We start from the raw sequence: 57,671 nt of genomic DNA, 5'->3' as shown, positions 1-57,671 counted from the left end.
GGGAGGCCCCAAACAGGACCGGGTAGCCCAGGCCGATCACCTGATCGAGGTCATGCATGAGAGCCAAATTGTGATCGAGCGACTTGCCGAAACCGATGCCCGGATCGAGCCAGATACTGTCCGCGCTGACCCCGCGGGCCATGGCGATATCGGCGCGCTCGGTCAGGAAGTCGCAAACATCCGATACGACATCCTCGTATTGCGGGTCCTTCTGCATGGTTTGGGGGGTGCCGAACATGTGCATGAGGATGACCGGCACGCCGAGTTCCGCCGCCGTCTCGACCGCGCCGTCCGCGCGCAAGGCCATGACGTCATTCCAGATGTCAGCGCCCGCCTCGACCGCAGCGCGGGCCACCGACGGCTTGAACGTGTCGATTGAAATGCGGGCGCCGGACCGCTCGCGCAGCGTCTTGATCACCGGGATGACGCGGCGCAGCTCCTCATCCTCGGCAACCGGCGCGGCACCCGGACGGGTCGACTCGCCACCGACATCGATGACGTCGGCACCATTGCCGAGCATTTCGAGGCCACGCGTAACCGCGGCTTCCTGGTCGATGAAATCACCACCATCGGAAAAACTGTCCGGCGTGACATTGAGCACGCCCATGACAAAGGGGAGGTCCGATTGGCGGCGGGAACGAAACTTGGCCATGACGATCCGCTAGCTGGAATGGGCGATCAATTGCCTACCCCTGATATACGCTGCGCCGGACCGGCGCGACAATTGAAAAGCCCCGAACCATGTCAGGTCCGGGGCTCTCTTCATTCCAGCGACGCTAATGTAATCAGGCGCCTTGCGGCTCCGGGTCGGCGTCCGGGCCTTCGTCAGTCGTCGGCACGGCGCTGGTCGGCGTGTCGCTCGGCGGGCGCGGCGTATCATCGGGACGGCTTGGCGGCTTGCCATTGAGCAGGTCGGTGATCTCGCTGCCGGACAAGGTTTCGTATTCGAGCAGACCTTCGGACAGGGTCTCCCAATCCTTGCGCTTTTCAGTCAGGACACGGCGCGCTTCATCCATGCCGGTCTGGACCAGAGCGCGCACTTCTTCCTCGATCTTGCGAGCCGTTGTGCCGGAGACCGATTTGCTCTGCACCAATTGCTGGCCGAGGAAGACCTCGCCCTGATTGTCGGCATAATCGATCGGACCGAGCTCTTCGGAGAAACCCCATTGTGTGACCATGGCCTTGGCCAGACGGGTCGCCTGCTGGATGTCGGACGCCGCGCCGGACGTCACCTTCTCCTTGCCGAACTTCATCTCCTCGGCCACACGGCCGCCCATCATGATGGCGAGGCGCGAGGTCATTTCCTCATGCGTCATCGACATCTTGTCGCCTTCCGGCAATTGCATGACCATGCCCAGGGCACGGCCGCGCGGAATAATGGTCGCCTTGTGGACCGGGTCGGCCGATGGGACATTGATCGCGACGATAGCGTGCCCGGACTCGTGATAGGCGGTGAGCTGCTTTTCCTTCTCGGACATGACCATGGAGCGGCGTTCCGGCCCCATCATGACCTTGTCCTTGGCGTCTTCAAACTCCTGCATCGACACCCGGCGCTTGTTGCGGCGGGCCGCCAGCAGGGCGGCCTCATTGACCAGATTGGCCAGATCCGCACCGGAGAAGCCCGGCGTACCGCGTGCAATCACCTTCGGATCAACATCCTCGGAAAGCGGCACATCGCGCATGTGGACTTTCACGATCTTCTCGCGACCGGTGATGTCCGGATTGGGGACCACGACCTGGCGGTCGAAACGACCGGGACGCAAGAGCGCGGGATCGAGCACGTCAGGACGGTTGGTTGCGGCGATCAGGATGATGCCCTCATTGGACTCGAACCCGTCCATCTCGACCAGCAACTGGTTGAGGGTCTGTTCGCGCTCGTCATTGCCCCCGCCCAGGCCAGCGCCACGCGAGCGGCCGACAGCGTCGATCTCGTCGATGAAGATGATGCAGGGCGCGTTCTTCTTGGCCTGTTCGAACATGTCACGGACGCGCGAAGCGCCAACACCGACGAACATCTCGACGAAATCGGAACCGGAAATGGTGAAGAAAGGCACATTGGCTTCGCCGGCCACGGCGCGGGCGAGAAGCGTCTTGCCGGTACCCGGAGGGCCAACCAGAAGGGCGCCTTTGGGAATCTTACCGCCCAGACGCTGGAATTTCGACGGGTCCTTCAGGTATTCGACGACTTCCTGGAGTTCATCCTTGGCTTCATCGACACCGGCGACATCATCAAAGGTCTTGCGACCATGATGTTCCGTCAGCAGACGCGCCTTGGACTTGCCGAAGCCCATCGCACCGCCGCGTCCCCCCCCCTGCATCTGGCGCATGAAGAAAATCCAGACGCCGATCAGCAGAAGAAGCGGGAACCAGTTGCCCAGCAGCATCAGGAAGACATTGCCACCCTCGGACGCTTCCTCGACGCGGATATTCACATTGGCCTCGCGCAGGATCGCAACCGTTTCGGTATCCGACGGCGGGAGGACCACTTCGAAGCTTTCACCGGAATTGGTCTGCGCCACCAGCGTATCGCCGGTGATCGTTGCGCTCGAGATTTCATTGCGTTCGACCCGGTCCAGGAAGTCCGAATAGGACGGGCCCGGCAGCGCACTTGCCGGATCGGCCGGACGGCTGATCATCTGAACCAGGACCAGGACCAGAAGGCCAACAACGGCCCAGATCGCAATATTTCTCATCGGCATGTGTTTTTCCGTTCAATCATACGGTCATTCCAGACCTGATATGGGCATTCCAAGTCCACAGTGCGAGTCGGAGTGACAGCTATTCGACAATCCCGTCGTCAGGCTGCCTTCCAGGCATCAAACCATCTGCCCGCAGTTTGCGGAAGCAGACGCCTGCAAAATCTGTGCGCGATAAGCGGGCGGACGAGCTTTGTCGCGGTCACGCTTTCGTTATTCCCGGTCGCCAGGCCGGCATCCAGACCGGCGATCAGAACAATCCGCCCTTCGTGACGCGCAACCAGCAGGCCCGGGCGCGCAGCTCCGGGAACGGCGTCGAGTATAGCGCGCATTTGCAGTCCCTCATACGTATCTCCCATGACCGACCAATCAAGCTTGCTCGCATCCGCCGAGATTTCGAAACGGCCATCAAAGACACGCGCTCCATCCGGCTCGACCCGCCACGGCTCCGGCGCGGCGTGATCAACACGCCCGAGCAGCGCTCCGCGGTCCCGGACCATGATCATGCGGGCGTCGGCCCGGCCCATGAGCCCGACGCCACACCCTGACAGGGGACGGCCAGCTAGAAGGGCCTCATCTAACGGCTCCAGACGGGCACGCGATGGACTCAAGGCCTGCCCCGAGACCGCTGAGACGAGCGCTTCAAGCAGGGTCAGGCGCACCGCAGGCACGATCCGGGCCCAGGCGGCGCAATCAATCTCGGCGGCGCCCCAGTCCTTGAGGACGAGGCATGTCCGGGCAGCCAGCCAGGCCGACTGTCGTTCGGCCAGCCGGATCGGGCCCAAGACGTCCGCCAAGGCGGCGACCCGGTCGGGCGAGAAGCCGGCTTCACCCAGAGCCATCAGACGGTCCCGCATGCGAATGCGGGCATAGTGACGGTCAGCATTCGACGGATCTTCAACCCAGGACACACCACGCCGCACCAGAACATCACGCAGGTCCGCCCGGCTGACACCGAGACAGGGCCTTGCCAGGATCAGGTCACGGCCCTCGGGCCAGGCCGGGGACGGTGCCTGGCACGACATGCCCGTCGCGCTGCGCCAACTGCCGCCGGCGGCAAGCCGCAGGGCGACTGTCTCGGCCTGATCATCGCGGGTATGAGCCATCAGCAATACCGACAGATCATGCTGCCGGCAGGCGCGGGCAAGCAAGACGTGGCGGGCGGCCCGAGCGCGGGCCTGCAATCCATGTCCGGGCCGCGCCTTGTCCCAATGCAGGACGTCACACGCCCAGCCGAGGCGGCGCGCGGCCGAAACCACGAGATCGGCTTCCGCGCGGCTCTCTTCCCGCAGACGGTGATCGACGGTCAGGACATGCAGGCTGCGACCGTTTTGCCGGGCCCAGTCGGAGGCGAGGAGAAGCAGGGCAAGGCTGTCACCGCCGCCGGAACAAGCCAGGCCAATTCGCCCGTCACCGGCCAATTCATCCAGCGCGGCGAAGACCGTATCGGCGGGCGCGAGCAAAAGCCTGTCAGCAGTTGGCGCGTACCGACTCCCGCGCGGCACGAGCCTGCGAGGCGGGCGCTGCATTGGGGAATTGGCGACCAAAGCGAGCCAGGGTGGCGCACGCATCTTCGGTCCGCCCCATCCCGTGCAAGGAGGCGGCAAGGCGCACGAGGGCATCCGGCGCCTTCTCGCCCTCGGGCTGCTGGCGCAGCGAGGCGATATAGGCATCGGCAGCGCGGGTGAAATCGCTGCGCACATAGAAAGTTTCGCCAAGCCAGTAATAGGCCTGCGATGTCAGGCCATGATCGGGATTGTCAGCCACAAAGCGCTCGAACCCGTCCTGAGCACCGATGAAGTCGCCGTCCAGTAGCCGCGCGCGAGCGGCTTCGTAGGTCGTGGCCGGATCAAGCGGCGCGGCTCCGCCGCCAGTGCCCGACGCCGGGGCGCCGCCAAGCACGCCCGTCGCGGCGGCCCGGGCTTCGCCATGCGGATCATCGGGGTCGATGACGGCGAGTTCAGCGCCATTCGCGGTCTCGGCCCCATTTTGCAGGACAGTTTCACCGTCCGGGCCAAGGCCTTCATTCATCCAGGCGACGGCAGGGTCATCAGGCGCCGGTGCTGCCGGGCGGCGCGCCGCTTCCATCTCGTCTTGCAGGGTTTCGACTTGCTGACGGAGCTGCCGGTTCTCGAAGCTCAATCGTTCGGCCTCACCCGTCAGTGACTGGACCTGGTATTCCAGCTCGTCCATGCGCCGGATCAGGGCTTCAGCCACCGGGTCACCCGCCATGAATTCGGATTCCAGTTCACCGATGCGAACCTCCGTCGCATCAATCCGTTCTGCCAGCTCGCGGCGGGACTGGGCGTCAGCGGGAGTCGCGGCAATCAGCGCAACAGAGAGGGCGGAGAAACAAAGATATCTGATCATGAATACGCACCTAGCGAACGAGGACGGCAAAATTGCGGCGTTCGGACCGTGAATGGAAAACGCCCGCGACACAGGTGTCACGGGCGTTCCCTGTCACAAACTGCAACAGCTTAGTTGGTGTAGCCACCGACCAGCGTCGTGGTCGAGTTGCGGTTGACCGCCCAGCAGGTTTCCGACGACTGCGTACAGGTCGGGCGTTCCTTGCCGTAGGAGGTGGTCGAAATCCGCGACGGATCGACACCCTGGCTGATCAGATAGGTGCGGGCCGCATTGGCGCGACGTGCGCCGAGAGCCAGATTGTATTCGCGCGTGCCCCGCTCGTCACAATTACCGGCGACGAGGATGCGGGCACCCGGATAGGAAGCCAGCCATGCGGCCTGACGGCGGAGCGTCATACGGGCTTCGTCGGACAGATCGCTGCGATCAAGACCGAAGAAGACACGGTCGCCGGCGGCTTCAACGAAATGCTCCGTCGAACCCAGCTGATAGCCCGGGCCGGTATCGACAGGACCGGTATTGTCCGGCTCGACAATCGGATCCGGATCGCGCATCGGCGGCGTGTCATCCACCGGTGGTGTCGAAGCACAAGCGGTCGCAAACGCCCCAAGCGCCGCAATGGCAAAAAGTTTGATTTTCATAATGTTACACCCTCATCCAGCCCAAGCGCCAAGGCCTGTGACTTACTCCCAATCACGCGAAACGTGATGTTGTACCGATGGCGACCCCCCCAATGGCGCCGCATACCGGTCAAAACGTTACGCAGAAATCGTCTACTCAATCAAGGGCGACCATGCCGGGTCGGACGCCATTCCACCCGTCGCCAACCGCCGCAGATTGAAACCTGCAAGATCAACACTCCAGATTTCATACCGGGTACCATTGCTGCGCGCTTCCCCGCGCGTGAACAGCAGGACGCGGCCATTCGGTGACCAGGCCGGGGTGTCGACGAAATAGCCCTCATACAGAATTCGCTCGATGCCGGACCCGTCAGCGCGGACCACGCCGAGCAGGAATTGACCACCTACCTGTTTGGTGAAGGCGATCAGATCGCCGCGGGGCGACCAGACCGGCGTTGTATAGCGGCCTGATCCGAATGTGATGCGTTGAACATCGCTGCCATCACGATTCATCACATAGAGCTGCGAGCCCCCTCCGCGCGCCGAGGAGAATACGATGCGCTCGCCATCCGGGGCGAAGGACGGCTCGACATCATCAGCCGGGTGCTGGGTCAGACGTTGCAGATTGCGCGTCTGCAGGTCGAAGAGGTGAATGTCATGGCCTGACCGAGTCTCGATGGAAACAGCCAGCTCGGATCCGTCCGGCGAGAAACGCGCGGACAGGCTTTGACCGTCCGGGTCGACCTGACTGGCTGCACCCGCCCCGCCAGAGGCAAAGAGCGCTTCCTGGCGGCCGGTTTCGAGATTGTACAGATAAGTCGTCGCCTGGCCGTCGAGGAAGGAGACATAGGTGATCTCCTGGGCGCTGGGCGAGTAATTGGGCAGCAGGGCCATGTAGGAGCGATCGGTGAGGAAGGACGGATTGGCGCCATCCTGGTCCATCAGCGCCAGCTGGCGGATAGGCTCACCCTCAATCCCGCGACCTTCTGAGACATAGACGATGCGCGTATTGAAATAGCCGGTCTCGCCGGTCAGTCGCTCATATACGGCGTCAGCGAGGCGATGCGCCACCCGGCGCCAGTTTTCCGGCGCGGTCCGGTATTGAAGACCGAGAAGCTGCTCCTCCAGACGCGTGTCCCACAAGCGGAAGCCGACAACGAGTCGACCATCTTCCTGGATGGTGACACTGCCAACCAGAAGCGCATCGGCATTGATGACCCGCCAATCGGAAAAGCGCGGACGCAGGTCGATATTCGCGATGTCCTCGATGAAGGCATCCTGATCGACCGGCACGAAGAGTCCGGAACTGGCCAGGTCATTTGCGACCACACGCGTGATATCGGCCCCGCGCCGCAGCGCCTCGTCGGAGGCGCCGACGAAATCGGGGACGGCGATCGGCATGGGATCAAGATTGCCCTGGGTCACATCGACCCGCAGCGGTTCCTGGGCGTCGGAGGCAGCGGACCAGCCAATCAGGGCGAGCAGCGCAGCAAACAGGACAAGAATTCGGGTCATGGGACAGGGTCTCCGGGACGAATGTGACTAGCCACCGTATAAGGACGGCGAGAAATTGACCTCAATTTGACGCCATTGAGAATAGGCTTCCGGCGGCAACGGATAGGGCTGGCATTGAACGGCCGCCCGCAGGGCCCGTTCGCCGGCCACACGCAGATAGGGATTGGGCGAGTTCAGCACCCGCGATTGATCGGTGAGGCGCGGCGGGCCGGTCAGCTCGCCATTGCGATCCAAATCCAGAACCAGTTGGACAGCCAGCTCATCCGGCTCGGGCGCATCCAGCGACGCACGCCAGCAGCGGGCCAGATGCGAGCGCAGCATGACCTGTAGCGTCGCGGTCATTTCCTCACCATTACCGACCGCATTGCGGCGCGCGCCGTCATCGGCGGTCTGCGGATCACGGTTTTCGGCAATGCTGCGGGACAAGTCCCCGAGAATATCATCAAGCGACGGCTCAGCCGGTTCCGGATCCCGGCGACGCTCGGGTGGTGGCGCGGGGTCAGCTTCAGCCGGTTCAGGTTCAGGCTCCGGGTCTTCGTCGACCGGCTCTGGATCGGGCTCGGCTGGCGTTTCGGGCTCCATGTCGATGATCTCCGGCTCGGTCTCGACCGGATCGGGCTCGGGCGCCGGAGCTTCCGCCGGCTCGGCGATGACATCGTCGATCGAGTCTTCCGGCGCCACGTCCTCGATCGGCTCCGGGTCGGGACGCGCGGCGCGGATATTCGTGGTGTCCGCAAGCGTGACCAGCTCGACTGGCACAATGGGCGCGCTCTCCAGCACTTGCGACATGCGGGGCAGATAGATCAACCCGCCGGCGATGATGCCGACATGCACAAAAAGGGAGAGAACAAGACCACGCACCAGATTGCCGCCGCTACCGCTCGACCGGGTCCGTCACCAGGCCCAGATTGGAGAAGCCCGCCGCATTGATATTGGCCATGACACGCGCAACATCGCCATAGGCGGCGCCGTCATCAGCCCGGATATAGATGCGCGCATCAAAACCGGTCCCGGCAATCGCCCGCAGGCGCGGGACCAGCTCGGCGATTTCGACCTCGGTCTCCTGCAGAAAGATCACGCCGTCGGCATTGACCGTCACGGTGAGCGGTTCTTCGCCAGCCGGCAGATTGCGCGCCTCGGTTTCCGGCAGATTGACCGGTACGCCCACGGTGAGCAGGGGTGCGGTGATCATGAAGACGATGAGCAAGACCAGCATCACATCCACGAAAGGCGTGACATTGATCTCGGCCTTGGGCTTCCAGCGGGCGCGGCCGCGACGGGAACCGCCGCTATCGAGCGAAACGGCCATCGGACTACAGTCCGTCCCGGTCGGCCAGGGCCGACAACTCGTCCACGAATCCGTCGAGGCGAGAGCCATATTTGGCGAGGTTGGCGGACAGCGCGTTGAAGAAGATGACCGCCGGTATCGCAGCAAGCAGGCCAAGCGCCGTGGCGAAAAGCGCCTCGGCGATGCCCGGCGCAACCACCGCCAGATTGGTGTCCTGCGAGGCCGCAATCGAGCGGAAGGCATTCATGATGCCCCAGACCGTCCCGAACAGGCCGACGAAGGGCGCCGCCGAGGCGATCGTGGCGAGAATGCCGAGGCCGCCTTCGGAACTTGTCATCTGGCGGCCGGCTTCCGCACCTGCCGCTTTGGAGACCCGCCCGCCGGCATTGTCGCCCTTCCATTCACGCAAACCCGCCGCGAAGACGCGCGAGAATGGCTCGCGCGGGTTTTTGGCAAACTGGTCAGCCAGCGCGTCGATTGAGCGGCCGGCCCAGAATTCGCGCTCGAACACCTTGGCCTTGGCATGCAGGCCACGCATTTGCAGAGCCTTGTCGATGGCAATTGCCCACGACCAGACCGACATGAAGGCGAGAATGCCCATCACACCCTTCACCACCCAGTCGGCGCGCATGAACAGAGAATAGAAGGAGAAGCCTTCCACCACTTGTGCGACCTCGACGACAGAAGACTCCATAACGCTCACCCTTGCGCTTCGACCCGGTGTCCACACCGGTCCGATACCGTGTTCCACAATCCGCAAATCGCCATGCAGACTCCATGCCTGCCATGACGCGCTCCGCCCGGAACGGATCCTTGCCTACCGAATACGGCAAATTTCAGGAGGTGATAACCGCAAATACTGCGCGCTCACGCATCATCGTTGTGTGCAACCGAATGAGGCGCGACTTCTTCGACAACGTCCCAGTGCTCGACGATGCGTCCATCTTCGAGACGCAAGAGGTCGCAAGCGCGGTATGTCGCCCCATCCATGTCGAAACAGGAGAAAACCGCAACATAGCCCCCCTCTCCCACCACATCATCGACGCCATGATAGCTCAGCCCCGGCCTTGGCCGGCGGCGTGCGGCAAACGCATCATAGCCCTCGTCACGACATGAGGAGTCGGCGGAGTGCGACACGAACCGGCCGCGATCGATGAAAGCGTCGCGATGCTCGGAACCGCCGCCCTCGACGACCAAGTCGATATAGGCGCGCACCTGCGCCTTGTTCAGCGAGGCCTCGTCTTCCAGACGCGAGTCCGACTCCGCGGCCGTTGACGCCGCATTGTGGGCGCCATTCGGCGTGAAACGCGCCGATACCTGCCGTTTGACTGTCATCAGGCCGGCCGCGTCACGACGCACCAGGCTCATGGTCACCCAGACGTCACTGCCATCAGCCGATTCATGCACCGAATGCATGAAGACGTCGGCGCCATCATGCAGCACACGCGCAACGCTGAATCCGAAATTGGGGGGCGGGTCCGGCTGCCGCGATGAGCCGGTTCCTTCTTGTCCGGGTGTTTTAAAGTAGTCAGCCAAACACATCCCCTGTTCTTTCAGGGGTAGCGATCCCATAGATTACACACAAGTCATCTTCGACCCGAATGTGGATTATGTATGCAAATGCGAATTATTCTGAAATAGTCGTCAAGACGAAATCCTGCCACTGCTTTTGCATCCATTCAGGCGGCCGCTTCGCGCGCCCGGCCCCGTCAATACATACCGCTTGCACAGATGCGGTGGCGATCGTCTCACCGTCACGGGTCAAGGCCTGATCCATCATCAATCGGGCGCCGGCTTGCGGCCTGAAACGGGTCTCCACAACCAGAATATCATCGACGCGGGCCGCGCGGATGAACTCAACTCCCATCCGGCGCACAGCAAAGGCCAGCGGAGGATCCATCGCTGCCAACTCCGAGTGATGAATTCCGCAAGCCCGCAGGCTTTCGGTGCGACCCCTCTCGAAGAAGTGCAGGTAGCGCGCATGATAAACGACTCCCGAGAAGTCGGTGTCTTCATAATATACGCGAACCGGCAGGCGGTGCGCCTTGTCGGCACAGAACTCACCGCTGGCGGGCTGAAGGTGCTCACTCATTTACCGAACAGTCCTCCCGGGCTGGCATTGCCTGATTGCGGTGGCGTCAGTCCGAGATGGTCCCAGGCACGAGCCGCAGCGAGGCGACCACGCGGCGTGCGCTGAATGAAGCCCTGCTGGATAAGGAAAGGCTCGACCACGTCTTCCAGCGCGTCCCTGGCTTCGGCGAGTGCCGCAGCCAGGGTTTCCACACCGACCGGTCCGCCTCCGAAACTTTCAACCAGCGCCTTGAGGTAGCGGCGGTCCAGACTGTCCAGCCCGATCTCATCGACTTCAAGGCGCTTCAGCGCGCGATCAGCCACCACATCAGTGATCTGCTGCGCATTGTCAGCCTCGGCGAAATCCCGGACCCGCCGCAAGAGGCGGCCGGCGACCCGCGGCGTACCGCGCGCCCGACGGGCAATTTCGCGGGCACCGTCCGGCGTCGCCTCAATACCGAATTTCGACGCCGCCCGTGTCACGATGAAGCCCAGCTCAGCCTCGTCATAGAATTCCAGGCGGACCGGAACACCGAAACGATCCCGCAGCGGGGTCGCCAGCAAGCCGGCGCGCGTGGTGGCACCGACGAGGGTGAAGGGCGGCAATTCGATCCGGACTGTCCGCGCTGACGGCCCCTCGCCGATCACCAGGTCAAGGCAGTAATCCTCCATCGCCGGATAGAGAATTTCTTCGACCGCCGGTGCCAGACGATGAATCTCGTCAATGAAGAGAACATCGCGCGGCTCAAGATTGGTCAGAATGGCGGCGAGATCGCCGGCCTTGGCGATAACCGGGCCCGATGTTGCCCGAAACCCGACGCCCATCTCCCGCGCCACGATCTGGGCCAGCGTCGTCTTGCCGAGCCCGGGTGGGCCGGACAGGAGAACATGATCAAGGGCTTCTTCACGTCGACGCGCCGCCTCGACAAAGACTTTGAGATTGCCGATGGCGGCTTTCTGGCCAACGAAGTCGCAGAAGGAGAGCGGCCGCAAGGCTCGATCACGGCTGTCACCGGGCTGCATGTCCTGGTCGATAAGGCGGTCCTCGCCGGTCTGGTCAGACGTGTCAGTCATGGTCACCGGGATCTATCGTGATCCGCTCGCCCGCGTCCACGAGGACATGCCCCTCACCGAAATGGGCGACCGCATCTTCGCGTGAAATATGCGCGGGAATATGAAGCGCTATATGGCGGGCATCCGCCCAGTCGCCCCTGAGCTTCGCCTGCCCCAGTTCAGATTGCGCCCACCAGACCGGATACATCACCACATCGATGTCCATGTCATCCCAGACAGTCAAGTCGGCCCGGTCCGGATCGGTATCTCCGAGATGCAGAAGCGTCGTCTCGCCAAAGGTGAGCGCATAGGTGAGATTGTCAATTCCGTCGGCGTGGAACATCAGACGGCTATCCATGTCAAAACCGTTGCGTTCGCGCTGCCAGTCGGAGAACGGCCCGCCCACTGGCAAATTCTCCAGAGCCGTCCGGATGATCTCATTGCCGCCATTTGCAGCGACGAGAACGTCATGCGGGCCTATCAATTGGCCTGTATTCTGACGCTGAAAAGTCTCCATCACCGACGGGCCGTGAAAATGGTCACCATGGCTGTGAGTGAACAAAAACAGTGTGCTGCGCCCGAACTCACCGGTCCCGTCCATCATCGCCGTGCGGTCCGCCTCCGTCGGAACGCGGAAGCGACCGTCATAGACGTCCGTGAACAACGCATCGATCAAGACGCGCTTCTCGCCCTGGCTTATCAAAACGCCCATATTGGCGATCATGCGGATTTCGATCGGCTCCACGTCCTGTGCGACGGCGGGCGCCGCCATCGCCATCAAGGCGGCGATGAAAGCGGGTATCTGCCTGTTCATGGAGCCAGCTCCTTGAGCGATAGGCGAATGACATCTCCCAGGGGCGCCTCGTCACCGAGGTCCCGAAGGGCCGCCGCAACAGCCTGCCGGGCTGCGCTCTCATTATAGCCAAGATTGGTTAGCGCAGAGAGGGCATCTTCACGTGCCACGCTGTCCATGCTGCGCGAGGCTTGGCTCGAGGCGGCGACATCCTCTGCCCCCCCGTGCACGGGGAGGCCGATCGAGAAACTTCGCCCGGTCGGCGGCGCCTTGTCCTTGAGTTCGGTGGTGATCCGCGCGGCCAGTTTCGGTCCGACTCCTTTTGCGCGGGCGAATGTCGACTTGTCCCCGAGGGCAGCCGCATTAGCGATCTCGCTGACCGGCACGGTGTCCAGGATGGCGAAGGCGGCTTTCGCGCCGACGCCCTGAATATTCTGCAAGTGCACGAACCAAGCACGCTCGATATCATCGATAAAGCCAAACAACTTGAACGCGTCCTCGCGGACATGGGTTTCAATCTGCAGGACAATATCCTGGCCCGGCTCAAGCCGCGCCAATGTACGGGCGCCGGCACCGACCAGATATCCGACCCCATGCACATCGAGCACGAGCTCGTCCGCGCCGAGCGCCTCGACCCGGCCCTTCAACATCCCGATCATGCGGCACTCCCTATTCCGGCTGCCCGCCTGTGGTGGGCGTGACAAATCGCGATGGCAAGGGCATCGGCAGCATCGCCCGTCGCCTTTGTGCCCGGGAGAAGAATTCCGACCATGGCCGCAACCTGGGCCTTGTCGGCCGCACCGGTTCCAACCACTGACTTCTTGACGAGACGCGCAGCATATTCGGCGACAGGGACGCCCGCCTGCGCCGGGGCGAGCAGTGCAGCGGCCCGGGCGTGGCCGAGCTTCAATGCCGAGGCAGCATTGGCCGCCATGAAAGCATCCTCGATGGCAGCCTCGTCAGGTCGATACTCGCGAACGAGATCACTGACGCCGTTGAAAATATGAGACAGTCGCTCGCTGAGAGGCGCGCTTGTGGAGGGCGTTACCACGCCATGGGCGACAGCCCTCAGACTGGAGCCCTCGATGGTCACCACACCCCATCCCATTCGACGCAGGCCCGGGTCAATTCCCAGAATTCGCACGGATATCGCCATTCGCCCCTCCTGCTTCCCGCTACTTAACACCAGCCGGGCACGCGGAACAAGACGGGAACGGCATTCGCCCGCTGCAGGCCTCTTGCGGATCAGGTCCTGCGAATAATTCTCATGCGCGGCAAATACAGGATGCAAACTATTCGCATCTTCATTTTAATTGCAAATCATTATCGAGAATGCCTCTAACCATATGATTTAATTGTCGATATTTTATTGAACTTTCAATTGCCCGCGCGACGGCCTCTGCTTAGACTTTCAATGAAATCAAGTGGAACGCCCCTTGGCGCTCCCGACTGTGTTGCTGGGGATTTTCGACATGGCCAGAAAAGGCAAAATCAGTCGCCGCTCATTCCTCACCCGCGTTGCGGGTGGCACAGTTGCGACCGGCGCCTTCGCAACGGTTGCCGGCGCTGCGATCGTTCAACGCTATGCGGACGCGGACCCGAGCGACGGCGTCGCCCGGACCGGCATCACCGACAACGATCCGAGTGACGACGTCAACCACGGGACCAGCCGCACCGGACGCACTGACAATGACAGTGGCGCCTGCGCCGACCAGGCAAGCTATGGCCGGGGCAATAGCGGTTTCACCGATGGTGACAGCTCAGGCTGCATCGATCCGCCTGGACGCGGTCGGGGACCGAGCCGCTAGGACACTGAACGACGGCGCCTCCAGGCGCCGTGGTGGGATCTTAATCGTGAGGGATACGGGGGGCAGTTCTTGGGGGATTGCCCGACACGACAAAGAGGTAGCTACATGGCCAAGAAGGGCAAACTCAGCCGTCGCTCGTTTCTGACGCGCGTCGCTGGAACCGCCATCGCCTCCGGCGCAGCCGGGACGATTACAGGCGCATCACTCGCTCAGAACCACACCGGGCGAACCGATTCCGATAGCGGCAGTTACGCCGACCGCGCTGGCTACGGTCGCACGGGCGCAACGGATTCCGACACCGGATCCAATTCGGACCGTGTCGGTTATGGCCGCGGCAGCACAGGCGTGACGGATAGTGATTCCGGCGCTTATGCCGACCCCGCCGGAAATGGCCGCGGGCGCACAGGCGTGACGGACAGCGATTCCGGTGCTTATGCCGACCCCGCCGGTAATGGCCGGGGACGCACAGGCGTGACGGATAGCGATAGCGGCTCCTACGCAGACCCCGCCGGCAATGGTCGCGGGCGTCGCAGCTCAGGCATCACTGACAGCGACACCGGCGCCTATGCGGACCCGGTCGGCAATGGACGCGGGCGCTCCGGCATCACGGACAGCGATTCCGGTTCCTACGCCGATCCGGCCGGCAATGGCCGCGGTCGACGATCGTGCACAGACAGCGATACGGGATCCTACGCCGATCCGGTAGGCCGCGGTGATCGCTGCCGCTGAGTTTTGCCAGGTCGGCCGACGCGGTCGGTACCGATCTCGCTTATGGAGGCTTGAATGGCCAAACGAGGAAAGCTTTCCCGTCGTTCCTTCCTGACCCGCGTCGCCGGGGCAGCAGTGGTAACGGGCGCTGCGGGAACCGTCGCGGGCTGCGCGACAACGGGCTATACTGACAGTGATACCGGTCGCTACGCCGATCCCGCCGGCGCAGGTCGTGGCGGATATGGCACAACCGGCGCGACTGATAGCGATACGGGCCGCTACGCCGATCCGGTTGGAAACGGTCGCGGCGGTGGTGTCACGGACGCTGATTCCGGTAGCTATGCCGATTCGGTCGGCGGCGGGCGCGGCGGTGGCGTCACGGATGCCGATAGCGGGAATTATGCAGATCCGGCGGGTCGAGGACGCGGCAGTTCAGGCGTCACCGACAGCGATACAGGCAGCTATGCCGACCCGGTCGGACGGGGGCGCGGTGGCGGCAGCCGAGGCGTCACCGACAGCGACAGCGGTCGCTATGCTGACCCGGTTGGTGGCGGCCGTGGCGGTCGCTCCTGCACCGACAGCGACACCGGCTCCTACGCCGACCCTGTCGGCGGAGGCCGACGCTGCTGACATGATGGGTGACCTGATCAACCCCCGCGCTTCAGCGCGGGGGTTTTTCATGTGTGGCCAGAGCGCGACCATCCGCGCAGGCGACAAGGCATGCGCAACTCGATAGTTTTTTCAAAGACTCGAAGGGGGAGACACACCACATGACTGCACCGCTCTGGCTGACTGATCCGTTTCGCGCAATGATCGATCCGATCGATCGCGAGGCCTTTTTTCGTGACTACCACGAGAAGAAGCCGCTGATCGTCCACCGTGAGGATGCGGGGCGTTATGCCGGTCTGCTCTCCATCGCCCGTATCGATGACATCATTTCCAGCATTGACCTGCGAGAAGGGTCTCTGGACATGGCGCGATCGGAACCGCCGGTCCGCCGTGAGGACTACATGTTCGACACCGGATATGTGGACCGCGGCGGCGTCGCCAACCAATATCGTCAGGGTGCGACGGTCATCCTCCCCCAATTGCACATGACGGATGCCGTTCTGGGAGAGTTCTGCCGCGCGGTCGAATCCATCCTGAGCTGCCACGTCCAGACCAATATCTATCTGACCCCGCCGGACAATCAGGGCTTCAACACTCATTACGACGACCACGATGTTTTCGTCCTCCAGATTGAGGGTGAGAAGCTCTGGCGCTTCTATGAAACGCCCGTCGAGAACCCCTATCGCGGCGAAGGCTTCAGCCCTGAAGCCCACCAGGCCGGTGAACCGGTTGCCGAATTCGTCCTCAAGGCCGGCGAGTGCATTTATGTCCCGCGCGGGCTGATGCATGACGCACAGACCCATGGTGAGACGGCTTCCCTGCACATCACGCTGGGACTGATCGTAAAGACCTGGGCCGACCTGATGCTTGAAGCCGTATCGGAAGTCGCGCTGCGCACCCCGGCCATGCGGCACGCGCTTCCGCCCGGCTTTGCCCAGCCCGAATACGACCGCAGCCAGGCCGCTGAACAATTCAAGGGATTGACCGACACGCTGGTTCAGGAAATGAGCCTCGACGGTGCAATGGACTTCTTCGTCGACAGCTTCATCCGCTCGCGCGTGCCCAATACCCGCGGCACGATCAGTGGCTATACCGCGCCAGCGCGTCCGGGCCAGGCCTTCCGCTTGCGCGCCTTTGTGCCATGGCGTTTTGCCGGCGACGGCGACGAGAATGTCCTCATCACCGCTGGCGGCGAGGTTCGTTTCCCGGCCGAGGCAGAAGCCGGTCTTCACAAATTGCTCGATGGCGGTGAGGTCACAGCAGCAAGCTTCGAGGGCCAGGAAGAGGCCGCCGCAATCGAGACGCTTGGAAAACTGCACGCTTACGGGCTGACAATACCGGTCTGATCCAGGCTCGGGGCCCAGCGACAGGTTATAATTCAAAACCGAGCGACACCTTGAACTGTCCAGGGTTACAACCCTACATGCGCCTCCCTGAAGCGGCCCGGCACGTCCGGGCCGCACATTTGTCTGCAGGTTGGCATGTATTTCCGCTTCGGCGCCATAATCCTGAGTTCGCTTGTTGTCTATGCGACGCTTTGGCTGATGTGGCCATCTCCGATCAATGCCGTCTATTGGGATGAGCCCGAACCTCCGGCCCTGACCGGTGCGCTGGCTCCACGCCCCGCGCTGAACGACGCCCAGCTAACCCATCTGGGTACGGCCGGCGCCGCCCGCGGCTTCATCGTATCCGACAATGGCACCATCTATTATGGCACGCACACCGGCGAGGTCCGCCGCCGATCAACGGCGGGCGAGGATGTCGCGCTCGCCGATCTCGGCGATGCACCTGTCAGCGGAATCGACTGGATCGGTGAAACCGTCCTCGGCGTCACCACGCCTTCTGGTCTGTTCGAGTTGAACCTCGTAACCGGCGAGGCTCACCGGGTCAGTGCCGGCGTCCCCGGCTATCCCTTCGGCTTCGCCAATGATCTGGCCGTCGCACCTGATGGGCAGATCTACTTCACCGATTCATCGACCCTGATCCATCATGAGAGACACGCAGAACGCCACCAAATCAACATGCTGGAGAACCGGCCGCATGGCGCGCTCTACGTCTGGGATCCACGCGCCCGCCGCACCCGACTGGCCGCGGACCGCCTCTACTACCCCAATGGAATCGCCGTCGCGTCCGATCAGCAATCCATCTACATCGCCGAGACGTTTCGCTTTCGCGTCCTGCGCCACTGGGTCGACGGGCCGCAGGCGGGCGCTACCGAGGTTTTCGCGAATAATCTCCCGGGATTTCCGGAAGGGCTCGACACTGACGGCGATGGGCATCTTTTTATCGCCATGTCGGCGCGCCGCAGCGAGGCACTCCGGACAATTCGCAAGAATCCCTGGCTGGCCGAAATCATCGCGCGTCTGCCCCGATGGCTTCGCCCGCCAACGAGCCGGCCCACTCCCTTCATTGCAGTCCTGAACGAGACAAGCGGCGAGATCATTGCCACGCTGGACGATTCTGGCCGGCATATTTGCCAGGTTTCCAGCCTGACCATAACGGACAGTCAGGACCTCTGGTTTGGCTCGACTGATTGCAACTACCTGGCCCAGCTGCCCCAGGCCGCCGTGCAAGCGAGCCTTTTCGACCCGTCAACACGCGCCATAGCGGATACGGACTGATCCCAGCCAACCGGCTGATCAGCCCAGCAGTGCTTCCGCGCAATCGACAATGCCGGCTGCCGTGATACCGAAATGCTCATAGAGCGCCTCGGCAGGCGCGCTGGCACCAAACCCGGTCATACCCACGAAACCGCCCTTGCGGCCAATCACCTGATCCCAGCCAAACCGCAGCGCGGCTTCACAGGCAACCACAGGTATTCCGGCGGGAAAGAGGCTGTCGACATAGGCTGCATCCTGCTCGAGCAGAAGGTCCAGACAAGGGGCGGAAACCACACGAACAGAACGCCCCTTGGCACGCAACGCAGTCGCCGCTTCGACCGCCAGGCTGAGCTCCGAGCCGGTCGCCACAAGTACGACATCGGGCGCGCCCTCGACATCGGACAAGATATAGCCACCGCGGGCCGAGCGGTTCTCGCTGCCATCATCCTCGCGCAGGAAGGGCAGCTTCTGTCGCGACAGGGCCAATACGGACGGTCCGTCTATCCGGCGCAGGGCCAGATCCCAAGCTTCGGCCGTCTCCAGGGCGTCCGCCGGGCGAAAGACCTGCATGTTGGGCATGGCGCGAAGCGACGCCAAAGTTTCGACCGGCTGGTGCGTCGGACCGTCTTCACCCAGACCGATCGAGTCGTGGGTCATGACGTAAACGACTGGCTGATGCATCAGCGAGGACAAGCGCATGGATGGACGGCAATAATCGGCGAAGACGAGGAAGGTCGCAACATGCGGCCGGAAACCGCCATGCAGCGCCATGCCATTGGCACAAGCCGCCATGCCATGCTCGCGCACGCCAAAATGGATGTATTGGCCGGCATAATCACCAGCTTTGACCACGCCGACATCCGGCGTTTTGGTAAGGTTGGAGCCGGCGAGATCGGCAGAGCCGCCCGCCAGGGTTGGCCAGTCCCCGATTATCGCAGCCAGGGTCTGGCCGGACGCGGCGCGGGTTGCGAGAACCGGCTTGTCCTCAGCGACCTTGCGGCGCCAGCCGTCTAGCGCAGCCAGCTCGGCCTCGCCCGGTTCGCCGGAAATCTGTGCCACGAAATCATCAGCCTTGTCGGAGCCGGCGAGCCGGTCCTGCCAGGCCTGGTGCGCGTCGGCCGATCCGGTGGCGGCCCAAGCATCACGAATATCCGAAGGGATATCAAACGGCGCGGATTCCCATCCCAGTGCGGCCCGCGTGCCGGCAATTTCATCATCACCCAAAGGCGCACCATGACTGCCAGCGGTGCCGGCCTTTGTCGGAGCGCCGAACCCGATCGTGGTGCGGCAGGCGATCAGGACGGGCTTGTCCGACGACCGCGCTGCCTGAAGCGCCGCATCAATGGCGGCATGGTCATGACCATCGACGCGCGACACGGCCCAGCCGGCCGCCTCGAAGCGCTTGAGAACATCCGTGCTCTCTGACAGATCCGTCGGGCCATCGATGGAAATCTCATTGTCATCCCAAAGCACGCACAGCCGATTGAGGCCGAGATGGCCTGCCAGCGAAATCGCTTCGTGGGAAACACCCTCCTGTAGATCGCCATCCGACGCGATCACCCAGGTCCGGTGGTCGACAAGCTCATCGCCGAAACGGGCATTCATCATCCGCTCGGCCAACGCCATGCCGACGGACATGGAAATGCCCTGCCCCAGCGGCCCTGTCGTCGCTTCAACACCAGGCGTGTGGCCATATTCCGGATGGCCGGCCGTAAGGCTGTCGAGCTGACGGAAGTCCTTGATTTGATCGATGGTGATATCCTCGAACCCGGTCAGGTGGAGGATGGAATAGAGCAACATCGACCCATGACCGGCCGAAAGCACGAATCGGTCGCGATCAGCCCAGGCCGGCGCCGCGGGGTCGAACTTCATGTGCTTGGACCACAACACGGTCGCCACATCCGCCATACCCATCGGCATGCCCGGATGCCCTGAATTCGCTTTCTGGACGGCATCCATGGACAGGGCGCGGATGGCATTTGCCATGTCAGACATCGAAACGGAGATGGGAGGCGTTGTCATGAGAGGGTCTCCATGCGCCGTGGCGCAGATCAGTCGGCGGTCAGGCCGGTCCTGGCGAGCAGGGCTTTGGTGGAGGCGTCATAACCGGAAATATCGCCGTCCAAAATCCCCTTGGTCAGCACCTTTCCCAGTTCAACACCCCATTGGTCGAACGGATTTATCTCGTACAGAACGCTTTCAACAAAAACCTTGTGTTCATGCAAGGCGATAAGGGCACCCAATGTCGCCGGCGTCAGATCATCCAGCAACAGGGTTGCGGAGGGGCGGCCGCCCGGCATTGACTTGTGCGCCGCCAGTTCAGGCTCACTGGCCGGGTCGACCAGGCGACCATCGAGGAGCGCCGCACCTTGCGCCGCCATGTTCGCCGCCAATGCCCGCTCGCGCGGATCGGGGCTGCCGAAATGTCGCCTGATGCCGATGAAATCAACGGGCACAATGTCACCGCCCTGATGCAGCCACTGGAAGAAGGAGTGCTGGATCTCGGTCCCGTTGCCACCCCAGACAAGAGCACCGCCCGGCGTCGGCCCCGGCTTGCCGTCCACGGTCACCGACTTGCCCAGCGACTCCATTTCCAGCTGCTGGAAATAATCTGCGAGCTTGCCAAGGCGGGCCGAATAGGCGGCGACGCAACGCGCCGGATAGCCCAGAGCGACCCGGTTCCAGACATCAATAAGGCCCTTGAGCACCGGCATATTGCGCTCGAGCGGGGCAGTGGCGAAGTGCTCGTCCATCGCCCGGGCGCCATCCCGGAAGGCCTGGAAAACATTCGGCCCGAGGCCGATCTCCAGCGCCAGTCCAACCGCACTCCAGACCGAGTAGCGGCCACCGACCCAGTCGGGAAAATCGAACACCAAGGCAGGGTCGATGCCAAAGGCCTTGGCCTTGTCCGGTGCGGCGGACGCCGCCGCGAAATGGGCACCGGCCCGGTCAGCGCCGACATGGCCGGCCAGCCATTCACGCGCGGCCTCGCCGGACATCAGCGTCTCCTGGGTAGAGAAGGACTTCGACGCCACAATGAAGAGAATAGCGGCCGGGTTTACGCCGGCGATCGCATGCTTCAGATCGCTCGGATCGAGACTGGCCACGAACCGCAATTCAGGGCCGCCATCCGCGTGATCCGCGAGGGCATCGGCCACCAGGCGCGGGCCGAGGTCCGATCCGCCAATCCCGATATTCACCACACGCTCGATCGCGACGCCGGACGGCGCAAATTCACCACTCCGAACGCGCTCGGCGAATGCCCGCGTCTGCGCCTGGGTCCGCGTCACAAGGCTGGCGGCATCGCTGCCCGCAAGATGACCACCGTGGCGATAGGCCATGTGAAGCGCAGGGCGCCCTTCGGTAGCGTTCACAATTTCACCCGAGAGAAGCGCATCACGCTTGCTTTCAAGTCCCCTCGCGCGGGCTGTATCGAGCAGCGCTGAGAGCGCAGCCGGGTCGAGCCGCTGTTTGGTTGCGTCGAACTCAAGGCCCGCCGCGTGCAGGATAAGCGCCCGGGAACGGGCCTCACCTGCCTCGGCAAGCGCGCGGAGTGACGCGCCGGACAGGCGCTCGGCATGGGTATTCAGATCAGTATCGGACACGGGAAATCCTGATGTCGAGATGGGAGATGACCAACCTATTGGCAGGCACGTCGCTTCACAAGGCGTTGCCGGTGCTTTCCAGCGTCCGCCGGGCGTCAATCACCGCGCCGAGCAAGTGATAGAGCGTACTGGCCGGCATGCGATCGGCGACACGCAATCCGTCGGCATCGACCTGGTCAATCCAGCCACCGGGTATGGCGGGGTCGAGATGCCACTTCATCAACTGCTCCGCCGCTGTCTCGGAGGCCTCGACAGCGCCCGGATAGCCGGCGCGACGCCGGGCCAATGTTGCCCGCAGCCACTCGGTTTGCACCCAGGTACGCGAGCCACCCTCGACCCGCTCCCCACTGGCCGAAATCGAGCTTTGAACAAAGCCCTGCGAGTGATTTGGGCCGAAGCGGGCAGCGTGATCATACAGCCTGTCCGAAACCGCATCCGTCATCTGACCGCCCGCCTCGCGGTAATCGGCAAGAAGCCAGACCCATTCGAACTCGTGGCCCGGCTCAACCAATTGCCCGGCGGTGCCGGCGGCGGGGGTGAGGTCTGAATCGAAACACTCCCCGAGCCAACCTTCGGACTGGTCCAAAAAGGCTCGGGACAGGAGGGCGGCGATCCGGTCCGCACGTTCAAGATAGGCCAGATCGCCGGTCACCTGATGCCAAGCAAGCAGGCACTCGAAAAGGTGCATGTGAGGATTCTGGCGGCGCGGCAGCTGAGCCCCGCCCAGATTCTCGCGATATCCGCCGGCTTCGTGCGCGAACCGCTCGTCCAGAAAGGCCAGTACATCTTGCGCCCCGGCCTGGAAATAGCCATCGCCCGTCAGCCGGTACATCCACGCTTGGGCCAGAAGGATGAAGGCATGATCATAGAGGTCACGCAACGGATCCGCGACCTCGCCGGAATCCGTAAGCCGATGAACCCAGCCGGGGTTTCCGTCAGGCGCTTTCGCGCGGCGCTCGAGAAGCGCGTACCCCTCAAGAGCGAGATCGCGGCCATCACACCAGCCCTCAAGATGCGCGCGAGCAAACACGAAAACCTGACGCGCCTGCGTCCGGACACGCCTCGTATCGCCCGAAATCGGAAGACCATCAAAGCTGAGCGATTCGAGAAAACCGCCAGATCGCTTGTCCCAAGCACGCTCCTCCCAGAACGGAAGGGCATGCGAAATACCCCATTCCACGAAGCGCTCTACACAGCTCATCACTGACCCCCCCGAGCGCCGGCCCGCCTAGTCGCCTAGCTGCGCCATGTCCTCATCGGAAATGTCGAAATTGGCATAGACGTTCTGCACGTCGTCACAATCTTCCAGCGTTTCCATCATCTTCATGAGGGTCGCGACCTTGTCGCCTGTCACGTCAATGAGGTTTTGCGGGCGCCATATCAGCTTGGCCGATGACGGGTCGTCGAAACGCTCGGACAGACTTCCGACCACTTCCATGAGCCCCTCGCGCGCCGTGTAAATGACGTGCTCGCCCTCATTGTCCTCATCGCCGTCTTCCGAGCCGACATCCTCGGCGCCAGCTTCGATCGCAGCTTCCATCATCGCGTCTTCGTCGGCGATCGAGAGCGGGTAACGTATCTCGCCGACATTATCGAACATGAAGGCAACCGACCCGGTTTCGCCCAGATTGCCGCCATTCTTGGCGAAAGCGGTTCGCACTTCAGCGGCGGCGCGGTTGCGATTGTCGGTGGAGACTTCGACGATCACGCCAATCCCGGCCGGACCGAAGCCCTCATAGCGGATATCTTCATAGGCGTCGCCGTCGCCACCAGACGCCTTGTCAATGGCGCGCTGGATATTGTCCTTGGGCATGGACTGGCCCTTGGCGTTGGCCACGGCCAGCCGCAAGCGCGGATTGGCGTCCGGATCCGGTCCGCCAAGCTTCGCGGCGATCGAAATTTCCTTCGACAGTCGCGAGAACAATTTGGAACGCAGCTTGTCCTGACGCCCCTTGCGGTGCTGGATATTGGCCCATTTGGAGTGTCCGGCCATGTTCGGGATCCCTCTTCCTGCGGATTCGAGGCGACTTCCTTACCCAGAATGGCGCGCAAACGCCACACCCCACGCCATATTCCGACGCGTCGCTCACAGCAATTCGGAACGGCCCTCATCCTTGAGGGCATTCACGAGTGACTTCACATCCTGTGTCCGGGATATGTCACTGACCAGGACGGCATCGTCGGTGACGACGACAACCACATTGGTCAACCCGACAACACCCACACGGGGACCGGCGGACATCACATAGGAATCACGCGTGTCCACAAGGTGAACATCGCCGCGCTCGACATTGCCATCAGCGGTCTTGTCCTCGGCAACATCGAACAGTGCCTGCCAGGCACCGATATCGGACCATCCAATATCAGCCGGGACGACCACGGCCTTGTCCGTCTTCTCCATGACCGCATAGTCGAAGGAATTGGAGGGACAGTCCGCAAAGCTCTCAGCACACAGATTGACCTCGTCACTGACTTCGCTCGCGTGGGTCAGCGCCCTCTTGGCCGCCTGCGCGATCGGCGCACAAAGCTGCTCCATTTCCCTGATGACAGCGCCCGAGCCAAACAGAAAGATGCCAGCATTCCAGTAATATCGGCCGGTATCGAGGAAGGATTGCGCGACATCAAGTTTGGGCTTCTCGGTGAAGCGCTCGACCTGGAAGGCATCGCCCAGCGGCTCGCCGCGCTCGATATAACCATATCCGGTCTCGGGACCCGTCGGCTTGATACCGAATGTGGTGATCGCACCGGAAGACGCCGCTGACGCTGCCGTTTCGATCGCCCCGTGAAACGCTGCGACATCGCGGATGTGATGATCCGCGGGCAGCAATAATACCAGCGCGTCGGGACCATGTTCGCGCGCCACAAGATGCGCGGCTACGGCGGCAACGGCAGCCGTATTGCGGGCAACAGGCTCGATCACGAAATGAGAGGTCGGAACGGACATGGCTTCCAGCTGAAGCCGCGCCAGCTCGTGCTGAATCTCGTTCAACACAACGATCGGACGCTCGAACTGGAAACTCTTGGTGGATTCGGCGACTCGCAGCGCGGTCTCCTGGACCATCGACAGTTCTGTCACGAGTGCGTGCAACTGCTTTGGGTGGGCCGTTCGCGAGAGCGGCCACAAGCGGGTACCCGAGCCCCCCGACATGATGACTGGAACCACAACGCTCATCGCCTGACCCTTCTCTTGCTCGACGCGCGCCTAGACATGGCCCAAGTCATGCGGGGATGGCAATGCCTTCAAGACCCGGAAAACCCGGAATGTCAGTGCCGGTCAGTGAGTGGATGCACGAACCCGTCGCTCGACCTGCGTCGCAGGCGGAAAGTCACGCGCGGACAAATAGTTCAACAACCGCCCAAGAAGGTCCGCGCAGTCGGTTTGAACAATCCGGACATAGGCATCGCCATCCTGACGGCTGGCCGTGAAGAGGCACGCTGCCGCTGCCGCATTTTCACTATCGATAGATCGCAGGAAAGCACCGATATGCTGATCAAACTCGTGTGCTGACTTCGCGTCCTCAAACCTGATTGTCTGCTTGAACACTTTTCCCCCCAATTCCTGCCGGCTGGCGCGCTACGTCCCGCACCGAACGCGATGTGCCACCTCCCGTGACCGTCATCATGCTCGGACTGTACAAACGGTAATGCAGCCTTCATGCCGCAGAACCGCAAGCCGCGCCGTGAGCATCATCACATCAGCGCAGAAAACCACGCTAGCGGTCCAGCAAAGGGGATCAACCGGTTGCAGCTGCGAACCGGAAGGTTTGTGCTGCGCCGCAGCAAAATTGTCACATCAGACGGGCAGGCACTCGGCAAGCTGCCCGCCAAGGCGGATTGGTTCACATCGGGTTGCCAAACCAGTCGCGTCATCGGTCTCGACAAAGACTCCGCAAAGGGTCGCCTCGCCGGTCGCCGGTTCGAACCGACCTGAGCGCATGCGGGTCGTAAATCGACGCAAGGGCTCTTCCTTGTCCATGCCAATCACGCTGTCATAGTCGCCACACATGCCGGCATCAGTCTGGTATCCCGTGCCGCCCGGCAATACGCGGGCATCGGCAGTCGGCACGTGTGTATGTGTCCCCACCACCAGGCTGGCCCGTCCGTCACAAAAGGCACCCATCGCCATCTTCTCGCTGGTCGCTTCACCATGAAAATCGACAATGGCGGCATCGGCGACCACGCCAAGCGGCGCTGCCGCAAGTTCACGCTCAACCGCAGAGAAAGGGTCGTCGAGACTCTCCATGAAAAGATTGCCCATGACATTCATGACGAAAACCCGCCGCCCATCCGGCAGGTCGTACAAATTCGCGCCGGCGCCCGGCGTCGACCCGACCGGATAATTGGCCGGCCGCAAAAGGCGCGGTTCGCGATCAATAAAGGACAGGGTCTCGCGCTGGTCCCAGGCATGATTGCCCAGCGTCAGAACATCCACGCCGAGATCGAAGAGCTGGTTGCAGATTTTCTCGGTCACGCCGAAACCTGCAGCCGCATTCTCGGCATTGATGACGACGAAATCGAGCTGTAGCGCCTCACGCACACGCGGCAGATGGTCTTCGACCGCCCGCCGACCGGTCTTGCCGACAATATCTCCGAAAAAGGCCAGGCGCATGAATTCACAAACTCCGTCAGACAATGGGCTGTCGGATATGGCGCATCACAGATGGAAAGTCCAAGTCATGACTGATGCAGACGGCTCAGGCCGCGGTCTCGACTCCGGGCTCATAGTCCAGGATCGGGGCGAGACAGCGCTCGGCCTCGGCCAGGGTCCAGCCCTTGCGACGGGCATAGTCCTCGACCTGGTCACGCAGAATCCGGCCGACTGCAAAATAGTGACTGTCCGGATGTGAGAGATAGAGGCCCGACACCGAAGAGGCCGGCGTCATGGCAAAGGAATTTGTCAGGCCGATCCCGGTTTTGGCTTCGGCATCGAGCAGCTGGAACAGGGTTCGTTTCTCGGTGTGGTCAGGTTGCGACGGATAGCCGGGCGCCGGCCGAATCCCGTCATAGGCCTCGGCGATCAGCTCGCGATTGGTGAAGGCCTCGTCCGGCGCATAACCCCAGAATTCGCGTCGAACCTTCACATGGAGCCATTCCGCCGCAGCCTCGGCCAAACGGTCAGAGAGGGCCTTGAAGAGGATTGAGTTATAGTCGTCCTTCTCGGCTTCGAAATGCGCCAGCAGGCCGACATTATCGCCTGCCGTCACAGCGAATCCGCCCAGCCAGTCACCATGGCCGGCCGGAGCCAGGAAGTCATACTGGCAAACATGAGGCCGATCATTGTCCTTTCCGGCCTGCTGACGCAGTCCGTAGAAGCGGGCGAGCTCCTCACGGCGCTCGGCATCTGCAAACACAACGGCATCATCGCCCTCACGATGGGCCGGCCAGAAGCCGACCACGGCGCGCGGCTCGAGAAGCTTTTCAGAGACGATCCGTTCGAGCATGGCCTGGGCGTCAGCGAACAGGGCCCTGGCCACCTCGCCTTTCCTAGGGTCTTCGAAGATCGCCGGATAACTGCCCTTGAGCTCCCAGGTGAAGAAGAATGGCGTCCAGTCGATATAGTCGACGAGTTCGGCCAGGTCGGGATTGAGCTCGGTCACACCCGGCCGCGCCGGAGCTGGTGGCGAATACTCGTGCCAGTCACACGACCAAGCTTTGTCACGTGCGCGCTCCAGCGGGAGCCTGGCCTTGGCCGAGCGCGCGGCAAGCCGGCGCTCGCGGATCTTCGCCAGATCGGCTTTGACCGCGCGAGCATAATCATCGCGCTGATCGGACAGAAGTTTGGACACGACGCCGACCGCCCGGCTGGCATCGAGCACATGCACGACCGGCGCGACCTGGATCGACGGATCAATCTTCACGGCAGTGTGGGCCGGGCTGGTTGTCGCGCCGCCGATCAAAAGCGGAATGTCGACTTTCTGTCGTTCCATTTCGGAAGCCACGAAGACCATCTCGTCCAGCGAGGGTGTGATCAGGCCCGACAGGCCGATAATGTCCGCCTCTTCGCGGCGCGCCGTTTCCAGGATCGTCTCGCAGGACACCATCACGCCAAGATCGATCACGTCATAGCCATTACACTGCAGGACAACGCCGACGATATTCTTTCCGATATCGTGCACATCGCCCTTCACCGTCGCCATGACGATCCTGCCGTTTGACTTGCCCTTGTTGCCGCTCTTTTCTTTCTCAGCTTCCATAAACGGGATGAGATGCGCCACGGCCTGTTTCATCACCCGGGCGGATTTCACCACTTGCGGCAGGAACATCTTCCCGTCGCCGAACAAATCACCGACCACGTTCATGCCGTCCATCAACGGCCCTTCGATCACATGCAGTGGCCGCTCGAAGGTCTGCCGGGCTTCTTCAGTATCGGCGACGATGAACTCGTTGATTCCGTGCACAAGGGCATGCCGGATACGCGCAGCGACCGGCGCCTCGCGCCACTTCAGATCGCGGACCCTGGCCTGCCCGCCGCCCTTGCCGCGATAGCGTTCAGCGGCTTCCAGCAGTCGGTCCGTAGCGTCGTCGCGGCGATTGAGGATGACGTCCTCGACCAGCGCGCGCAGCTCCGGCTCGATCTCGTCATAGATGTCGAGCTGGCCGGCATTGACGATCCCCATATCCATCCCAGCCTTGATGGCATGGTAGAGGAAGACCGAGTGCATGGCCCGACGCACCGTCTCATTGCCGCGGAAGGAGAACGAGATGTTCGAGAGCCCGCCCGAGACATGACAGCCTGGCAGGTTCTCGCGGATGCGCCGCGTCGCCTCGATGAAGTCGACGGCGTAATTATTGTGCTCTTCGATGCCTGTCGCGACAGCGAAGATATTGGGATCAAAAATGATGTCCTCAGGCGGAAAACCGATCTCCCGGACCAGTATCTTGTAGGCCCGCTCGCAGATCGCGACCTTCCGGTCCGCCGTGTCGGCCTGGCCGCTTTCGTCAAAGGCCATGACAACCACAGCGGCCCCATAGGCCAGACAGGCGCCGGCCTGCTCGCGGAATTGCGCTTCCCCTTCCTTCAAGCTGATTGAATTGACGATAGCCTTGCCCTGCGTGTTCTGCAGACCCGCCTCGATCACCTCCCATTTGGAACTGTCGACCATGATCGGTACGCGAGCCACGTCGGGCTCGCCGGCAATCATGCGCAGGAAGCGGGTCATCGCCTCGACACTGTCGAGCAGACCCTCATCCATATTCACATCGATGATCTGGGCACCATTCTCAACCTGCTGACGGGCAACCGAGACCGCCTCGGCAAAGTCGCCTTCGGTGATCAGCTTCCGGAAGCGGGCCGAGCCGGTCACATTGGTGCGCTCGCCGACATTGACGAAACTGGGGACGGATACAGACATGGATTGAGCCTCAGGACGCCAGTTCAAACGGTTCCAGGCCGGACAGGCGCATGGCACGCTTTCGCTCGGCAGGTCGACGCGGCTCGGCCGAGCTGGCAGCCGCCGCGATGGCGTGGATATGGGCAGGTGTCGTACCACAGCACCCGCCGAGAATATTGACCAGGCCCGATCCGGCCCATTCGCCAAGGTGACCGGCAGTCTGGTCCGGCGTCTCGTCATACTCACCCATATCATTGGGCAGACCGGCATTGGGGTAGGCGATGATACGGGTCTCGGCGACGCGCGAAATTTCGCTGATATAGGGCCGCATCTCGTCAGCCCCCAACGCACAATTCAAGCCGATCGCCCAAGGGCGGGCATGGCAGACGGAATACCAGAAAGCCTCGGCTGTCTGCCCCGAGAGGGTCCGCCCTGACCGGTCCGTGATCGTGCCGGAGATCATGATCGGGATTGCGTCGCCGGACGCGGCTTGCCGGTCCAGCAATGCCTTGATCGCAGCTTTGGCATTGAGCGTGTCGAAAATGGTCTCGATCAGGAAGAAGTCCACGAAAGGTGCCATCGCCTCGGCCTGCTCATGATAAGCGGCCCGCACGGTCTCGAAGTCGACATCGCGGTGCCCCGGATCATTTACATCCGGCGATATGGAGAGCGTCTTGTTCGTCGGCCCGATCGCGCCTGCGACTCCGCGCACCAGACCGGTCTCGCCAGCGACTTCGTCCGCCGCCTCGCGCGCCAGCCGAGCCCCCTCGCGAGCAATCTCCGGCGCCAGTGCCTGCATCTCATAATCCGCCTGCGCGATCGAGGTGGCCGAGAAAGTATTGGTCTCGACAATATCCGCGCCGGCCTCGAAATAGGCTCGGTGAATGGTCTTGACGCTGTCGGGGGATGTCAGGTTGAGGATGTCGTTATTTCCCTTGATCGACACACCCCAGTCGGCAAAGCGAACGCCACGATAACCGGCCTCGTCGAGCTTGAGGTCCTGGATCTGGGTTCCCATCGCGCCATCGAGAATGAGAATTCGGTCCGTCGCGCGCTGTTCGAAGTGCGCGATACGCGTCGCACGGCTCATGACGCCACCGCCACGCGCTCTCGCTCACCAGCCTTCACGCCGAGCAGCTGACAGGTCGACAGGGCCAGCTCTGCCCGGTTGAGCGTGTAGAAGTGGAAGCCATCCACGCCGCCATTGCGCAACTTGCCGCACAGTTTCGCCGCCACATGGGCCGTGACCAGCTGTCGGGTTCCGGCATCCTCATCCAACCCTTCATAAGCTTCGTGCAGCCAGTTCGGAAGGCTGGCGCCACAAAGGCCGGCAATCCGCTTGAGCCCTCTGAAATTCGGCTGAAGCATGATGCCGGGAATAATGGGTATGCTGACCCCGGCGCGCGCAGCCCGGTCGCGGAAACGGAAATAGATATCCGGATCGAAGAAAAACTGTGTGATCGCACGCGTCGCACCGGCATCAATCTTGGCCTTGAGCAGATCGATGTCGAAATCCGGGTTGGGGCTTTCCGGATGGGTTTCCGGGTAGCAACCGACGGAAATCTCGACATCGCCAATCTCGCGAATTCCCCGCGTGAGCTCAGCCGCATTGGCATACCCGCCGGCCGGGGGCACATAGGCGCCACCGATCGCGTCGGGTGGATCACCGCGCAAGGCAACAATATGACGGATTCCAGAGGCCCGGTATTGCCGGATCACGTCATCGACCTCGTCCCGCGTGGCATCAACGCAGGTCAGATGGGCCGCCGGACGCATGGATGTTTCCTCGACAATCCGCTTGACGGTGCGGTGGGTCCGGTCACGCGTTGAACCGCCGGCGCCATAGGTCACCGACACGAAGTCCGGCTGCAGCGGCTCCAGTCGCGAGATGGACTCCCAAAGCGTCGCTTCCATGGCGTCGGTTTTCGGCGGGAAGAATTCGAACGAGACGGCCAAACCGTCCGAGCGCCGCGCTATCTGTCCGTCCGCACTCATGGATCACCCTTAATCTGCTGGCCGCACACCGGGTCGGTCACGACCCTGTATCGGCAGCAACAAGCCTACACATCAGGACATAAAGATATCTTTATATGAAACGATTGGCTAGGGGCGATTTCGGCGGGTCGGCAGCGCCGACCAGGCTGCGTGGCAATATCTCCTGCAAAGCGGACGAGACTTGCATCCGATCGTCACATCTGGTCTACCCAGCGATATAAAGATTTCCTTATATGAGGATTCCACAGTGAGCCGTTCTTCCTACATCTTCACATCCGAAAGCGTTTCGGAAGGCCATCCAGACAAGGTTTGCGACCGTATTTCCGATACGATCGTTGATCTTTTCCTGGGCAAGGATCCGGAAGCCCGCGTGGCATGTGAGACCCTGACCACCACCAATCAGATCGTGTTGGCGGGCGAGGTTCGCTGCGCGGCCGAGATCAAGGATGATGAGATTGAAGCCGCGGCACGCGAGGCGGTGCGCGATATCGGCTACGAACAAGACGGCTTCCACTGGAAAACTGCCAACCTCCAGAATTTCCTGCACGAGCAGTCAGCCCATATCGCCCAGGGTGTTGATGCCAGTGGCGACAAGGATGAAGGCGCGGGTGATCAGGGCATCATGTTCGGCTATGCCTCCGACGAGACGCCGCAGCTCATGCCGGCCCCGATCACCTATTCTCACCAGATCCTCAAGCGGATGGCAGAGCTTCGCAAATCCGGCGAGCGACCGGAATTCGAGCCGGATGCAAAGTCGCAGGTCACCATGCGCTATGAGAACGGCGTACCGGCCGGCGTGACGTCAGTCGTCGTCTCGACCCAGCACACGGAAGGTCTGAGTCAGGCTGATATCCGTGAGCTGGTTCGCCCGGTCATTGCCGACGTGCTACCCGATGGCTGGTTCCCGCCGGAAGACGAATTCTATGTCAATCCGACAGGAACTTTCGTTATTGGCGGTCCGGACGGCGATGCCGGCCTGACCGGCCGCAAGATCATTGTTGATACCTATGGCGGTGCGGCCCCGCACGGCGGCGGCGCCTTCTCGGGCAAGGACCCGACCAAGGTCGACCGGTCTGCTGCCTATGCCTGCCGCTGGCTGGCCAAGAATGTGGTCGCCGCCGAACTGGCCAAGCGCTGCACCATCCAGGTCTCCTACGCAATCGGCGTCTCGAAACCGCTCTCGCTCTATGTGGACCTCCATGGCACAGGACAGGTGGATGAAGCCAAGCTTGAAGATGCACTGCGCCAGTTGGCCGATCTGTCACCGCGTGGCATTCGCGAACGCCTCCAGCTGAACAAGCCGATCTATGCCCGCACCGCAGCCTATGGCCATTTCGGCCGCACCCCGGGCGCGGATGGCGCCTTCTCCTGGGAACGCACCGATCTGGCGGACGAGCTTCGCTCGCTCCTCTGAAACTGATATGAGCACGGCCACTACGCCGGCCCTGCCGCTCCGAGAACACCGATAAAGAAGGACCTGATGGTCATGACGCAATTTGCTGCGGAAAAGCCCTACGTCGTAAAAGACATGTCGCTGGCCAAGTGGGGCCGGATCGAATTCGACATGGCCGAGATTGAAATGCCCGGCCTGATGGCGCTGCGCGAAGAATACAAGGACGCGCAGCCGCTCAAAGGGGCGCGCATCGCCGGCTCCCTGCACATGACGGTGCAGACCGCCATTCTGATCGAGACGCTGACCGCGCTGGGCGCTGAAGTCCGCTGGGCCTCGTGCAATATTTTCTCGACCCAGGATCACGCCGCCGCGGCTATTGCCGAGACCGGCGTGCCGGTTTTCGCGACCAAGGGCGAAACGCTGGAAGAGTACTGGGATTATGCCGACGCCATCTTCCATTGGCCGAACGGCGAGACCGCCAACATGATCCTCGATGATGGCGGTGACGCCACGATGTACCTCATCCTCGGCGAGAAAGCCGAGAATGACCCGTCGGTTCTCAATCATCCCAAGTCCGAGGAAGAGACCTTCCTCTTCGCTCAAATCAAGAAGCGCATCGCCGCCACCCCGGGCTGGTTTGCCAAGGCCAAGGCCGCCATCCAGGGCGTTTCCGAAGAAACGACGACCGGCGTGATGCGCCTCTACCAGATGCAGAAGCGCGGCGAACTGCCCTTCCCCGCGATCAACGTGAATGACAGCGTGACCAAGTCGAAATTCGACAATCGCTATGGCTGTCGCGAGAGCCTCGTTGACGCGATCCGCCGCGGTACCGACGTGATGATGGCCGGCAAGAAAGCTCTGGTCTTCGGTTATGGCGATGTCGGCAAGGGCTCCGCTGAATCGCTGGCCGGTGCCGGTGCCCGCGTCTATGTGACCGAGATCGACCCGATCTGCGCCTTGCAGGCCTGCATGGACGGTTTCGAGGTTGTTCGGGCCGAAGACGTGATCGGCGAGATGGACATCTTCGTCACCGCGACCGGCAACAAGGACATCCTCACCGTCGACCACATGCGCGCCATGAAAGACATGGCGATCGTCTGCAATATCGGCCACTTCGACAATGAGATTCAGGTCGAGAGCCTGAAGAACTACCAGTGGACCAATGTGAAGCCGCAGGTCGATCTGGTGAACTTCCCGGAAGGTCACCGCATCATCCTGTTGTCGGAGGGTCGGCTGGTAAATCTGGGCAATGCGACCGGCCATCCGAGCTTCGTGATGTCAGCCAGCTTCACCAACCAGACGCTGGCCCAGATCGAGCTGTGGACCAAGGGCGATGACTATACGAACGAAGTCTACATCCTGCCCAAGCATCTCGACGAGAAAGTCGCGGCGCTGCATCTCGACAAGCTCGGCGCCAAGCTGACAATCCTGTCGGAAGACCAGGCCGACTATATCGGCGTCCCGCAAGCCGGTCCGTTCAAGGCCGAGCATTACCGCTACTAGTCGGCGGCCCGACGCACATCGAAAAGGCGCGTCGCAAGCTGCGATGCGCCTTTTTTTGGGCGACCAACCACCTGCCCCACTCCTGCACGCAAAGATTGCCCTGCAATTGCCTACGCGGAGCCCTGCGGCTCGCCTTGCTGTCGGGATTGGGGGGATCACAATGCGCATTATTTTCGTGGCACTGGCCATTTGCGTCTGTCTTTCATCACTGAGCGGAGCACGGGCCCAGCCGGCCCCATCTCTCGCCGACGGACGCCTCGAAACCTTCGAACCTGTCGCTGACGACCCGATGCTGAATCGGAGAAGCATTGTTCGGGACGAGCTCTACTAGACCCTCGCCCGCAGCTCCGGATCAGCTGCCGCCTGTCACTCCGTGATCGGCAGGCAATCACAGGCTGCCGCCGCTTCCCAGTCCAGCCGGACCCAGCACAGCGCCTTGTCGAGCGCGTGGAACTGGCCCACCAGACGCCCCGTCGAATGAGCAACAGTGGCCACAATCATCGACACGGTTTCCTGATCTTCAGGCCGCCCGACAAAGCCGAGCTTGGTACCGGGCCTCAGATCATCGACCAAGCCCTGAACATTCTCGATGATCTCCACCGGTTCCGCCGTGATGGTGGAATCGGTAATATTGATCAGCGCACCGCGAACGCTCTGAGCATTCGCGACGTCCTTGAGCTCAAGGCGCGACGCCTTGATCTCGTCCGCATCCACCGAACCGGTGTGGGTCAGGCAAGCGGCTGAATTCGCTGGATCATGTGTAACAGTAAAAGTCATGACGCCCCGAATTGGCTTCCGCACCCTCGGATGATCGGTCAAAACACCACAAAGCGGCTTTCTGTCGCCAATGCATCCAGTGGCTGATCATGACCGTCTGCAGGCAGGTCGGCAACCATCTGGCAGTCAAAAGCCAACCCGATAGCCCTTATCGCTCGCGCCGCACGCAGGGCTGAGAGGGTGTGGTCATAATACCCTTTGCCGTATCCGAGCCGGTTTCCGGATCGGTCACACCCGACCAATGGCACGAGAAGCAGGCTTGGCTGACAGACGGGCTGGTGGGAGAGCGGCTCCATGACCCCCAGCGCCTTTCGCTCGAGCGCATCACCGAGCTGCCAGGATCGAAACTCCAGGGACTGACCGTCGCCGACAACGACCGGCAAACAGATGGAATGTCCAGCGGTCGCCAAACGCGCCATCAGCGGGCGCGGGTCCATTTCGCCGGCCAGTGGCCAGTAGCCGGCAATGCAGACTGACGTTTCCGGCACCCAGTCGCCCGGAAACGTCTCCGCGAGAAGCGCGCCGGCCTTCGGCTTTGCCTGTGCGGCCTTGCCGCGCAGATCCAGCAATCGTGCGCGCAGCGCCGGCTTGTCGGCGGAGGAAATCATGTGGCGGCTCCACTTGCGCCGTCAGAGCGTGTTTATCCCCACAAACCCGACAGTTCAGGTGGGCACCACTTAAACGGGACCACGGTCCCAGACAGAGGCAGTTCCCTCGTGGAGGTGTACGGTCCGCAGGATAGACGCTCCGGTCGCACGCAGCAGATGACCGCCACCCCCTATGTGGAGGCGAATGCCCTCGAGCTCAAGCGCCAGCTTCCGCGTAGGCATCATCTTGTGCAGGCGAGTCGGCATCGCATTCGCCGGGATCCTCGGTCTCGATTGCGCCAGCAATGGCTTCCATGCGCTCCGCCAGACGCCCCAATTGTCCGGCGAGCCGCCCACGCGCCTCAGCATGCAAACTGCTCGCGCCATGGTTTTCATGGGTCAGGCGCTGAACCTGACTTTCCAGCGCTTCGATGCGGCTATCAGATTCCTTGAGGTCGTCGACCAGGATGAGTGAGGCCATCAACAGAAGGCGCAAATCTCCGATCTGTCCGACCTGACCGGAAACATCGGAGACCCGCGTGTCGAGCGTACCAGCAAGTTCGCGCAAATAGGCTTCCTGGCCTGCCTCGCAGCCAATGGTGAAGTCGCGTCCATTCAGGGTGACTGTGACCCGCGACATCGCTTCACCCCTCCTCGGCCATGAGATCACGCAAATCCGCGATCGCGACGTCCAGCGTGTCTGACGCGATCTGGGCAGCGTCCTGCAGCACAGCCTCACGTCCGCGCGCCTGATCGAGCGCCTCGGCGAGATTGGCGCGATCAACATCCGCATCGCGGGCCTCGATCGCAGCCGCTTCGGCCGTGTGGACACGATTACGCATGGACCGCGCCGCACCTTCGACACGCCCCATGGCCTTGTCGAGGCGGGCGATCACAGCGTCGAGCACATCTTCGGGCATGTCGGAACGCACGTTCATGCGCTGAGAATCGGCCGTGTCGCGAGAAAGTTCAAGTTCTTCGTCAACTTTATCCCCTGTGACTTTGACTCCAGACCGATTCATGCCGATGAAAAACGGCAAGATAGAGGTCAGCATCTCGCAGTCTCCGACCTTGCCTCGGCGTGGACGGACAATTGACGATGGCTGCCGCGCGGTCCAAACAGGGAATCTGTTCCGACCTCCTCGCTAACAGGCGCACACCCGCATGCTTTCCTTACCCGACTGGGCTTTTTATCCGCTCGCCGCAGCTGCCTCCGCTGGCATGATCACCGCCGCGGTCAGCTTCGGTGACAGCACGCACCGGTCGCCGGAAGAAATCCTGACGGAAGGAACCATAATCGAAGGAGAAGCGCTGTCCGGCCTGGTAACGGGCAATGGTCTGACGGCCAGTTTTCTGGCAGAGGGCGACACCCGCTATGCCCAGATCAGTGCCGCAAGAGGCCCACTGGACGGCGTTCAGTCAGCCGGAGCATTCTTTACGCTCTCCGAGCAGGAATTGCGCGCCTTTGAAGGCCACCGCCTCCGCGTCACCTACCAGCTTCGATCGAGTTCATTGCAAGGCGCCCGCACCGCTCAGCTGAACTTCTTCATGCCAGATCGGGGGCAGGCCTCCTGGGAGGTGGTTGAGCTGTCCGCAGACCTCGCGACTGTCGAGCTGGAGGTCGTCTCGACCGTTTGCACCTGGCCACAAGCCTATCTGGCCATCTGGCCTGACTGGGCAAGCAATGCCAACACGATCGACCTCGTCTCCGTTCGGATCACGGCGCTGGAGGAGACCCCTTGTGACTAGTCTCCTCCCGGTAGGGTCTCACATCCGGCATCCGCGCTAGCAGGTCGTAGGAGCTCCAGGAAATCATTTGCGCGACCTTGCCGGGAGACACCTTGCGGGTCTTCTGAATCTGTCTTCGCGCCGTGAATGTGGTGGGCAACCGGCTCAAGGCGTCAAATATGGCCCTCCAGAACAACCGGAACTGACCGTTCTTGATTGCCCCCAGCGACAGCAGTGCTGTCGCGGCGATATGGAAGGGAAGCGTCACCGGCAGGAGCCAGCCCGGCATGTTTTTCAGGTATACGGTCAATCGATTGCGAACACCGTAATAGGTCGCGAACTCCGACCGGCGGCCCGATGACGCATAACCCACATGATCGACAGCGGCACCGCGAAGCTGAATGGCACGCTCCCCGAGCAGACGCGCACGAAACGCCAGATCAACATCTTCGCTGTAGCAGAACAGGCTTTCATCGAACCCATCGAGCGCCTGGAAAAGCGAGCGCCGGATCATGGCAGCCGCGCCGCAGGGACCAAATACTTCGCCCTCGATCGGCAAGAGCGCTACCGGGCGCATGAAGCCGGCGCGATAAGCCAGCCCCGTCGCATGGAACACATCCCCCACCCCGTCGAGCAGGCCTGACGTGTCGGCACAATACTGGGTCGAACCAAACAGACTCACGGCGGGATAGCGTTGTGTCGCGAGCTCGAGTTCGGCGACCCAGTCAGGATGAGCAAAAGCATCCGGGTTCAAGAAAACGATCCAGCCGGATGACGCGGATTTCGCGAGCAGATTATTGCCCGCCGCGAATCCAAGATTGTCGTCCTGTGCGATCAATCGCACGCCATCGGGTAGATCACCCGACTCAACGCGCTCACCAGCCGGGGATCCATTCTCAAGGACGAGAATTTCGCGCGGCCTGCGACTTTGCGCCTCGAGTGCCCGCATGCAGGCCCCAATCGTCGCGCGGCTCTTGTAGGCGACGACCAAAACAGAGATATCAGCAACGTTGGACAACTCAGTACCCGGTCAACTTGCTGCATCGCAGCGGCTTTCAATTCACCCGAGAGCGGTTAGCATGGTTTCCGGCTGCAGCGAACTTCTCCCACATCTCCCGCAGCATTCCACTCGGGACCGTAATCACGCGGTTCGTGAAACATGTCGATCGCACGGGGGCACGACGCGTGAGTGAATACTTGATCGATGCTGCCCTAGTGCTGATCCTGGGCGGCGTGTTGCTGTCCGGGCGCCTGTCAACGGCGCGCGCCTTCGCCCTGTTCGCCGCGGCGGTCATTCTGACGGGACGCATTTCGTTTGATGAGGCGATCGAACGCCTTACGACGCCAGCCATTCTAGCCGTGACGAGCCTGGTGATCATCGCCTCAGCTCTGGCCAAGCTGCCCGGCCTGAGTCGCGCGGTCTTTGGCCGACCGGGACGGTCGCCTCGCATGACACTGATGCGGTTTCTCGGCTCAGCCGCGCTCGCCTCATCAGCCACGCCCAATACGGCCGTGGTTGCCGCCTTGCTGGGCCCGGCCGTCCGCCGCCCTGACATTTCGCCCCACCTCCTGCTCCTGCCGCTGTCCTACATTGCTCTGGCTGGCGGGATGCTCACGCCATTTGGAACCTCCGCAAGCCTGATGGTCACGGGTGAGGCCGCCCGAATGGGCATCGAATTATCCGTCTTCGATTTCGCCCTCCCGGGAGCGGCGGTTCTGACCGCCGTTTTTGTCGCGCTTGTCCTTTTTGCCCCGATCCTGCTCAAGGACCGGGAGGCGCCGGAGACGGACACCAGCGGCGTATTCCATATCGAGGCGCGGATCGAGGAAGGCTCGAGCCTGGCCGGACGGAGCGTCGCGGCAGGCCGATTGCGGAAACTGCACAGCTTCTACCTGGCCGAGATCATTCGCGGCAGCCGTGTGATCCGACCGGTTCACCCAGCCTTTGTCCTGCAAGCCAACGACCGGCTCATTTTTGTCGGCGATGTCTCACATTTCGACGAATTGCATGGAATTTCCGGCCTCACACTGGACGCGGCGCCGAAACAGCAGGCCGCCGATGAATTCTTCCACGCCGTAATCAGCGGACAAAGCCTGCTCGATGGCCGGACCCTGCGCGAGGCAGATTTCCGGGCCCGCTTCAACGCCTCCGTCATGGCTGTGCGTCGTGGAGACGAACGACTATCCGGCAAGTTGGGCGATATCCGGCTGCGAACCGGCGATGTGCTCATCCTGTCAGCCGGGCCCGATTTCGGCAGCCGTGACAATGTGCGCCCCAACCTGCACATCCTCGATGTGGACTCCCCCGGCCAGACGCCCATGGCGCCGCGCACCGCCTGGACCCTCGGGATCGGCTTTGCGATTTTTCTCGGCGTCGCCCTGACCCAGCTGGTGCCCTTTCATCAAGCCGCGCTCGGCCTCGCGGCCCTGGTGGTTGGACTGAACTGGACAACCGCGCGCGAAGTCCGGCGGAATTTCCCCTTCGACCTGGTGATCATCCTTTGGGGCGCTGTCTTGCTGAGCCTGCTTATCACCCAGTCCGGGGCTGCCGACGCGGCGGCGCGTTTCATCGCCGGCATGACGACGGACCTGCCACCCTATGCCGCCCTGGCCATCATCTTCTTTTTCGCCTGGGCGATGACCGAGTTGTTCTCGAATGCCAGCGCCGCCCTGACCGCCCTGCCGGTCGCGCTGGCAACCGCTGTGCAACTCGGACTGCCACCGGAAGCCTTTGCCCTCGCGACCGCGTTTGGCGCCAGCGCCAGCTTCTTCATGCCTTTCGGCTATCAGACCCACTTGATGGTGATGACGCCGGGGCGCTACCGCCTTAGCGATTTTCTTCGCCTTGGCAGCATTGTCTTTGTCGCTTATTCCTGCGCGGCCCTGAGCATCCTCACCTATTTCTATCTTTGATCCGGACCCAAACCATGCCCAACCTCGACGACAAGAATGCCATCGCCTTTGAGTTTGCCCGCATCTGCTCGCTTGCAGCGGTCAAGATCATGGAAATTTACAAAACCGATTTCGAGTCACGCGGCAAGGATGACAAGTCGCCTGTGACCGATGCAGACGAGCTGGCGGAGGAAATCATCCTCGCCGAGCTTGAAAAATGCCTGCCGGGCGTTCCGGTACTCGCCGAAGAGAGCTTCGCCGCGGGCTTCCGCCCGAAGACAGATGGCGCCTTCATTCTGGTTGACCCGGTGGATGGTACCAAGGAGTTCATCAACAAGAATGGCGAGTTTACGGTGAATATCGCGTTGATCGAAAACCGCGAACCCACTGCGGGGTGCGTCTTCGCACCGGCGAGGGAACGTATTTTTGTCGGCGGCGATGACGCCTGGGCCGGTACCCTCAAGGCAGGCGAAACCGTGTCCCCGGATGCGCTTGACCCGATCACCACCCGGGCACGGCCGTCCGGCGGCATGACCGCCGTCATGAGCCGGTCCCACGCTGACGAGAAGACCCTTGCCTTCGCAGATGCCCAAGGCGTCGTCGAGAAGGTCTCGGCCGGATCTTCGCTCAAATTCTGCCTTGTTGCCGAGGGTAGCGCCGACGTCTACCCTCGTTTCGGTCCGACCAAGGAGTGGGACACAGGAGCGGGACATGCCGTCTTGAATGCCGCCGGTGGATGCGTCCGAATGCCGGACGGTGCCCCCTTTCTGTACGCCAAGGAAGAAGTCGAATACCTCAATGGCGGCTTTGTCGCATGGGGGCGTATCGACTAGCCAAACGGCTTCCGGCTAACGCATGGCGACCGGCGCGCGTCCGGAGCCGGCCGCCTAACGACCAGGCCACAAATTTCGCTGCTAAAAAGGCGCACAATGAAACTTTATATGCATGTCGGGCTCGGCAAGACCGGTACCAGCTACATTCAGGCTGCCCTGGCCAATTCACTGCAGGAGCTGGCGGACCAAGGTGTCGATTACCCGGTACGCAAAGGTGTGCTGGCGCGCGCCCAAAACGGCGAGATCACGAGTGGCAATTGTCGCCCGGATTTTGCCGACATACGGAATCGCGCGCGGGTCAGCCAACGCGCCGGGTTTGAACGGTCCCTGCTGTCCAACGAGTCATTTTTCAAGCGCCTGAACAAGGATTTCGTGCTCGACCGCCTTGTCGAGGAACAGCCGGGCCTAACGGTCAAAATGCTGATGTTCGTGCGCAACCCGTTCGATCACGCGATCTCCTGCTACCACCAGTTCGTCAAGGGCAAGGGATATTCCAAACCGTTTTCCGAATTCCTTCAAGGTTACAAGGTCCCTTCAGTCGCCGCCGAGTATATCCAGGCCGTCCAGACACGGTCCTATTGCGAGCTCGTGGCATTGAACTATGGGAGCAATCGGGCCGAGCTTCTGGACCGCTTTGCCGAGTTCCTCGAGGTGCCGCATGAAACCCTGCAACGGCCGGACCGCGGCGTCATCAATCGCTCAATGACACGTGCAGAGCTTTATCTGCTGTCCGCATTCAATGGCCGGATCGGCGACAAGGCGCGCTTCCTGACCAATGCCCTTTGCGAAGCAACCCCGGATATCAAAGCCCAAACGCCAGAGGCGACGAAGGGCGAGATCAAGGACTTCTATCACCGCATGTGTGATGAGACCGAAGCGCTCAACGAGGTCCTGGCGGTCGATCAACGGATCGAACTGCCCGACCTCGAAAGCGTGCAAGAGCGCTTTGCCGCCGATGCTACCGGCAGCAACGGAGATCTGGCATTCAATCGTGACCAGATCGACGCGATCGTCGAGGCAGTTTCGGCACGCCTCGTGATCGAGGACTGAAACCCGACCGCGGTCACGCAGGGCGCAACCGCGGTCGGAAAAGCTTCAATCCCTAGCCGAGCCGGCCTGTGTCCTTGAGACACTTGATCACAAGATCAGCCGCATCTTCCGCCGACATGGACGTGGTGTCGATGTGGATTTCCGGCGATTCCGGGCGCTCGTACGGGCTATCGAAACCAGTGAAATTCTTGATCTCACCCGCCTGGACCTTCTTGTAGAGGCCCTTCGGATCCCGCTCCATGCAGACCTCGAGCGGCGCATCAATGAAGACTTCGATGAACTCGCCTTCACTGACGAGGTCGCGCACCATGCGACGCTCAGACCGGAACGGTGAAATAAAGGAGCAGGTCACAATGAGGCCCGCATCCACGAAGAGTCTGCCCACTTCGCCAATCCGCCGAATATTCTCGACCCGGTCTTCATCCGTGAAGCCGAGATCACGATTGAGGCCGTGGCGAACATTGTCACCGTCCAGCGAATAGGTGTGGTGGCCCGCACGGGACAGTTTCTGCTCGACCAGGTTGGCAACCGTCGACTTGCCGGCACCCGACAGGCCGGTGAACCACAGGACGGCCGGCTTCTGCCCCTTGATCTGGGCCCGGCCCTCTTTCGTCACATCCATCGCGTGATGATGGATGTTGGACGCGCGGCGGAGTCCAAACTCGATCATCCCTGCACCCACCGTCTGGTTGGTGAAGCGATCAACAAGGATGAAGGCACCCATGTCCCTAATCTGGTGATACGGGTCGAACGCAATCGGACGGGCCGTCGACATGTTGCAGAAGCCGATCCCGTTCATTTCGAGCTTGCGGCTCGGCTTCTTTTCATAGGTGTTGACATCAACGCGATGCTTCAGCGCAGAGACTGTCGCCGGCGTTGTCGCCGTTCCGATCTTGAGCAGGTAGGACCGGCCGGGAAGGAGGTCTTCCTCGGACATCCAGAGCAGTTCAGCCGCAAACTGATCGGTAACTTCAGGACGCGACTCGGCCCCGGCAATAATGTCGCCGCGGGAAATGTCGATCTCGTGATTAAGCACGATGGTGACCGCGTCGCCGGCCACAGCCTCGTCCAGATCGCCATCCGCCGTGACTATGCGCTCGACATTTGCGGCCTGGCCGGACGTGGCCACCACAATGGCATCTCCCGGCTTCACCGTTCCAGAGACGATCGTGCCAGAATAACCGCGGAAGTTGAGATTGGGCCGATTGACCCACTGCACCGGCATGCGGAAAGGCTCGTTCTGGATCTCGCTGTCAATGTCCAGCTCTTCCAGATGCTCGATCAATGTCGGACCCGTATACCAGCCCATATCTTCACTGCGCTTTGTGACATTGTCGCCATAGCGAGCCGACATCGGGATCGGCGTGATTGACTCAAAACCCAGCTCGTCAGCGCTCTTCAGATATTCGGCGACGATCTCGTGGAATCGGCCACGCGAGTGCTCGACAAGGTCCATCTTGTTGACCGCCAACACAATGTGGCGAATGCCCATCATGCGTGCGATGTAGGTGTGGCGCAGGGTCTGAACGAGCACGCCCTTGCGGGCATCAATCATCATCACCGCGACATCTGCCGTCGAGGCACCCGTCGCCATGTTGCGGGTGTATTGCTCGTGTCCCGGCGTGTCGGCGACGACGAATTTGCGTTTCTCCGTGGCGAAGAAGCGATAGGCCACATCGATCGTGATACCCTGCTCGCGTTCGGCCTCCAGGCCATCCAGAAGCAGGGCGAAATCGATCTCGTCACCGACCGTACCGTGCTTGCGGCTGTCCCGCTCGAGCACATTGATCTGATCCTCGAACAGCAATTTGCTGTCATAGAGGAGGCGGCCGATCAGGGTCGACTTGCCGTCATCGACAGATCCACAAGTCAGAAAACGAAGGACACCATGACCACCGGATTGGGTCAGACGCTCCATCACTTCAGCGCGCGTGTTCTCAACAGTCATCAGAAGTAACCCTCGCGCTTCTTCTTCTCCATCGACCCGGCTTCATCGTGGTCGATCAGGCGACCGGACCGTTCGGACGTCCGGGCCGTCAACATTTCAAGGACAATTTCTTCCAGCGACTGGGCACTAGATTCGACAGCCCCGGTCAGCGGGTAGCAACCAAGGGTCCGGAAGCGCACCATCTTGAGTTCCGGCGTCTCGCCTTCCTCGAGTGGCAGGCGCTCATCATCGACCATGATGAGCTGCCCGTCGCGCTCGACCACCGGACGGTGGGCGGCGAAGTAGAGCGGGACGATCGGAATATCGTCCTCAAGGATGTACTGCCAGATATCAAGCTCGGTCCAGTTGGAGAGCGGGAAGACGCGGATCGACTCGCCCTTCTTGATCTTGGTATTGAAATTCCGCCACAATTCGGGCCGCTGGTTCTTGGGGTCCCAGCCGTGATTGGTATCGCGGAAGGAGAAGATACGCTCCTTGGCGCGTGACTTCTCCTCATCCCGGCGAGCGCCACCGAATGCCGCATCATATTGATGCTTGTTCATGGCGGCTCTCAGCGCTTCGGTCTTGAGCACCTGGGTATGAAGCTGCGAGCCACTGTCCCAAGGATTGACGCCCCGATCGATCGCGTCCTGATTGATCTCGACCCGGATTTCGAGCCCGAGCGCCTTTGCCAAGGCTTCACGGTAGGTGATCATGTCGCCGAACTTGAACGTCGTGTCGACATGCTGGAGCGGAAACGGGAGCGCTGAGGGATAGAAGGCTTTCAACGCCAGATGCAGCATCACCGCGCTGTCTTTCCCGATCGAATAGAGCATCACCGGATTTTCAAACTCCGACGCCACTTCACGAATGATGTGGATACTCTCGGCCTCCAGGGCCTTCAGGTGCGCCGAGAGCGGGCGCTCCCGGGTCCTCGCCGACTTGAAACGCTCTGCGTAGTTGGCGACTATCTCGTTGATCGATGGCATGGTTTTCCAATCGGTAGTCTGAGGTCGGCTCCGGAAGGCCAGAGGGCCAGGCGGCGAGGCAGCGCCGCGTTCGGACAGCATGGGGTAGTTCAACGGCCTGTTCGCGCCGCCGCTGGCGGCGTCATGCGCCGAGCATTACTCGACCGGGAGTTCGCTCAGCTTCTTCTTGAGGTTTGTTCGCTGGTCACGACACTTCTTGCGCTCGGCTTTCAGTGCTTCCATCTCGGTCTTGATTTCCTTCAACCGCGTGCTGGCCGCACGCATCTTTTGGCGAAGCTGTTTATTCGTCGGCATATTATCTCTCCACGCGGCCCTAGAAGACCCTTTCGCGCAACCTGATATGTCATACGCCGAACAGGCGCAACACCTTCTAGGGTGAGGAATGAGCGCCTCGGGAAGATTGCCCCATTCGAACGCAGAAACGCCACCTGAGCGAGCGGCGCACAGTCCGCGCCGAAACACGGGCTGACCACTCCGGGAGGCGTCGCGCCTATCCCGCCCAATTGGTGACTGCGGCGATGACTTGGTCGATATCCGCGTCGCTCATGTCCGGGTGCATCGGCAGTGAAACAACACGATGCGCGGCCGCCTCCGTGACCGGAAGACCGCCCGGCGCGACGGGATATCCGGAATAGGGTTGATGCAGATGCAGCGGGATCGGGTAATAGATCGCGCTTGGCACGCCGTGCGCCGCGAGGTGCGCCCGGAATTCGTCCCGCCGCTCCACCTCGATCGTGTATTGCGCCCAGGTTGATTGCGCTCCGGTGATCACATGCGGTGTCTTCACGGCATTCCCGAACCCGCTCCGATATCGATCAGCGACACGCTGGCGCATCCGGATCTCGTCACCGAATACCGAAAGCTTGGCCAACAAGATGGCGGCCTGGATTGTGTCGAGGCGAGAATTGAGACCGATGCGAGCGTATTCGTAGCGGGCCGTCCCTTCACCATGGACGCGGACCGATTTCATGGTGGCATACAGCGCGTCTTCCTTGCACAGGACCGCACCACCATCACCGTATCCGCCCAATGGTTTGGCGGGATAAAAGCTAACGGTCAGGACGTCCGCCCAAGCAAGCGACGCCTGGCCGTCCAACGTACTGCCGTAAGCCTGGGCGCAATCGGACACCAGCTTCAGCCCGGCCTCCCGCGCGATCGGGGCCAGGGCCGGATAATTCGCCGGCTGGCCGAACAGATCGACGGCGATCACCGCCTTGGGCGACAATTCCCCGGCCTCGGTGACGCTCGCAATCGCGGCGGCGAGACTTTCCGGGCACATATTGTAGGTGTCCGGATCGATATCGACGAACACCGGCGAAGCGCCTGCCAGCACAACGACCTCAGCCGTCGACGCAAAGGTGAAGGCCGGTACGAAAACCGCGTCGCCCGGACCGATGCCCCAGGCCATGAGAGGAATGAGGATCGCGTCGGTACCATTTGCACAGCTGAGTGCCTGTCCGGCCCCCGCAAACTCGGCGAGTCGGGTCTCGAGCTCGTCGACTTCGGGGCCGAGAATATAGCGCCCCTCATCGAGCACTTTGATGACGGCAGCGTCGATCTGGTCCTTCAAGCGCTCACGCTGGGCTTTCAGGTCGATAAAGGAAATCATGTCGGGCATGGCGGCTTCCGGATGGCATGTGACGGGGTAACGGGAATGGGTAACAGCGAACGGGCGGCCTCGCGGCGAGTACTCACCCCTCAAGCGGCTATAAACGCCGCTCCCGTGGGCACAAAGTCACGAAACATTACGTTATTCCACCGTGACCGACTTCGCGAGATTGCGCGGCTGGTCGACATCGGTGCCTTTGTGAACGGCAACGTAATAGGCGAGGAGCTGCACCGCGACACTCGAGACGATTGGCGCCGCCATTCCGGTAAGGCGTGGCAAGAGAAGCTGGGCACTGATCTCTCCCTCGAGTTCACTGGCGCCGGGCTCATCCGTAATTGCAATCACCCGCGCGCCACGTGCCCGGACTTCCTGGATCGATGACCGAGTCTTGTTGAACAAGGCATCATGCGGTGCGATCACGATGACAGCGACATCTTCCTCGATCAGCGCTATCGGACCGTGCTTGAGTTCGCCGGCGGCGTAGCCCTCCGCGTGGATATAGCTGATTTCCTTGAGCTTGAGCGCGCCCTCAAGAGCCAGCGGAAAGAACTCATTGCGGCCGAGATAGAGCACGATCGAGGCATGCGCGAGCTCGGTGGCGAGCGCGTCGATTTCCTGTTCGATCTTCAGGGCCGCCGCCATCAGGCTCGGCACTGACATCAAGTTTGCCACATGCCCGGCCTGCTGCTCTGCGCTGAGCCGTCCTCGCTGGGCACCCGCCAGGACTGCCAGCGAGGCGAGCGCCGAAAGCTGGCACGTAAAGGCTTTTGTCGACGCGACGCCAATCTCCGGGCCGGCCAGGGTGGGAGCAACAAGATCGGCCTCGCGGGCCATGGACGAATGCGGTGAATTCACCAGCGCTATTGTCGTCAATCCAGCACGCTTGCAGAGGCGCAGCGCTTCGAGCGTATCGGCGGTCTCGCCTGACTGCGAAATGAAAAGCGCCGCATCGCCCTCCAGAAACGCGGGATTGCGGTAGCGGAATTCCGAGGCGATATCGACCTTGACCGGGAGACCCGACACGGCCTCGAACCAGTATTCTGCGATCTGCCCTGCGTAGGAGGCCGTGCCGCAGCCGACAATGAACAGGCGCGTGATCTGGCTGAAATCGATACCCTCGCGCGGACGCACACAACCGGATACGGCATCCACATAAGCGGCCAGCGTGCGCCCCACGACTTCAGGCTGCTCATAGATTTCCTTTTGCATGAAGTGGCGATGATTGCCCTTCTCGGCCAGCACCATGGACACCGACGCCGGTGAGAGCGGGCGGGTTACGGCTTGGCCGGCGGAATCATACACATCAACGCCGGACGGACGGACAACCGCGGCATCGCCTTCTTCAAGATAGATCACCGACCGCGCTTCGCCCGCGATCGCCATGATATCGGATGCCAGGAAGCAGACCCCGTCACCGATCGCCGCAACCAGGGGGGCGCCCCGCCGAGCCCCGAGGACAAGGTCTGTCTCGCCTTCAATGATCGCGGCAAGGGCGAACGCGCCTTCCAGCTGTTCCAGGACAGCCAGCAGCGCATCTTTGGGAGCCTGTCCGCGATCGAGCTCGCGATCCAGCAGATGGGCGATCACTTCACTGTCCGTCTCACTGGCAAACTCACGCCCCTCATTCTGGAGCGTTTCGCGCAATACCTTGAAATTCTCGATAATTCCGTTGTGTACGACGCAGACGCGCCCGGCCCTGTGCGGATGGGCATTGCCCTCGGTCGGCGCCCCGTGGGTCGCCCATCTTGTGTGTGCGATACCTGTCGCCCCGGTGAGCTCGGGCGTCATCGCCGCCTCGAGCGCCGAGACCTTGCCGGCCGCACGCGCCCGAAGCAAAGGTCCCTCCGCCGTCTGGACAGCGATCCCGGCCGAGTCATAGCCCCGATATTCAAGGCGCCGAAGGCCTTCGACAAGAACGGATTCCGCGTTAATCCGCCCGGCAACACCGACTATGCCGCACATGGTCTCTCCAGTCTGGATTAGGTCTGGGCGATCAGATCGGACTGGCCGATTCGCCTTGCAATGTATGGGCTTTGAATTGAGGGCTCAATCGCTGCGCCCAACCATCGGACGAGAAGCGGCTTGCAGCGGCTGCAGCGATCTCAGCCCTGCGCGCCGGGTCGCGTGGCCGTCCGAGCAAATCACGCAGCAAGGGGGTCGCCATTTCCGTGTCCGGCTCCGCCCAGCGGCCGGTCCCGTTGTAGATACCCGATGCGTCATTGACGGCGACAAGTTGACAGCCAATGGGGTGCGCACCAGGCAGGTCCATGAAATCCGTGTTGCCGGACCAATTGGTCATCATGACGTCCACCCCGGCCATGAGTGACTTGACCAGCATGAAGCCAAAGCCCTCACTCCGGTGAGGTGACAGGTAAATGTCGGCTGCCGAAATGAGCGCATTCATGTCCGGTGTGCCGAGCGTAGCCGTCAGCAGCTGGATACGGGGATCTTTCCCAATCTGCTCGAGCAAGTCCCGTCGCGTTGCGGCATTCCAGTCCAGATTCGAGACTTTCAGCACGAGACGAACATCGGTGCGTTCGCCGACCGCGGCTTTGAAAATCTCGATCGCGGCAGCCGGGTTCTTTCGCGCCATGGAGGACCTTGCGTCAAATGCGCAGAAGACAATCCGCTCGCCTTCAGGAGCCAGCCGACGCCGCCATGTGTCGACATCCACAGCCCCGAATTGGTCGGCCGCCAGGGGATAATGGACACAACTCACCGAAGCATTCGGCGATTTGGACCTGATCGCGCTGGCCGTGAACTCGCTCGGCGCCCAGATTTCGTGGAAGTAGGCGACCTCACCCTGCCAGTCGGTTGGCATGAGCTCGAGCTCCCAGGCCCAAATGCCAATCCGATAGCGATGGCGCAGCCTGTCTGTTCCAAGCCTGGACAGTGCGAAGGGCACTTCGGGCGGGTTGAGGTGGACAATAACCGGCCCGCACCCGTCATCCGCCGCCGCCGGAGCCGGTGGCTGCCAGTCAAACACAGGCTGGCCAGGTGCAAGCTGGTCGCTGAGATCGATCAGGGCCGGATTATAGCCACTCGCCTGAAGCGCCCGGAAAACCACGCGCGCGCCGCTTCCTATGCCGCTCGCGACGCGGAAGAGACCAACGACTGTCGGCTGGCCCGTTCGATCGACATTATCGGCTCGGAGCGAGGCAAGCTTCTGGCGTTTCCAGAGGCGAGATGTGTGCCGGATCGCCGAATTCAATGCCGATTTCGCCAAAATCCATCCCCCGACCACCCACTCGAGCGGTCACTCATCGTCTACCCGGCCAGCGCCGGTGGCAACCCAGAATCACTTGCAAGCAAGACGGATGCCAGCGGTCAGCCTTCATCCGCCAATTGCCGGACGACTTGCTCAACGCTCTCGGTCCAGACGGGAGCAGTGTAGCCGAAAGCTGCACTGAAACGATCCGAGTTCAGCATTGAATTGGCCGGCCGCTTTGCCGGTGTCGGGTAGTCAGCCGTGGTCACCCGGTTGACCGCCGGGCGGCGTCCCCACCGGGACGACTGAGTTTGGAAGATGTGCTCCGCAAAATCGGCCCAGCTGGCACCGCCCTGACCGGCAAAATTGTACAGGCCATAACGATCATCCGAAGCAGAGAGATCGTCTGCGGCAATCAGCAGAGCGGCCGCGATATCTGCTGCATGGGTCGGACAACCGCGCTGGTCATCGACCACACCCAGTGCGTCCCGATCCGACCCGAGGCGCAGCATGGTCTTAAGGAAATTCTTCCCGTAGCGCGAATAGACCCAGGCCGTGCGCAGGATCACGACACGGTCGTGAGCTCCCAGCACCCCTGCTTCGCCCTCGAGCTTGGTCTCGCCATAGACACCCTGCGGACTTGTCGGGTCATCCTCGAGATAGGCTGATGGTTTCGTGCCATCGAACACATAATCGGTGGAGATGTGCAGGAATACGAAACCGCGCGCCTGACAGGCCTCGGCCATGGCCGCCGGCGCCGCGGCATTCACCGCCCGACACGCTGCAACATCTGATTCCGCCTGGTCGACTGCGGTATAGGCAGCCGCGTTGAGCACGACACTCCCCTCAGGAGCGGCCATGATCGCGGCACGGATCGCATCCGTATCCAGCAGGTCGACATCCTGTCGCGACAGTGCCGTCAAGGGCCGACCGGTCACGGTCGCCTGGTCAATCACGCAACGCGCCACCTGTCCGGTAGCGCCAAACATCAGCACCGGCTTCACGCACCTGTACCCTTTGTGAGGCCGATCCGTTCCTGCTGGTGGCCGCGGGCCTGGATGGCCTGCCACCAGTCGCGGTTCTCGAGATACCAACGCACCGTTTCAGCAATCCCTTGCTCCACAGTGACCGACGGGGTCCAACCAAGCTCCGATTTGATCTTGGCCGCATCGATCGCATAGCGAAAATCATGGCCCGGGCGATCGGTGACGAACTTGATCAGGTCCTCACTTGGCGTTTTGCGGTCCAGTTCCTGATCGATGATCTTGCAGATTTGCTTGACTAGATCGAGATTGCTCACCTCGGCATCGCCACCCACATTATAGATCTCGCCAAGCCGGCCGCGCTCCAGGATGGTCAGCAGCGCTTCCGCGTGATCGTCGACATAGAGCCAGTCACGCACATTCGACCCGTCGCCGTAAACCGGAATGGTTTCGCCTGCCAAGGCCTTCAGGATGACAACCGGGATCAGCTTTTCGGGGAATTGGAAGGGACCGTAATTGTTCGAGCAGTTGGAGATGACGACGGGCAATTTATAGGTCTTGCCCCAAGCCCGCACCAGCATGTCCGAAGACGCCTTGCTGGACGCATACGGGGAATTGGGGGCGTAGCGCGTGGTCTCGGTGAAAAAGCCCGTCGGCCCCAGCGCGCCGTAAACCTCATCGGTCGAGATATGATGGAAGCGGAAAGCCTCCTTGCGTGCACCGCCCAATCCTTCCCAATGCGTACGGGCGGCCTGCAGCATGTTCGCCGTGCCCATGACATTGGTTTCAACGAAGGCGATCGGCCCCTCGATCGAACGATCGACGTGCGATTCCGCGGCCAGGTGCATCACCGCATCGGGATCGGTCTCGGCAAACACCTTGTTGAGCGCATCGAGGTCACGGATGTCCGCCTTGTGAAAGGAGTAGTCCGGATGATCGGCGATGGAATCAAGATTGGCGGGATTGGCGGCGTATGTGAGCGCATCCAGATTGGCGACCGCGTAGCCACGCTCCGTGATAGCGCGTCGGACAACTGCGGAGCCGATGAAGCCGGCCCCGCCGGTAACAAGAATTTTCAAGGTATTACTCCCGAGGAACTAGGTCCGCATCAAGCTGGCGCGTACACAAACGGCGAATTGAAATCGTGCCAGGATTGGGCCTTGGCATCCTTGGCGGACAGGACGGCTTCAGACTCCCCAATTCCCCAATCAATACCAAGGGCCGGATCAGACCAAAGGACCGAGCCATCACAGCTGCCATCATAAAAGTCGGTGACTTTATAGGTGACATGCGTGTCGGGCTTCAAGGTGACAAATCCATGGAGGAAACCGGCAGGGACCCAGATCTGGCTGCCATTGTCGGCCGAAATCTCCGCCTTCACGTGCTGCCCGTAATGAGGGCTGCCACGGCGCACATCGACGACTACATCAACGATGGCACCGCTGGTCACGCGTACCAGCTTGCCCTGCGCATGAGGCGGGGTCTGGTAGTGCAGGCCCCGGACCGTACCGGTTTGAGCTGAACAGGAATGATTGTCCTGGACGAATGCCGCATCGATACCGGCCTCGGCAAAGGCCTTCTCATTGTAAGTTTCGGAGAAAAATCCGCGGTCATCTTCGAAACGGCGCGGCGTTACGACAATAACGTCGGGAATGTCGAGGCGCTGGATTTGCATGGTTTCTCCCTGATCAAGCTCGCGCTCTTACACCAACAGAGCCGCTCTTGAAACCGCTTGCCGAAATTGTCTGTTGAGTGCTCGACACATTCGCGCCTGCAAGCTAACAGTCACACTTGGCGAAGCTTCGGGGGAAGATCGAATGAAAGGGATAATTCTGGCAGGCGGGAGCGGCACACGGCTGCACCCGATCACGGTCTCCGTTTCCAAGCAATTGCTCCCGATTTACGACAAGCCGATGATCTATTATCCGCTGTCCGTGCTCATGATGGCCGGCATTCGCGAAATCCTGATCATCACCACGCCCGAAGACCAGGCCGCATTCAAGAAACTGCTCGGCGATGGGTCGCAGTGGGGTGTGGAGCTTCACTACCAGATCCAGCCATCACCGGACGGGCTCGCCCAAGCCTTCATCCTCGGTGAGGATTTCATTGGTGGCGACTCGGTCTGCCTTATCCTTGGCGACAATATCTTTTACGGTCACGGGCTTGCAGAGAAGCTCAAGCGCACCGCCGCCATATCGGGTGGCGCCACCGTTTTCGGTTATCATGTGATGGATCCGGAGCGTTATGGCGTTGTTGAATTCAACGATCAGGGCCAGGTCCTCTCAATCGAGGAGAAGCCCGAGAACCCGCGCTCCAACTTTGCCCTTACCGGGCTGTATTTTTACGACAATTCGGTCGTCGAGATCGCCAAACAGGTCAAGCCCTCGCCGCGCGGCGAGCTCGAAATAACCTCGGTCAATCAGGCCTATCTGGACCGCAATGAACTGAACGTGGAAGTCCTGGGCCGCGGGTATGCCTGGCTCGATACCGGCACGCCGGCCTCGCTGGTTGAGGCGGCGGAATTCGTCCGCTCACTCGAGCAGCGGCAGGGTCTGCTGATTTCCTGCCTCGAGGAGATCGCCTATCGGGAGGGTTGGATCGACAAGGCCGCCATTCTTGCCCAGGGCGAGAAAATGAAGAAATCCGTCTACGGCTCTTACCTTCTGTCCCTCGTCAAGCCGGACCATCCCGCCTTGAGCTGACAGACACCGACCGGGGCAGGACGCCACGGCGCCTGCCCTGCCTCCTTCGCCCCACCTGCCATTCGTGTGTAGCCATGACCGATCCGACCGACAATCCCGACAAACCCCGGCGAACCCCCGAACAGCGCGCAGCGGCCCGTGCACGGAGGCAGGACCGCGGGCAGCCGTCCGCCCGGGGCGACGCATCAGGTGCGAAGCCGGGCGACAAGCCCATCCGCCGACGGGTGCCGTCACCCAATATTCCGACCTCGGGCGGCAGCAAGCTCCCGACCAAACGCAATCCGGCCGGCAAGACCACAGCCCGGCGGGCGCCCCCTGCCGTGCCGGACAACCCGATCCCGGTCATCCTCCACATTGGCGGGCACAAGACCGGTTCATCAACAATCCAGTCACTCATGCGAGGACAGTTTTCGGACATCGACACGGATGGCGCCGACTTCTTCTATCCGCTCATTTTCAATAATTATCGCGGTCAGCACTCCGACCTGTCACGACTGATCCGCACCGGTCTGCACGATGAAATGTCGGACGCCTTTGCGACGATCGAGCGGGAGCATGCCAAGGCCGCAGACAAGACTGTTGTCCTGAGCGGGGAAGACTTGTCCACCTTCTCGGTGAAGGAGATAGACATCCTCAATGCCGCGCTCTTGGCGCGGCGACTGTTGGTGACCAAGGTGGTTTTCTTTTACCGGCCGCGCGAGCAGTTCATCCGCTCGTCCCTGATCCAGCACATGAAGGGTGATCGGTACTTCGTGACGCCGCAGCGTTTCGCTGAACGCATACGGTCATACAGTCATGATGAAATCATCAACCGGTTTGCGACAGTTTTCGGTCGCGACGCGGTCACGGCGGTGGAGTTGGTGTCCGGGTCCAATGCGGTGGCAATGTTCGGCGAGGCCACTGGAATACCGCTGGCGGCCGACGAGGCAGACGACTCACAACCTCGCAAGAATAAGAGCCTCGATTTCGGTGTCGCCTGCTGGGCAAACTCAACCAATCTCACCTATGGCCTTGAGCCAGGCATCGTACAGCGCGTCTCGGATCGGATGGACTGGCCGGCGGCCCCGGTCGGTCTCGATCTTAGCCTGAATGACGCCATGGCGATCCTCGACGGCGCCGATCTTCCCGAGATCGACGTGAAGGCCCTCGGGGAGAAACGAGGTCCGTCAGAGACGGTCGCTTACCTGCGGACGCTATCCGAGTATTTCTCGAAACTCGCAACAGAGATTCAAGAACGTAACCATCTCTGACAGTTACGCCGCTGCCGGGATCACAAGGTCCAGAGGCTGGTGTCAATGCCCATAAGACCCAGTTTGCTGATGTCCTCGCGATACAGCCCCCGCAGTTGCTCATGCAACACCGGGTCAATATCCAGCTGTCCTTCAGGAGACGCGTTGCGATAGCGCTTTGCCTGGTGCTCGGTGTATTCCAGTGGCAATTCCAGGAAATCAGCCAGCCGCTTGATCCAAGCTTCCGGATTCGTCTTGAGTTCCTCATACATCAGGATTTGAACACGCTCGCGCCCGAAAAGCTCCCACGCCTGCGCGATATCTCCGGCATAAAGTGACTGACGCAAATTGGTCCCGGCGGCGAACCAGTGCCCGCGGCGGCGGGGATTCAGGCTCAGCTGCTCCAGGCCCTCCTCGACATACTGATCGAAGGTCTGATGTTTGTGGTGCTCGGCATGATGCTTGAACTGCGAGTGGGCACGATCAATCGGATGCCGCAGCGTGACGATGACCTTGGGATAGCCACAGGCATTCTTGATCTCGCTGATCGCGCCTTGGGAGAACAGATAAACAGGCGTAACTTCAGCAATATAGGTATATTCGCGTTCGACCGGGTGGGCGAAGAGGCGTTCATAGTCGCGCAGCGACAGCCCACCCTTGCGGTAACCCTCCTGCAAGACACCAAAGAAATTGGTTTCCTTTACCGGCGAAACCAAGACATCGCTGTGCGCCGCCAGCAGGCCGTACAGAAAACTGGTCCCGCTTCGCCCAGGGCCCACACCGAACAGATTCGGCAGGCTGGTTCGGACTTTTGCGCCCGACGTGAATTGCATGTGCCGGTAATAAACAGGTCCGGTGTCAATGTTCGAAATTGTCATTCATGGCTCCGTCTGACACGACGAGATTAGTGTGCAGTTCGCTTTTGGGAATGGTAGCGACCCGACGATTCGTATCACTATCCGAATTCATCATAGATTTCACGCAATCGCCGGGTCATATGCCCACCAATTGCATCATATGAGAATCCTTCGTGAATAAATTGTCGTCCATTGTCAGCGATTTCAAGGCTTTGCTTGCTGCGCTCATGGGCATCGCGAAGACTGGCAGCCGCTGAGCGAACAGATGGCTCGGCCCAATACTGGCCCTGCCAGAAAGGATACTGATCCGGCCCGACAGCCGCCATGGTAAAGCTGACCGGGTAGGCAGAGCCCTTGCGAACGAATTCATTGCTGCCGGAATAGGCCGTTGAAATCACCGGCTTACCACGCCCCATCATCTCGGCAACATTGAGGCCAAAGCCCTCAGACCTGTGCAGTGAGATGAAGCAATCCGCCGCCTCCTGCAAACTGTCCATTTCAGACCGCTCAAGAACGCGATCGATAACGATGATGCGGTCGTCTGACTCGATCCACCGGACGATCTCGGCCCGCTCCGAGTCGAAACTCCGGTTTCCACCGTGCATCTTGATCACGAGCCGGACCCCGTCATCCTCAGGGAAGGCCTGCTGGAACGCGGCGATCGTGGCTTGCGGGTTCTTGCGCGAAAAGAAGGAGTTCAGGTCCAGCGAAGTCAGAACCAGATACTTGTCATCAGGCAGACCAAATTCGGCGCGAAGAGGGTCAGCCTTCTGCGGGACTACCGGATGCGGCATGACCAAAACATGCTTCTCGGTCTTCGCCCGAACGGCATCGGCAACAAATCTCGACGGCGCCCAGATCTCGTCCACATTCTCGAGCGCCGGAAGCCAGGCATCCGGGAATTGTGACAACTCCCATGCCCAATACCCGATCCGGTATCGGCCGCTCAGATTCTGCGGGTCCACGAGCTCGCCCAGGCGGAGCGTCTGGTCGGCATTGATGTGGAAGAGGTTGATCGGAAACTCGCTGACCGGTCCATCAAAATCCTCCGGCACGCCAAACTTGTCATTGAAAACACCTCCGGTGGAGATGGCATGACGACTATGTGGAACAGCAGCCGCATCCAGCGCGCGATCCGCGTTGCGCGCGCCCTCACCGACACCGGTTTCGGTCATGAAGTAGCCGAACAGGCCAACACCGAAAGGCATGCCCTTCTCGACATGGATACTCGCGCGCGGGTCTGGGCGTGGGGCAACTGGCCGCGACCGGCCGAGCGCACTACGAATCTGCATCCGGACGCTCGGCGGCAGTGTGGCGCGGGCAATGGCCTTGGCGCGGTCCTTGAGCGTAGGAGACGGCGGCTGCAGAAGCGGCGCGGGCACACCCGGGCTTGCAGCGACGGTGGGTGCGATCGACTGCGCCATCAGCGCGCGCTTCGACGCCCAAAGGCTTTCCGCGGCCGCGATGCAGGGTTTGGGGATATGATGTTCTGCGGCTCCGCCACCGAGGAACCAGTCCATCAGACCCATTCTTCCCTCATTGGAGGCCAGCGAGAAGGTTGCCTGGACGTCGACGCGGCGCCGATACGCAGCACCGACGATCAGCGGAATATCGACCATGCCTGGCTGGGTGTAGAGCGGGTCAGCGCGGAGGAATTTGCGATGATCGGAGTCCGCGAAAAACGCCTTGGCCGACTCGTTTGACACGCCCTGATCGTTCAGGATGAGTCGATATTCTGGCGGCATGCCGGTCCCATCGGAAAGCTGGTTGTAGGCATAGGGAATCTTGGAGAAGGTCTTGTGCCCGTTTGCCTCGAGCTGATCGAGATAGATATGGAGCAGACCTTTCAGATCGCCGATATTATCGACCTGAAAACGATCCTGATGCTTCGAGAAAACATCATAATTGCCAGGTTTGACGCCTGAGAAATGGAAGAAATGAAGCGGGTCGCCGCCTGACTCCCACTCATTCTCGCCGACACTCACCACCGGCCGCGATGCCAGGTTCCAGTAGGCTGTATTATAGCCCTTGTGATGCAGGATTTTGAGCTGCGGCATGAAAGCAGGAGCCAGGTCACAGAACTTCTGATCGACGAACAGCCCTTCCTCGATGCGGTTGATGCATTCCGCACGGCAGCGATCCGCCCACCAGTCGACGAATGCCCGACCTTCCGGCTTGCTGGTGAACGCGCCAAAGCCGAGATTGTAGATGCCGCTTTGCATGATCGTCTGGTCGCTCGGCTTCAAGCCGTCATCCAGAGGCACGGTTGTATGCGGTGTCAGAACACCGGTCGCCCCGCGGCGGAGCGCGGCATAGACGTGTTCGAGCGGGCGAACGATATAGAGG

Annotated in this window: 53 protein-coding genes (2 of these 53 only partly in view); 13 read left to right on the top strand and 40 right to left on the bottom strand. The window is 61.5% G+C overall.

Going from position 1 to position 57,671, the window contains the following annotated elements:
* The 15 genes from folP to ruvC form a co-directional block, all read right to left on the bottom strand.
* Positions 1 to 652, bottom strand: partial view of a dihydropteroate synthase gene (gene folP, locus JXQ94_RS01480; protein ID WP_421922055.1) — the 5' portion only. It extends 179 nt beyond the left edge of the window; the window shows 652 of its 831 coding nt (coding positions 1-652); its start codon is at positions 650 to 652; its stop codon lies off the left edge, out of view.
* 133 nt (positions 653 to 785) lie between these two features.
* Positions 786 to 2,699 (bottom strand): ATP-dependent zinc metalloprotease FtsH, encoded by a 1,914-nt coding sequence (gene ftsH / locus JXQ94_RS01475; protein ID WP_421922054.1) that lies wholly within the window; start codon positions 2,697 to 2,699, stop codon positions 786 to 788.
* A gap of 98 nt (positions 2,700 to 2,797) precedes the next feature.
* A complete protein-coding gene (tilS, locus tag JXQ94_RS01470) occupies positions 2,798 to 4,159 on the bottom strand; it encodes a tRNA lysidine(34) synthetase TilS (RefSeq protein ID WP_421922053.1) in 1,362 nt (453 codons plus the stop codon).
* A 7-nt stretch (positions 4,160 to 4,166) separates the two neighbouring features.
* On the bottom strand, positions 4,167 to 5,066 hold the full coding sequence (gene ybgF, locus JXQ94_RS01465; protein ID WP_421922052.1) for a tol-pal system protein YbgF: 900 nt from the start codon (positions 5,064 to 5,066) through the stop codon (positions 4,167 to 4,169).
* 110 nt (positions 5,067 to 5,176) lie between these two features.
* Positions 5,177 to 5,704 (bottom strand): peptidoglycan-associated lipoprotein Pal, encoded by a 528-nt coding sequence (gene pal / locus JXQ94_RS01460; protein ID WP_421922051.1) that lies wholly within the window; start codon positions 5,702 to 5,704, stop codon positions 5,177 to 5,179.
* A gap of 132 nt (positions 5,705 to 5,836) precedes the next feature.
* Positions 5,837 to 7,198: a Tol-Pal system protein TolB gene (locus JXQ94_RS01455; protein WP_421922050.1), complete on the bottom strand. Its 1,362-nt coding sequence runs from the start codon at positions 7,196 to 7,198 to the stop codon at positions 5,837 to 5,839.
* Positions 7,199 to 7,225: 27 nt separating this feature from the next.
* Positions 7,226 to 8,059, bottom strand: coding sequence for a hypothetical protein (locus tag JXQ94_RS01450; protein ID WP_421922049.1), 834 nt, complete (start codon positions 8,057 to 8,059; stop codon positions 7,226 to 7,228).
* A gap of 13 nt (positions 8,060 to 8,072) precedes the next feature.
* Positions 8,073 to 8,507 carry an ExbD/TolR family protein gene (locus tag JXQ94_RS01445; protein ID WP_295695722.1) on the bottom strand — a complete coding sequence of 145 codons (435 nt, stop codon included), beginning with the start codon at positions 8,505 to 8,507 and terminating at the stop codon, positions 8,073 to 8,075.
* A gap of 4 nt (positions 8,508 to 8,511) precedes the next feature.
* A complete protein-coding gene (gene tolQ / locus JXQ94_RS01440; protein ID WP_421922048.1) occupies positions 8,512 to 9,180 on the bottom strand; it encodes a protein TolQ in 669 nt (222 codons plus the stop codon).
* 173 nt (positions 9,181 to 9,353) lie between these two features.
* On the bottom strand, positions 9,354 to 10,022 hold the full coding sequence (locus JXQ94_RS01435) for a hypothetical protein (RefSeq protein ID WP_421922047.1): 669 nt from the start codon (positions 10,020 to 10,022) through the stop codon (positions 9,354 to 9,356).
* A 91-nt stretch (positions 10,023 to 10,113) separates the two neighbouring features.
* Entirely contained in the window at positions 10,114 to 10,578 is a 465-nt protein-coding gene (ybgC, locus tag JXQ94_RS01430) for a tol-pal system-associated acyl-CoA thioesterase (RefSeq protein WP_421922046.1), read from the bottom strand.
* Complete coding sequence (gene ruvB, locus JXQ94_RS01425) at positions 10,575 to 11,630, bottom strand: Holliday junction branch migration DNA helicase RuvB (protein WP_421922045.1); 1,056 nt, start codon at positions 11,628 to 11,630, stop codon at positions 10,575 to 10,577. The genes ybgC and ruvB overlap by 4 nt, the downstream gene beginning before the upstream one ends.
* Entirely contained in the window at positions 11,623 to 12,423 is an 801-nt protein-coding gene (locus tag JXQ94_RS01420; protein ID WP_421922044.1) for an MBL fold metallo-hydrolase, read from the bottom strand. Before JXQ94_RS01420 ends, ruvB begins: the two co-directional genes overlap by 8 nt.
* Entirely contained in the window at positions 12,420 to 13,061 is a 642-nt protein-coding gene (gene ruvA, locus JXQ94_RS01415; protein ID WP_421922043.1) for a Holliday junction branch migration protein RuvA, read from the bottom strand. Before ruvA ends, JXQ94_RS01420 begins: the two co-directional genes overlap by 4 nt.
* On the bottom strand, positions 13,058 to 13,558 hold the full coding sequence (gene ruvC / locus JXQ94_RS01410) for a crossover junction endodeoxyribonuclease RuvC (RefSeq protein WP_421922042.1): 501 nt from the start codon (positions 13,556 to 13,558) through the stop codon (positions 13,058 to 13,060). Before ruvC ends, ruvA begins: the two co-directional genes overlap by 4 nt.
* 316 nt (positions 13,559 to 13,874) lie before the next feature.
* Between ruvC and JXQ94_RS01405 the strand changes: the two genes are divergently transcribed.
* The 5 genes from JXQ94_RS01405 (at position 13,875) to JXQ94_RS01385 (ending at position 18,148) form a co-directional block, all read left to right on the top strand.
* Positions 13,875 to 14,210 carry a hypothetical protein gene (locus JXQ94_RS01405; protein WP_421922041.1) on the top strand — a complete coding sequence of 112 codons (336 nt, stop codon included), beginning with the start codon at positions 13,875 to 13,877 and terminating at the stop codon, positions 14,208 to 14,210.
* Between the two features lie 105 nt (positions 14,211 to 14,315).
* On the top strand, positions 14,316 to 14,939 hold the full coding sequence (locus tag JXQ94_RS01400; protein WP_421922040.1) for a hypothetical protein: 624 nt from the start codon (positions 14,316 to 14,318) through the stop codon (positions 14,937 to 14,939).
* A gap of 54 nt (positions 14,940 to 14,993) precedes the next feature.
* Complete coding sequence (locus JXQ94_RS01395; protein WP_421922039.1) at positions 14,994 to 15,548, top strand: hypothetical protein; 555 nt, start codon at positions 14,994 to 14,996, stop codon at positions 15,546 to 15,548.
* Between the two features lie 140 nt (positions 15,549 to 15,688).
* Positions 15,689 to 16,873 (top strand): cupin domain-containing protein, encoded by a 1,185-nt coding sequence (locus tag JXQ94_RS01390; RefSeq protein ID WP_421922038.1) that lies wholly within the window; start codon positions 15,689 to 15,691, stop codon positions 16,871 to 16,873.
* A 135-nt stretch (positions 16,874 to 17,008) separates the two neighbouring features.
* Positions 17,009 to 18,148 carry an SMP-30/gluconolactonase/LRE family protein gene (locus JXQ94_RS01385; RefSeq protein WP_421922037.1) on the top strand — a complete coding sequence of 380 codons (1,140 nt, stop codon included), beginning with the start codon at positions 17,009 to 17,011 and terminating at the stop codon, positions 18,146 to 18,148.
* An 18-nt stretch (positions 18,149 to 18,166) separates the two neighbouring features.
* On the opposite strand, the gene tkt is transcribed toward JXQ94_RS01385, so the two are convergent.
* From tkt to metF, 9 genes are all read right to left on the bottom strand, one after another.
* Positions 18,167 to 20,149: a transketolase gene (gene tkt, locus JXQ94_RS01380; protein ID WP_421922036.1), complete on the bottom strand. Its 1,983-nt coding sequence runs from the start codon at positions 20,147 to 20,149 to the stop codon at positions 18,167 to 18,169.
* Between the two features lie 29 nt (positions 20,150 to 20,178).
* Entirely contained in the window at positions 20,179 to 21,732 is a 1,554-nt protein-coding gene (pgi, locus tag JXQ94_RS01375) for a glucose-6-phosphate isomerase (protein ID WP_421922035.1), read from the bottom strand.
* 55 nt (positions 21,733 to 21,787) lie between these two features.
* Positions 21,788 to 22,933, bottom strand: coding sequence for an AGE family epimerase/isomerase (locus tag JXQ94_RS01370; protein WP_421922034.1), 1,146 nt, complete (start codon positions 22,931 to 22,933; stop codon positions 21,788 to 21,790).
* 27 nt (positions 22,934 to 22,960) lie between these two features.
* Positions 22,961 to 23,725, bottom strand: a complete 765-nt coding sequence (locus JXQ94_RS01365) for a YebC/PmpR family DNA-binding transcriptional regulator (RefSeq protein WP_421922033.1) — start codon at positions 23,723 to 23,725, stop codon at positions 22,961 to 22,963.
* Between the two features lie 93 nt (positions 23,726 to 23,818).
* Positions 23,819 to 24,880, bottom strand: a complete 1,062-nt coding sequence (locus JXQ94_RS01360) for a mannose-1-phosphate guanylyltransferase/mannose-6-phosphate isomerase (protein WP_421922666.1) — start codon at positions 24,878 to 24,880, stop codon at positions 23,819 to 23,821.
* A 645-nt stretch (positions 24,881 to 25,525) separates the two neighbouring features.
* Positions 25,526 to 26,341 (bottom strand): TIGR00282 family metallophosphoesterase, encoded by an 816-nt coding sequence (locus JXQ94_RS01355; RefSeq protein ID WP_421922032.1) that lies wholly within the window; start codon positions 26,339 to 26,341, stop codon positions 25,526 to 25,528.
* Positions 26,342 to 26,426: 85 nt separating this feature from the next.
* A complete protein-coding gene (gene metH, locus JXQ94_RS01350) occupies positions 26,427 to 29,084 on the bottom strand; it encodes a methionine synthase (protein ID WP_421922031.1) in 2,658 nt (885 codons plus the stop codon).
* A gap of 10 nt (positions 29,085 to 29,094) precedes the next feature.
* Positions 29,095 to 30,153 (bottom strand): homocysteine S-methyltransferase family protein, encoded by a 1,059-nt coding sequence (locus JXQ94_RS01345; protein ID WP_421922030.1) that lies wholly within the window; start codon positions 30,151 to 30,153, stop codon positions 29,095 to 29,097.
* Positions 30,150 to 31,058 carry a methylenetetrahydrofolate reductase [NAD(P)H] gene (gene metF, locus JXQ94_RS01340; RefSeq protein WP_421922029.1) on the bottom strand — a complete coding sequence of 303 codons (909 nt, stop codon included), beginning with the start codon at positions 31,056 to 31,058 and terminating at the stop codon, positions 30,150 to 30,152. The genes JXQ94_RS01345 and metF overlap by 4 nt, the downstream gene beginning before the upstream one ends.
* Positions 31,059 to 31,305: 247 nt before the next feature.
* On the opposite strand from metF, the gene metK reads away from it, so the two are divergent.
* Both metK and ahcY read left to right on the top strand, forming a co-directional pair.
* On the top strand, positions 31,306 to 32,472 hold the full coding sequence (gene metK, locus JXQ94_RS01335; protein WP_421922028.1) for a methionine adenosyltransferase: 1,167 nt from the start codon (positions 31,306 to 31,308) through the stop codon (positions 32,470 to 32,472).
* Positions 32,473 to 32,544: 72 nt separating this feature from the next.
* The gene (gene ahcY / locus JXQ94_RS01330) at positions 32,545 to 33,954 is read left to right on the top strand and encodes an adenosylhomocysteinase (protein ID WP_421922665.1); all 1,410 of its coding nucleotides are present in this window, start codon (positions 32,545 to 32,547) and stop codon (positions 33,952 to 33,954) included.
* A 366-nt stretch (positions 33,955 to 34,320) separates the two neighbouring features.
* Here the strand turns inward: ahcY and JXQ94_RS01325 are convergent, their stop codons facing one another.
* The 4 genes from JXQ94_RS01325 to JXQ94_RS01310 form a co-directional block, all read right to left on the bottom strand.
* On the bottom strand, positions 34,321 to 34,731 hold the full coding sequence (locus JXQ94_RS01325; RefSeq protein WP_421922027.1) for a hypothetical protein: 411 nt from the start codon (positions 34,729 to 34,731) through the stop codon (positions 34,321 to 34,323).
* Positions 34,732 to 34,769: 38 nt separating this feature from the next.
* A complete protein-coding gene (locus tag JXQ94_RS01320; RefSeq protein ID WP_421922026.1) occupies positions 34,770 to 35,339 on the bottom strand; it encodes a 5-formyltetrahydrofolate cyclo-ligase in 570 nt (189 codons plus the stop codon).
* Between the two features lie 196 nt (positions 35,340 to 35,535).
* The gene (locus JXQ94_RS01315) at positions 35,536 to 35,958 is read right to left on the bottom strand and encodes a cell division protein ZapA (protein ID WP_421922025.1); all 423 of its coding nucleotides are present in this window, start codon (positions 35,956 to 35,958) and stop codon (positions 35,536 to 35,538) included.
* Positions 35,959 to 35,962: 4 nt separating this feature from the next.
* The gene (locus tag JXQ94_RS01310; protein WP_421922024.1) at positions 35,963 to 36,256 is read right to left on the bottom strand and encodes a DUF4164 family protein; all 294 of its coding nucleotides are present in this window, start codon (positions 36,254 to 36,256) and stop codon (positions 35,963 to 35,965) included.
* Between the two features lie 226 nt (positions 36,257 to 36,482).
* Here JXQ94_RS01310 and JXQ94_RS01305 point away from each other — a divergent pair, with 226 nt between their 5' ends.
* The gene (locus JXQ94_RS01305; RefSeq protein ID WP_421922023.1) at positions 36,483 to 37,067 is read left to right on the top strand and encodes a hypothetical protein; all 585 of its coding nucleotides are present in this window, start codon (positions 36,483 to 36,485) and stop codon (positions 37,065 to 37,067) included.
* Here the strand turns inward: JXQ94_RS01305 and JXQ94_RS01300 are convergent.
* Positions 37,036 to 38,064 (bottom strand): glycosyltransferase family 2 protein, encoded by a 1,029-nt coding sequence (locus JXQ94_RS01300; protein ID WP_421922022.1) that lies wholly within the window; start codon positions 38,062 to 38,064, stop codon positions 37,036 to 37,038. The two genes, JXQ94_RS01305 and JXQ94_RS01300, sit on opposite strands and share 32 nt — an antisense overlap.
* 167 nt (positions 38,065 to 38,231) lie before the next feature.
* Between JXQ94_RS01300 and JXQ94_RS01295 the strand changes: the two genes are divergently transcribed.
* The 3 genes from JXQ94_RS01295 to JXQ94_RS01285 all read left to right on the top strand — a co-directional run bounded on the left by JXQ94_RS01295 (position 38,232) and on the right by JXQ94_RS01285 (position 41,821).
* On the top strand, positions 38,232 to 39,959 hold the full coding sequence (locus tag JXQ94_RS01295) for an SLC13 family permease (protein WP_421922021.1): 1,728 nt from the start codon (positions 38,232 to 38,234) through the stop codon (positions 39,957 to 39,959).
* 14 nt (positions 39,960 to 39,973) lie between these two features.
* A complete protein-coding gene (cysQ, locus tag JXQ94_RS01290; RefSeq protein ID WP_421922020.1) occupies positions 39,974 to 40,771 on the top strand; it encodes a 3'(2'),5'-bisphosphate nucleotidase CysQ in 798 nt (265 codons plus the stop codon).
* 96 nt (positions 40,772 to 40,867) lie between these two features.
* Entirely contained in the window at positions 40,868 to 41,821 is a 954-nt protein-coding gene (locus JXQ94_RS01285) for a hypothetical protein (protein ID WP_421922019.1), read from the top strand.
* A 52-nt stretch (positions 41,822 to 41,873) separates the two neighbouring features.
* Here JXQ94_RS01285 and cysN read toward each other — a convergent pair whose 3' ends face one another.
* The 9 genes from cysN to rfbC form a co-directional block, all read right to left on the bottom strand.
* Entirely contained in the window at positions 41,874 to 43,769 is a 1,896-nt protein-coding gene (cysN, locus tag JXQ94_RS01280; protein WP_421922018.1) for a sulfate adenylyltransferase subunit CysN, read from the bottom strand.
* Positions 43,769 to 44,737, bottom strand: a complete 969-nt coding sequence (gene cysD / locus JXQ94_RS01275) for a sulfate adenylyltransferase subunit CysD (protein WP_421922017.1) — start codon at positions 44,735 to 44,737, stop codon at positions 43,769 to 43,771. Before cysD ends, cysN begins: the two co-directional genes overlap by 1 nt.
* Before the next feature lie 135 nt (positions 44,738 to 44,872).
* The gene (locus JXQ94_RS01270; RefSeq protein WP_421922016.1) at positions 44,873 to 45,031 is read right to left on the bottom strand and encodes a hypothetical protein; all 159 of its coding nucleotides are present in this window, start codon (positions 45,029 to 45,031) and stop codon (positions 44,873 to 44,875) included.
* 196 nt (positions 45,032 to 45,227) lie between these two features.
* A complete protein-coding gene (locus JXQ94_RS01265) occupies positions 45,228 to 46,355 on the bottom strand; it encodes a DegT/DnrJ/EryC1/StrS family aminotransferase (RefSeq protein WP_421922015.1) in 1,128 nt (375 codons plus the stop codon).
* 132 nt (positions 46,356 to 46,487) lie between these two features.
* Positions 46,488 to 48,308 carry a glutamine--fructose-6-phosphate transaminase (isomerizing) gene (gene glmS, locus JXQ94_RS01260; RefSeq protein WP_421922014.1) on the bottom strand — a complete coding sequence of 607 codons (1,821 nt, stop codon included), beginning with the start codon at positions 48,306 to 48,308 and terminating at the stop codon, positions 46,488 to 46,490.
* Positions 48,309 to 48,339: 31 nt separating this feature from the next.
* Entirely contained in the window at positions 48,340 to 49,572 is a 1,233-nt protein-coding gene (locus JXQ94_RS01255; protein ID WP_421922013.1) for a glycosyltransferase, read from the bottom strand.
* A gap of 101 nt (positions 49,573 to 49,673) precedes the next feature.
* Entirely contained in the window at positions 49,674 to 50,543 is an 870-nt protein-coding gene (gene rfbD, locus JXQ94_RS01250; RefSeq protein ID WP_421922012.1) for a dTDP-4-dehydrorhamnose reductase, read from the bottom strand.
* 11 nt (positions 50,544 to 50,554) lie between these two features.
* A complete protein-coding gene (rfbB, locus tag JXQ94_RS01245) occupies positions 50,555 to 51,616 on the bottom strand; it encodes a dTDP-glucose 4,6-dehydratase (protein WP_421922011.1) in 1,062 nt (353 codons plus the stop codon).
* 29 nt (positions 51,617 to 51,645) lie between these two features.
* Entirely contained in the window at positions 51,646 to 52,212 is a 567-nt protein-coding gene (gene rfbC / locus JXQ94_RS01240) for a dTDP-4-dehydrorhamnose 3,5-epimerase (RefSeq protein ID WP_421922010.1), read from the bottom strand.
* Positions 52,213 to 52,354: 142 nt separating this feature from the next.
* On the opposite strand from rfbC, the gene rfbA reads away from it, so the two are divergent.
* Entirely contained in the window at positions 52,355 to 53,239 is an 885-nt protein-coding gene (gene rfbA / locus JXQ94_RS01235; RefSeq protein WP_421922009.1) for a glucose-1-phosphate thymidylyltransferase RfbA, read from the top strand.
* A complete protein-coding gene (locus tag JXQ94_RS01230; RefSeq protein ID WP_421922008.1) occupies positions 53,131 to 54,489 on the top strand; it encodes a hypothetical protein in 1,359 nt (452 codons plus the stop codon). Before rfbA ends, JXQ94_RS01230 begins: the two co-directional genes overlap by 109 nt.
* Before the next feature lie 20 nt (positions 54,490 to 54,509).
* Here the strand turns inward: JXQ94_RS01230 and JXQ94_RS01225 are convergent, their stop codons facing one another.
* Positions 54,510 to 55,346, bottom strand: coding sequence for a sulfotransferase family protein (locus JXQ94_RS01225; RefSeq protein WP_421922007.1), 837 nt, complete (start codon positions 55,344 to 55,346; stop codon positions 54,510 to 54,512).
* 77 nt (positions 55,347 to 55,423) lie between these two features.
* Positions 55,424 to 57,671 carry the 3' portion of a glycosyltransferase family 4 protein gene (locus tag JXQ94_RS01220; RefSeq protein WP_421922006.1) on the bottom strand. It continues 317 nt past the right edge of the window, so only the last 2,248 of its 2,565 coding nucleotides appear in the window; its start codon lies beyond the right edge, outside the window; the stop codon is at positions 55,424 to 55,426.

The organism is Maricaulis maris, from assembly GCF_049116555.1.
Lineage (GTDB): Bacteria > Pseudomonadota > Alphaproteobacteria > Caulobacterales > Maricaulaceae > Maricaulis > Maricaulis maris_C.
This window is presented reverse-complemented; position numbering and strand designations above follow the sequence as displayed.

What these genes read in the sequence shown, in the direction of transcription:
- ftsH (WP_421922054.1), bottom strand. Translation starts at nt 2,699, where the DNA reads ATGCCGATGAGAAATATTGCGATCTGGGCCGTTGTTGGCCTTCTGGTC.
- ybgF (WP_421922052.1), bottom strand. Translation starts at nt 5,066, where the DNA reads ATGATCAGATATCTTTGTTTCTCCGCCCTCTCTGTTGCGCTGATTGCC.
- pal (WP_421922051.1), bottom strand. Translation starts at nt 5,704, where the DNA reads ATGAAAATCAAACTTTTTGCCATTGCGGCGCTTGGGGCGTTTGCGACC.
- JXQ94_RS01455 (WP_421922050.1), bottom strand. Translation starts at nt 7,198, where the DNA reads ATGACCCGAATTCTTGTCCTGTTTGCTGCGCTGCTCGCCCTGATTGGC.
- JXQ94_RS01445 (WP_295695722.1), bottom strand. Translation starts at nt 8,507, where the DNA reads ATGGCCGTTTCGCTCGATAGCGGCGGTTCCCGTCGCGGCCGCGCCCGC.
- tolQ (WP_421922048.1), bottom strand. Translation starts at nt 9,180, where the DNA reads ATGGAGTCTTCTGTCGTCGAGGTCGCACAAGTGGTGGAAGGCTTCTCC.
- ybgC (WP_421922046.1), bottom strand. Translation starts at nt 10,578, where the DNA reads ATGAGTGAGCACCTTCAGCCCGCCAGCGGTGAGTTCTGTGCCGACAAG.
- ruvB (WP_421922045.1), bottom strand. Translation starts at nt 11,630, where the DNA reads ATGACTGACACGTCTGACCAGACCGGCGAGGACCGCCTTATCGACCAG.
- JXQ94_RS01420 (WP_421922044.1), bottom strand. Translation starts at nt 12,423, where the DNA reads ATGAACAGGCAGATACCCGCTTTCATCGCCGCCTTGATGGCGATGGCG.
- ruvA (WP_421922043.1), bottom strand. Translation starts at nt 13,061, where the DNA reads ATGATCGGGATGTTGAAGGGCCGGGTCGAGGCGCTCGGCGCGGACGAG.
- ruvC (WP_421922042.1), bottom strand. Translation starts at nt 13,558, where the DNA reads ATGGCGATATCCGTGCGAATTCTGGGAATTGACCCGGGCCTGCGTCGA.
- JXQ94_RS01405 (WP_421922041.1), top strand. Translation starts at nt 13,875, where the DNA reads ATGGCCAGAAAAGGCAAAATCAGTCGCCGCTCATTCCTCACCCGCGTT.
- JXQ94_RS01400 (WP_421922040.1), top strand. Translation starts at nt 14,316, where the DNA reads ATGGCCAAGAAGGGCAAACTCAGCCGTCGCTCGTTTCTGACGCGCGTC.
- JXQ94_RS01395 (WP_421922039.1), top strand. Translation starts at nt 14,994, where the DNA reads ATGGCCAAACGAGGAAAGCTTTCCCGTCGTTCCTTCCTGACCCGCGTC.
- JXQ94_RS01390 (WP_421922038.1), top strand. Translation starts at nt 15,689, where the DNA reads ATGACTGCACCGCTCTGGCTGACTGATCCGTTTCGCGCAATGATCGAT.
- JXQ94_RS01385 (WP_421922037.1), top strand. Translation starts at nt 17,009, where the DNA reads ATGTATTTCCGCTTCGGCGCCATAATCCTGAGTTCGCTTGTTGTCTAT.
- tkt (WP_421922036.1), bottom strand. Translation starts at nt 20,149, where the DNA reads ATGACAACGCCTCCCATCTCCGTTTCGATGTCTGACATGGCAAATGCC.
- JXQ94_RS01370 (WP_421922034.1), bottom strand. Translation starts at nt 22,933, where the DNA reads ATGAGCTGTGTAGAGCGCTTCGTGGAATGGGGTATTTCGCATGCCCTT.
- JXQ94_RS01365 (WP_421922033.1), bottom strand. Translation starts at nt 23,725, where the DNA reads ATGGCCGGACACTCCAAATGGGCCAATATCCAGCACCGCAAGGGGCGT.
- JXQ94_RS01360 (WP_421922666.1), bottom strand. Translation starts at nt 24,880, where the DNA reads ATGTCGGGGGGCTCGGGTACCCGCTTGTGGCCGCTCTCGCGAACGGCC.
- JXQ94_RS01355 (WP_421922032.1), bottom strand. Translation starts at nt 26,341, where the DNA reads ATGCGCCTGGCCTTTTTCGGAGATATTGTCGGCAAGACCGGTCGGCGG.
- metH (WP_421922031.1), bottom strand. Translation starts at nt 29,084, where the DNA reads ATGTCTGTATCCGTCCCCAGTTTCGTCAATGTCGGCGAGCGCACCAAT.
- JXQ94_RS01345 (WP_421922030.1), bottom strand. Translation starts at nt 30,153, where the DNA reads ATGAGCCGTGCGACGCGTATCGCGCACTTCGAACAGCGCGCGACGGAC.
- metF (WP_421922029.1), bottom strand. Translation starts at nt 31,058, where the DNA reads ATGAGTGCGGACGGACAGATAGCGCGGCGCTCGGACGGTTTGGCCGTC.
- ahcY (WP_421922665.1), top strand. Translation starts at nt 32,545, where the DNA reads ATGACGCAATTTGCTGCGGAAAAGCCCTACGTCGTAAAAGACATGTCG.
- JXQ94_RS01325 (WP_421922027.1), bottom strand. Translation starts at nt 34,731, where the DNA reads ATGACTTTTACTGTTACACATGATCCAGCGAATTCAGCCGCTTGCCTG.
- JXQ94_RS01320 (WP_421922026.1), bottom strand. Translation starts at nt 35,339, where the DNA reads ATGATTTCCTCCGCCGACAAGCCGGCGCTGCGCGCACGATTGCTGGAT.
- JXQ94_RS01315 (WP_421922025.1), bottom strand. Translation starts at nt 35,958, where the DNA reads ATGTCGCGGGTCACAGTCACCCTGAATGGACGCGACTTCACCATTGGC.
- JXQ94_RS01310 (WP_421922024.1), bottom strand. Translation starts at nt 36,256, where the DNA reads ATGAACGTGCGTTCCGACATGCCCGAAGATGTGCTCGACGCTGTGATC.
- JXQ94_RS01305 (WP_421922023.1), top strand. Translation starts at nt 36,483, where the DNA reads ATGCTTTCCTTACCCGACTGGGCTTTTTATCCGCTCGCCGCAGCTGCC.
- cysQ (WP_421922020.1), top strand. Translation starts at nt 39,974, where the DNA reads ATGCCCAACCTCGACGACAAGAATGCCATCGCCTTTGAGTTTGCCCGC.
- JXQ94_RS01285 (WP_421922019.1), top strand. Translation starts at nt 40,868, where the DNA reads ATGAAACTTTATATGCATGTCGGGCTCGGCAAGACCGGTACCAGCTAC.
- cysN (WP_421922018.1), bottom strand. Translation starts at nt 43,769, where the DNA reads ATGACTGTTGAGAACACGCGCGCTGAAGTGATGGAGCGTCTGACCCAA.
- cysD (WP_421922017.1), bottom strand. Translation starts at nt 44,737, where the DNA reads ATGCCATCGATCAACGAGATAGTCGCCAACTACGCAGAGCGTTTCAAG.
- JXQ94_RS01270 (WP_421922016.1), bottom strand. Translation starts at nt 45,031, where the DNA reads ATGCCGACGAATAAACAGCTTCGCCAAAAGATGCGTGCGGCCAGCACG.
- JXQ94_RS01265 (WP_421922015.1), bottom strand. Translation starts at nt 46,355, where the DNA reads ATGCCCGACATGATTTCCTTTATCGACCTGAAAGCCCAGCGTGAGCGC.
- glmS (WP_421922014.1), bottom strand. Translation starts at nt 48,308, where the DNA reads ATGTGCGGCATAGTCGGTGTTGCCGGGCGGATTAACGCGGAATCCGTT.
- rfbD (WP_421922012.1), bottom strand. Translation starts at nt 50,543, where the DNA reads ATGTTTGGCGCTACCGGACAGGTGGCGCGTTGCGTGATTGACCAGGCG.
- rfbC (WP_421922010.1), bottom strand. Translation starts at nt 52,212, where the DNA reads ATGCAAATCCAGCGCCTCGACATTCCCGACGTTATTGTCGTAACGCCG.
- rfbA (WP_421922009.1), top strand. Translation starts at nt 52,355, where the DNA reads ATGAAAGGGATAATTCTGGCAGGCGGGAGCGGCACACGGCTGCACCCG.
- JXQ94_RS01225 (WP_421922007.1), bottom strand. Translation starts at nt 55,346, where the DNA reads ATGACAATTTCGAACATTGACACCGGACCTGTTTATTACCGGCACATG.